The sequence below is a fragment of the Peribacillus kribbensis DSM 17871 genome, assembly GCF_000430765.1.
Taxonomy (GTDB): Bacteria; Bacillota; Bacilli; order Bacillales; family DSM-1321; genus Paraperibacillus; species Paraperibacillus kribbensis.
Window position 1 is genome coordinate 215,457 of sequence record NZ_KE387238.1, and the last position, 41,545, is coordinate 257,001.

The 41,545-nt window shown below is 41.7% G+C and carries 44 protein-coding genes, 1 tRNA gene and 1 pseudogene (1 of these 46 running past the window's edge); 9 read left to right on the plus strand and 37 right to left on the minus strand.

What is annotated here, in order from left to right; genetic code table 11:
- The 13 genes from H539_RS0114685 to H539_RS0114745 form a co-directional block, all read right to left on the minus strand.
- Window positions 1-812, minus strand: the 5' portion of a protein-coding gene (locus H539_RS0114685) for a sugar phosphate isomerase/epimerase family protein (protein ID WP_026694153.1). It extends 22 nt beyond the left edge of the window; the window shows 812 of its 834 coding nt (coding positions 1-812); it begins with the start codon at window positions 810-812; its stop codon lies beyond the left edge, outside the window.
- 74 nt (window positions 813-886) lie between these two features.
- A complete protein-coding gene (locus tag H539_RS0114690; protein ID WP_051348594.1) occupies window positions 887-1,972 on the minus strand; it encodes a zinc-dependent alcohol dehydrogenase in 1,086 nt (361 codons plus the stop codon).
- Between the two features lies 1 nt (window position 1,973).
- Window positions 1,974-2,798: a sugar phosphate isomerase/epimerase family protein gene (locus tag H539_RS0114695; protein WP_026694155.1), complete on the minus strand. Its 825-nt coding sequence runs from the start codon at window positions 2,796-2,798 to the stop codon at window positions 1,974-1,976.
- A 127-nt stretch (window positions 2,799-2,925) separates the two neighbouring features.
- Complete coding sequence (locus H539_RS0114700) at window positions 2,926-4,095, minus strand: substrate-binding domain-containing protein (protein ID WP_026694156.1); 1,170 nt, start codon at window positions 4,093-4,095, stop codon at window positions 2,926-2,928.
- 41 nt (window positions 4,096-4,136) lie between these two features.
- Window positions 4,137-5,312: a substrate-binding domain-containing protein gene (locus H539_RS0114705; protein WP_026694157.1), complete on the minus strand. Its 1,176-nt coding sequence runs from the start codon at window positions 5,310-5,312 to the stop codon at window positions 4,137-4,139.
- Window positions 5,313-5,560: 248 nt separating this feature from the next.
- Complete coding sequence (locus H539_RS0114710; RefSeq protein WP_026694158.1) at window positions 5,561-6,403, minus strand: sugar phosphate isomerase/epimerase family protein; 843 nt, start codon at window positions 6,401-6,403, stop codon at window positions 5,561-5,563.
- A gap of 56 nt (window positions 6,404-6,459) precedes the next feature.
- Window positions 6,460-7,494 carry a zinc-dependent alcohol dehydrogenase family protein gene (locus H539_RS0114715; protein WP_051348595.1) on the minus strand — a complete coding sequence of 345 codons (1,035 nt, stop codon included), beginning with the start codon at window positions 7,492-7,494 and terminating at the stop codon, window positions 6,460-6,462.
- A 52-nt stretch (window positions 7,495-7,546) separates the two neighbouring features.
- Entirely contained in the window at window positions 7,547-8,770 is a 1,224-nt protein-coding gene (locus H539_RS28630) for a Gfo/Idh/MocA family protein (protein ID WP_051348596.1), read from the minus strand.
- Between the two features lie 154 nt (window positions 8,771-8,924).
- Complete coding sequence (locus tag H539_RS0114725; RefSeq protein ID WP_026694160.1) at window positions 8,925-9,905, minus strand: ABC transporter permease; 981 nt, start codon at window positions 9,903-9,905, stop codon at window positions 8,925-8,927.
- Window positions 9,886-11,382: a sugar ABC transporter ATP-binding protein gene (locus H539_RS0114730; protein ID WP_026694161.1), complete on the minus strand. Its 1,497-nt coding sequence runs from the start codon at window positions 11,380-11,382 to the stop codon at window positions 9,886-9,888. The genes H539_RS0114725 and H539_RS0114730 overlap by 20 nt, the downstream gene beginning before the upstream one ends.
- A 65-nt stretch (window positions 11,383-11,447) precedes the next feature.
- Window positions 11,448-12,617 carry a substrate-binding domain-containing protein gene (locus H539_RS0114735; protein ID WP_026694162.1) on the minus strand — a complete coding sequence of 390 codons (1,170 nt, stop codon included), beginning with the start codon at window positions 12,615-12,617 and terminating at the stop codon, window positions 11,448-11,450.
- Window positions 12,618-12,806: 189 nt separating this feature from the next.
- Complete coding sequence (locus H539_RS28635; RefSeq protein ID WP_245602191.1) at window positions 12,807-13,664, minus strand: substrate-binding domain-containing protein; 858 nt, start codon at window positions 13,662-13,664, stop codon at window positions 12,807-12,809.
- A gap of 205 nt (window positions 13,665-13,869) precedes the next feature.
- Window positions 13,870-14,583 carry a LytR/AlgR family response regulator transcription factor gene (locus tag H539_RS0114745; protein ID WP_026694163.1) on the minus strand — a complete coding sequence of 238 codons (714 nt, stop codon included), beginning with the start codon at window positions 14,581-14,583 and terminating at the stop codon, window positions 13,870-13,872.
- A gap of 226 nt (window positions 14,584-14,809) precedes the next feature.
- Here H539_RS0114745 and H539_RS30190 point away from each other — a divergent pair, with 226 nt between their 5' ends.
- Window positions 14,810-17,371: a substrate-binding domain-containing protein gene (locus H539_RS30190; RefSeq protein ID WP_081415890.1), complete on the plus strand. Its 2,562-nt coding sequence runs from the start codon at window positions 14,810-14,812 to the stop codon at window positions 17,369-17,371.
- A 120-nt stretch (window positions 17,372-17,491) separates the two neighbouring features.
- Window positions 17,492-18,592 carry an ATP-binding protein gene (locus H539_RS28645; protein ID WP_051348599.1) on the plus strand — a complete coding sequence of 367 codons (1,101 nt, stop codon included), beginning with the start codon at window positions 17,492-17,494 and terminating at the stop codon, window positions 18,590-18,592.
- On the opposite strand, the gene H539_RS28650 is transcribed toward H539_RS28645, so the two are convergent.
- The 3 genes from H539_RS28650 to H539_RS0114770 all read right to left on the minus strand — a co-directional run bounded on the left by H539_RS28650 (window position 18,567) and on the right by H539_RS0114770 (window position 19,730).
- On the minus strand, window positions 18,567-18,947 hold the full coding sequence (locus tag H539_RS28650; protein WP_081415892.1) for a phage head morphogenesis protein: 381 nt from the start codon (window positions 18,945-18,947) through the stop codon (window positions 18,567-18,569). The genes H539_RS28645 and H539_RS28650 overlap by 26 nt on opposite strands.
- Window positions 18,948-19,054: 107 nt before the next feature.
- Complete coding sequence (locus H539_RS0114765; protein WP_026694165.1) at window positions 19,055-19,336, minus strand: hypothetical protein; 282 nt, start codon at window positions 19,334-19,336, stop codon at window positions 19,055-19,057.
- Window positions 19,329-19,730 (minus strand): anti-CBASS protein Acb1 family protein, encoded by a 402-nt coding sequence (locus H539_RS0114770; protein ID WP_281171432.1) that lies wholly within the window; start codon window positions 19,728-19,730, stop codon window positions 19,329-19,331. Before H539_RS0114770 ends, H539_RS0114765 begins: the two co-directional genes overlap by 8 nt.
- A 1,041-nt stretch (window positions 19,731-20,771) precedes the next feature.
- On the opposite strand from H539_RS0114770, the gene H539_RS0114780 reads away from it, so the two are divergent.
- Window positions 20,772-20,951 (plus strand): aspartyl-phosphate phosphatase Spo0E family protein, encoded by a 180-nt coding sequence (locus H539_RS0114780; protein ID WP_026694167.1) that lies wholly within the window; start codon window positions 20,772-20,774, stop codon window positions 20,949-20,951.
- Between the two features lie 25 nt (window positions 20,952-20,976).
- Here H539_RS0114780 and H539_RS33120 read toward each other — a convergent pair whose 3' ends face one another.
- On the minus strand, window positions 20,977-21,105 hold the full coding sequence (locus H539_RS33120) for a hypothetical protein (RefSeq protein WP_281171425.1): 129 nt from the start codon (window positions 21,103-21,105) through the stop codon (window positions 20,977-20,979).
- 724 nt (window positions 21,106-21,829) lie between these two features.
- Between H539_RS33120 and H539_RS33435 the strand changes: the two are divergent.
- Window positions 21,830-22,159: pseudogene (locus H539_RS33435) on the plus strand (site-specific integrase); the annotation flags it as partial.
- Window positions 22,160-22,356: 197 nt separating this feature from the next.
- Here H539_RS33435 and H539_RS0114800 read toward each other — a convergent pair.
- From H539_RS0114800 to H539_RS0114815, 3 genes are all read right to left on the minus strand, one after another.
- Window positions 22,357-22,430 (minus strand) — tRNA-Arg (locus H539_RS0114800).
- A 616-nt stretch (window positions 22,431-23,046) separates the two neighbouring features.
- On the minus strand, window positions 23,047-24,291 hold the full coding sequence (locus H539_RS0114810) for a glycosyl hydrolase family 18 protein (protein WP_026694170.1): 1,245 nt from the start codon (window positions 24,289-24,291) through the stop codon (window positions 23,047-23,049).
- 50 nt (window positions 24,292-24,341) lie between these two features.
- On the minus strand, window positions 24,342-24,959 hold the full coding sequence (locus tag H539_RS0114815; protein WP_026694171.1) for an NUDIX hydrolase: 618 nt from the start codon (window positions 24,957-24,959) through the stop codon (window positions 24,342-24,344).
- Window positions 24,960-25,175: 216 nt separating this feature from the next.
- Here H539_RS0114815 and H539_RS0114820 point away from each other — a divergent pair, with 216 nt between their 5' ends.
- The gene (locus tag H539_RS0114820) at window positions 25,176-25,943 is read left to right on the plus strand and encodes a YhcN/YlaJ family sporulation lipoprotein (RefSeq protein WP_026694172.1); all 768 of its coding nucleotides are present in this window, start codon (window positions 25,176-25,178) and stop codon (window positions 25,941-25,943) included.
- 57 nt (window positions 25,944-26,000) lie between these two features.
- On the opposite strand, the gene H539_RS32425 is transcribed toward H539_RS0114820, so the two are convergent.
- Window positions 26,001-26,144 (minus strand): hypothetical protein, encoded by a 144-nt coding sequence (locus H539_RS32425; RefSeq protein WP_169816034.1) that lies wholly within the window; start codon window positions 26,142-26,144, stop codon window positions 26,001-26,003.
- 264 nt (window positions 26,145-26,408) lie between these two features.
- On the opposite strand from H539_RS32425, the gene H539_RS33125 reads away from it, so the two are divergent.
- Window positions 26,409-26,537, plus strand: a complete 129-nt coding sequence (locus H539_RS33125) for a hypothetical protein (RefSeq protein ID WP_281171426.1) — start codon at window positions 26,409-26,411, stop codon at window positions 26,535-26,537.
- Window positions 26,538-26,731: 194 nt separating this feature from the next.
- On the plus strand, window positions 26,732-27,163 hold the full coding sequence (locus tag H539_RS0114840; RefSeq protein WP_026694173.1) for a hypothetical protein: 432 nt from the start codon (window positions 26,732-26,734) through the stop codon (window positions 27,161-27,163).
- Window positions 27,164-27,205: 42 nt separating this feature from the next.
- On the opposite strand, the gene H539_RS0114845 is transcribed toward H539_RS0114840, so the two are convergent.
- From H539_RS0114845 to H539_RS0114860, 4 genes are all read right to left on the minus strand, one after another.
- A complete protein-coding gene (locus tag H539_RS0114845; protein ID WP_026694174.1) occupies window positions 27,206-28,462 on the minus strand; it encodes a sensor histidine kinase in 1,257 nt (418 codons plus the stop codon).
- A gap of 282 nt (window positions 28,463-28,744) precedes the next feature.
- Window positions 28,745-29,401 (minus strand): DUF421 domain-containing protein, encoded by a 657-nt coding sequence (locus H539_RS0114850; protein WP_026694175.1) that lies wholly within the window; start codon window positions 29,399-29,401, stop codon window positions 28,745-28,747.
- A gap of 48 nt (window positions 29,402-29,449) precedes the next feature.
- Window positions 29,450-31,006: a glycosyl hydrolase family 28-related protein gene (locus H539_RS28660; protein WP_051348600.1), complete on the minus strand. Its 1,557-nt coding sequence runs from the start codon at window positions 31,004-31,006 to the stop codon at window positions 29,450-29,452.
- 141 nt (window positions 31,007-31,147) lie between these two features.
- Entirely contained in the window at window positions 31,148-32,077 is a 930-nt protein-coding gene (locus tag H539_RS0114860) for a manganese-dependent inorganic pyrophosphatase (protein WP_026694176.1), read from the minus strand.
- Between the two features lie 211 nt (window positions 32,078-32,288).
- Here H539_RS0114860 and H539_RS28665 point away from each other — a divergent pair, with 211 nt between their 5' ends.
- The gene (locus H539_RS28665) at window positions 32,289-33,038 is read left to right on the plus strand and encodes a L,D-transpeptidase family protein (RefSeq protein WP_026694177.1); all 750 of its coding nucleotides are present in this window, start codon (window positions 32,289-32,291) and stop codon (window positions 33,036-33,038) included.
- 37 nt (window positions 33,039-33,075) lie between these two features.
- Here H539_RS28665 and H539_RS0114870 read toward each other — a convergent pair whose 3' ends face one another.
- Together H539_RS0114870 and H539_RS0114880 are read right to left on the minus strand one after the other, a co-directional pair.
- Complete coding sequence (locus H539_RS0114870) at window positions 33,076-33,879, minus strand: EcsC family protein (protein WP_026694178.1); 804 nt, start codon at window positions 33,877-33,879, stop codon at window positions 33,076-33,078.
- 639 nt (window positions 33,880-34,518) lie between these two features.
- A complete protein-coding gene (locus H539_RS0114880) occupies window positions 34,519-34,707 on the minus strand; it encodes a hypothetical protein (protein WP_026694180.1) in 189 nt (62 codons plus the stop codon).
- Here H539_RS0114880 and H539_RS33515 point away from each other — a divergent pair.
- Complete coding sequence (locus H539_RS33515) at window positions 34,684-34,779, plus strand: hypothetical protein (RefSeq protein ID WP_483823617.1); 96 nt, start codon at window positions 34,684-34,686, stop codon at window positions 34,777-34,779. The two genes, H539_RS0114880 and H539_RS33515, sit on opposite strands and share 24 nt — an antisense overlap.
- 145 nt (window positions 34,780-34,924) lie before the next feature.
- On the opposite strand, the gene H539_RS0114885 is transcribed toward H539_RS33515, so the two are convergent.
- From H539_RS0114885 to H539_RS28670, 10 genes are all read right to left on the minus strand, one after another.
- Window positions 34,925-35,596 carry a hypothetical protein gene (locus H539_RS0114885; RefSeq protein ID WP_026694181.1) on the minus strand — a complete coding sequence of 224 codons (672 nt, stop codon included), beginning with the start codon at window positions 35,594-35,596 and terminating at the stop codon, window positions 34,925-34,927.
- A 52-nt stretch (window positions 35,597-35,648) separates the two neighbouring features.
- Window positions 35,649-36,320, minus strand: coding sequence for a GNAT family N-acetyltransferase (locus H539_RS0114890; protein ID WP_026694182.1), 672 nt, complete (start codon window positions 36,318-36,320; stop codon window positions 35,649-35,651).
- A 9-nt stretch (window positions 36,321-36,329) separates the two neighbouring features.
- Window positions 36,330-37,208: a carbon-nitrogen hydrolase family protein gene (locus H539_RS0114895; RefSeq protein WP_026694183.1), complete on the minus strand. Its 879-nt coding sequence runs from the start codon at window positions 37,206-37,208 to the stop codon at window positions 36,330-36,332.
- A 188-nt stretch (window positions 37,209-37,396) separates the two neighbouring features.
- Window positions 37,397-37,690: an iron-sulfur cluster assembly accessory protein gene (locus H539_RS0114900; protein WP_026694184.1), complete on the minus strand. Its 294-nt coding sequence runs from the start codon at window positions 37,688-37,690 to the stop codon at window positions 37,397-37,399.
- A gap of 129 nt (window positions 37,691-37,819) precedes the next feature.
- Window positions 37,820-38,218 (minus strand): VOC family protein, encoded by a 399-nt coding sequence (locus tag H539_RS0114910; protein ID WP_026694185.1) that lies wholly within the window; start codon window positions 38,216-38,218, stop codon window positions 37,820-37,822.
- Window positions 38,215-38,994: a phosphosulfolactate synthase gene (locus H539_RS0114915; RefSeq protein WP_026694186.1), complete on the minus strand. Its 780-nt coding sequence runs from the start codon at window positions 38,992-38,994 to the stop codon at window positions 38,215-38,217. The genes H539_RS0114910 and H539_RS0114915 overlap by 4 nt, the downstream gene beginning before the upstream one ends.
- On the minus strand, window positions 38,991-39,680 hold the full coding sequence (locus H539_RS0114920) for a 2-phosphosulfolactate phosphatase (RefSeq protein ID WP_026694187.1): 690 nt from the start codon (window positions 39,678-39,680) through the stop codon (window positions 38,991-38,993). Before H539_RS0114920 ends, H539_RS0114915 begins: the two co-directional genes overlap by 4 nt.
- 238 nt (window positions 39,681-39,918) lie before the next feature.
- Complete coding sequence (locus H539_RS0114925) at window positions 39,919-40,272, minus strand: four-helix bundle copper-binding protein (protein WP_051348601.1); 354 nt, start codon at window positions 40,270-40,272, stop codon at window positions 39,919-39,921.
- Window positions 40,273-40,362: 90 nt separating this feature from the next.
- Window positions 40,363-40,890 carry a hypothetical protein gene (locus H539_RS0114930; RefSeq protein ID WP_026694189.1) on the minus strand — a complete coding sequence of 176 codons (528 nt, stop codon included), beginning with the start codon at window positions 40,888-40,890 and terminating at the stop codon, window positions 40,363-40,365.
- Between the two features lie 34 nt (window positions 40,891-40,924).
- Window positions 40,925-41,386 carry a cysteine dioxygenase gene (locus H539_RS28670; RefSeq protein WP_051348602.1) on the minus strand — a complete coding sequence of 154 codons (462 nt, stop codon included), beginning with the start codon at window positions 41,384-41,386 and terminating at the stop codon, window positions 40,925-40,927.
- Between the last annotated feature and the right edge of the window lie 159 nt (window positions 41,387-41,545).

A 41,545-nucleotide genomic window follows, 5' to 3' on the forward strand; every position in this document is an offset into this window, starting at 1 on the left:
TCCTTCATATGTTTAATAGATTGCTTTGTGAACTCATCAAAAACATCAGCTTCCCCTTGAAGGCCTGAAGCGACATAAGGATTTGACACGGCAGGCAGGAACTCCATCGTAACATAGCCCTTATAACCTAATTCTTTAAGCAGGGAAATGACTGGACCAAAATCTGTTTGTCCCAGCCCCGCTGCCTCCCTTGTATTATCAGCGATGTGGACATGGGCAAGATAACGCGATATTTTCTTTATCGACCCCGTCATATCACGTTCTTCTATGCTCATGTGGAACAGATCCGCCATAATCCCTACACCTTCTACATTCACTTCCTCCACAAAACGTAAGGCTAAGGTGAGGTTATTAACTAAATAGGTTTCATAACGATTTAATGCTTCAATGGCTATAGTGATTCCTTGTTCCTTTGCATACAGCCCCGCCTCTTTCACACTTTGAATGGCATTATTCCACTCTTCCTCAAACGTCGTTTCTGGGCTGAGTTTACCAACACAAGTAGGAACGACAATTAGAGTTGATGCATGTAAAGTCTTCGCTAAATCAACCGATCTTTTCACATATTCGACGGCCTTTTTTCTTATTTCATCGTTTGATGAGGAAAGATCCCTTTCAGGGGTAAAAATTCCACAAATAGAACTGCATTCAAGTTCATACTTTGTTAAAAGTTCTTTCGTTCCCTCCATATCAATGGTATACGGCTCGCCAGCGAGTTCTACACCATGATAACCATATTTCTTCAGCCTTTTTAAGCTATCTTCTAAACTTTCATTTCCGTATATCCATTGTGTGGCACTATATTTGAACATTTAAATTCACCTCTTAGATTATGAAAAAATCAGAGTTCCCACATAAACCGTAGAGAACTCTGTATACCTATAGATTAATCTGAGATTTTAACTACAGTTTTAAGGATATCCTTATTATGCTCTGCCGTTTCAATTCCGTTTTTTATATCTGCAAATTCAAAATGATTTGTGAAGATTGGAGTTGGGTCAAAACGCTTGCTTGCGATTAAATCAATCGCTTTAGAGAAGGTATCATATGTGCCTGCATAGGAGGAAACAATGGTTAATTCACGGCTGTAAATTTCAAATGGACTTACAGGAATTGTTACATCTGCAGGGGCTGCTCCAAAAACCAGTATTTTTCCGCCTTTTCTCACTAATTTAAACGTTTGCGCGTACGTATAGGCAGAACCTACCGCTTCAATAACAACGTCAGCACCGCGTCGGTCTGTTAATCTTTTAACAGCTTCTACCGGGTCTTCTTCACCTGCATTGATGACATAATCAACACCCATGTTTTTAGCTGATTCAATCCTCGCAGGATTTAGTTCGGAAAGGATTACTTTACTTGCACCTTTCAATTTTGCAAGTAAGGCATGAGCGATACCCATTGGACCTCCGCCAATTATCGCGACTGTTTCACCGTATTGGACATTAACTTTATCCTGACCGCTGATTGCACATGCTAATGGCTCAATATATGCTCCATGGATCCAAGACATAGATTCTGGCAGCTTATGAATATTACTCTCTGGAACTCTAACAAATTCAGCAAATGCTCCGTTAATGTGTACCCCTAATTGAGTAATTTTTTCACAATGCAACTTTTGACCATGACGGCAGTAATAGCATGTACCACAAGAAATATTGATATCAGCTGTCACGCGGTCTCCCGGCTGTACAAAGCTTACTTTAGAACCAACCTTTGCCACTTCACCGGAAAATTCATGACCTAAGATGAGTGGAAGCTTTGCAGGAAAACGCCCTTCATAAATGTGCGGATCAGTACCACATACTGCGGTATACTTTACTTTTATCAATACATCCTTATCCCCAAGTTCAGGAACCGGAACTTCTTCTAATCTTAAATCCTCTTTACCATATAACACAGCAGCTTTCATTACTTTTTGATCAAACCCTGCTTCTGAATGTTCATTGTTTATTACTGTTTCTTGTGCCATCTTATTTTTCCTCCTTAAAAAGGTTTTTTAGGAAAGTAATTGACTCTTCAGTATATTGATCATAAAACTCTTCACATCTAGTGCCATTAAAAGGATCGGCAAACGGAGGCAATAGCTCCATTGTTAAATAACCGCTATAGTTAATATCACGTAAAGCTTGAGCGATTGGATCAAACTCAATATGACCACGTCCTGGTGCCGCTCGATTACTATCAGCGATGTGAAGGTGATATAATTTCTCTCCAACCATTCTGATGGCGTCAGCAATATCGACTTCTTCAATATTCATATGATAGGTATCACCCATCACACCTACGCTGGGAAGATTCACACGATTGACCAGCTCAAGTGATTGCTCCAATCGATTGATTAAATAGTTTTCATAGCGATTCCATGCTTCTACCGTTAAACGGACCCCATGTTCCCCCGCATAAATACCAGCTTCCCGTATTCCCTCCTCAGCCCATTTCAATTCTGTTTCCCGATCCGCCTCTCCATGAATTTTCATGCATGCAGTTGGAGTGAGAGAGATTCCTTTTGCCCCGATTTTGCTGGCAAAATCAACGCATTTTTTTAAATATTCTACTGCATTTCTTCTTATATTCTCCTTACTAGAAACTAAATCTCTTTCGGCATTATAAATGGCACAAATAGTGGAAGCTTCAATATTATATTTTTCAAGTAATTCTTTAATGCGGTCTGCATCCATTTGCTCTGGCTCGCCTACGAATTCCACACCGTCATAACCATATTTAGCGAGTCTGGCAATACTAGCTTCTATATCTTCTCCTGCATATACTAGCGTGTTGTAAGAGTACTTAATCATTTGAACATCTCCTTATCACTATTTTTCTATGTAACACATTGTTATAGTGGCCACATGTAATGCGGCCACTAATTAATTTTTTTTCTAGAAAACTTGTAACCTGTTTTTCTGAATGGTTACGCGATGCTTATTTTGCTGCCTTTTGAATAACTTCAGGGGCATCTTGACGATAAGCCATTTTCCAAACCTTTAAGACGTTCTCTTTTGTTACTTTCATTGATGGAACGACATAGTATGGATCTAATTTCTTGCCAAGTAATGAATAACCGGCAACAAGAGCTTGCGCTGCTCCATTTTCATATGGTAACTGTGCGCCAAGACCTTTTACATTTCCTCCCGAAGCAATTTGAAGCGCCACATTTGTTCCTAAATCAACTGTCGTAATAACTAAATCATTTTTCCCTGCTGTACGAGCCGCAGCAAGTGTACCTTCCGCTGGTACATCCCAAATCGCAAAGATCCCATCTAAATCCTTGTGTTTTGTTAACATACCTGAGGCTACTTTTTCAGCATCGTTAGGAGTGATAATTCCGCCATGGGCAACAATTTTAATATTTGGATATTTTTCTTTAATGGTTTTCTCAAATGCTTCTTTCCGCTGGTTATTTACAAAGAAATTAACATCGTGGAAAATAACACCGATTTTCCCTTTTCCTTTTAGTTCATCACCCATAATTTCACCGGCAAAGATACCGTTTCCATAGTTATCCGATGAAACAACGCTGACATAATCTTTTCCAGCTTTAAAGCCTTTTGGTACATTATCCATGAAGACTAGTTTTACACCGGCTTCTGCAGCCTTTTTAAAAGCTGGAGCAGTAGCAACTGGATCAACCGGCAAAGCTACGATAACATCTGGCTTTTTTGCCATGATGGTTTCGATATCTGAAATTTGTTTTTCAGGCTTGAATTGTGCATCCGTAACGGCCACCACTTTGATGCCCATTTTTTCAAAAGTGTCTTTTACACCATTGATGATAGCAGTTGAGAAATCATTTCCTGCATAGTGCATGGAAATAGCCGCTTTGAACTTTCCTTCTTTAATTTTTTTTACATCCTCTTCAGACAATTGCAAAGTTGCTGCAGGTGTGGCTGTTTCTCCGTTTGGACCTGTACTTAAAATTTTCTGATCGCTTGGTATTTCAGGATTAATGGTAAGAGGATAAGTGACTTTTGTTGATGCTGTTTTCCCTTCTTTTTGCTGACCTGAAGCATCTGAACTTTGTTTTCCACACCCTGTAAGAGCCAAACTGCTGATTATAAGTAACGTAACGATTAGTGAAGTAATTTTTTTCATAAGAACCCCCAATAATAGATTTAGATAATAATAAAGATTTATTATTTAGCAGCCCCTTGAATGGACTTAGGTGCCTCCTGGTGGTAAACAAGTTTCCAAGCATCTAAAACATTTTCTTTTGTTACATGTAAAGCAGGAACGGCTACATAAGCAGGTGCTTCTTTACCAAGTAAAGAATAACCGGCTAAAATCGCTTCTGAAATCCCCTGGTCATATGGCAGCTGGGCACCGAGACCCTTAATCAAACCTTTTGATGCGATGTCTAAAGCTACGTTTGTCCCTAAATCAATGGTCGTAATGACAAAATCTTTCTTTCCTGCAGTACGGGCTGCTGCTAATGCACCTTCGGCCGGAACGTCCCAAACGACAAACATTCCATCAAGGTCACGATTTTTGGTAAGCATACCTGAGGCTACTTTTTCCCCATCGTTAGGGCCAATGATTCCGCCACGTTCAACAATTTTGATTTTTGGATATTTTTCTTTTATCGTTTTTTCAAAGGCTTCTGTACGCTGTTTGGTCACAAAATAATCTGCATCATGATAGATTACGCCGATCTTCCCTTTTCCACCAAGCTGTTTCGCCATGATTTCAGCTGCTTGAACACCATTGCCATAGTTGTCTGCGGATACAACGCTTACATAATCCTTGCCGGCTTCTAATCCTTTTGGTTTATTATCCATGAACACTACTTTGACTCCTGCGTCTGCCGCTTTCTTAAAAGCGGATGCAGTTGAAACAGGGTCTACTGGAATCCCCACGATAATATCCGGCTTTTTAGCTAAAACTGTCTCAATGTCGGATACTTGTTTCTCAGCCTTGAACTGGGCATCAGTTACAGCTACGACTTTAATTCCCATCTTTGCAAAAGTTGCTTTTAAGCCATTGATTTGTGCTGTTGCCCAGTCATTACCAGCATAGTGCATGACAATGGCCGCTTTGTATTTGCCTTCTTTGATTTTTTGCACATCTTTTTCAGTAAGCTGCAATGTTTTTGCTGAAACAGCGGATTCGCCACTTGGACCTTTACTTAAAATCTCTTGATCAGGGATATCTTGATTAATAGTGATTGGGCCTGAACTAACGGTTGTGTCTTCTGTTGTTGTGTTCTCTGTTTCTTTGACACCGCTGCTAGTCGTGCTATCCTTGCCGCAGCCGACGAGTGCAATGCTAGTGATTAATAGAATCATAGTAATAACAGATCGTAACTTTTTCATGATTTGCCCTCTTTTCATCCTTGTTATTTTTATTCAAGATTAAAATATTCCAATATTCATACTTTTTTATGCATCACTCCCCTACAAAAATGTAATCGATTACATTTTTTCTATAAAAACTTGTTTTTTCCTGCTTTTCTATGGTCATTATGTTTCTATTAAATTTTATAAATATTTGAATAGATTTACTGGGCGAACCAGTTTGAATTAAACCATCCGCCCCGATTCTATTTTTTTCAATAAGGTTATTACTTACATCCAATTCCTTTTAATTTTTCTGTCAAGTAATCAATGGATGTCTTTGCATACCAGTCAGGATCTGCTTTTCTAGTACCAAATCCAATTTCCATGGAGAGGTAACCCTTGTAATCGATTTCCTTTAATGCTTTTAATACGGAATCCCAATTTACCGTCCCTTGACCAGGCGGTAAACGATCATCATCCGAAATATGAACATGATGCAGCTTATCTTTCATTTTATAAACATAATCACTCGGTACTTCATTACGATATAGGGCATGAAACGTATCAAACATCACTTTAACATTGGATTCACCAGATTCTTCTGCCAACTGCAGGGCATCATCTGCCGATTCAATTAAATTACAATCAGCAGCCTGAGGTTCAACTACTAATGTGATTCCAAGATCTTTCGCATATTTTGCCACCTCTTGCAAACCTTCGCGGCTATACTTCCATGCTTCTTGTTTGTTCATACCAAAGCCAAACCAGCCGGCAAGCCACATCACGGTTGGGCATTCCCATTCATGCGCTAAACGAATGACTTCCTTATAATGATTGATCGTAAATTCACGCTCTTCTTTCAAAGCTGAACTTGGATTCACTCCAGGTCCTCCTCCTGGTGCGGGAAGCATAGCAGCTACATTAAGATTATTTCTTTTTAAATGCTGAAGAATTTCCTTACGTCTTTGTGTGGATAGATAATCAGGCCAGGCATGCGGACTCGCACAACCTATTTCAATTCCATCATATCCTAATGCAGCAATTCGACTAATCACTACTTCTAATGGATAAAAAGGCAGCATGGATGGAAAAGAATTATAAACCCAAGTATTAAATGAAAGTTTCATTTTTTAATCCTCCTCAAAAATGAAGTCATAAAGCAAATTTTTGTTATTGAATGTGATTATTCCCAAACAAACACAGCTTTTTCCGTCTTTCTTTCGTCAAACATACGGAAAGCAGTTTCTGCTTCTTCTAATTTAAATTGGTGCGTAACTAATTTTTCCACTGGCAGATTCTTTCTAACAATAAACTCCGTAATTTCATCAAATTCTTGAATTGGGAAGTACCAGGAACCCATTACAGAAATCTGTTTTCGAATTAATTGCGCACTTGGTTTGATTGTTGTCTCTTTACTTTCTCCGATAAAAGCGACACGTCCATGTGCTCTCACGCAATCTAATGCATCATTTTCACCGTAAGGGCTTCCAGAACAATCAATCGCAGCATCTGCGCCAAGACCCTTTGTGATACGAGTAATTTCTTCTTGAACATTCTTCGTTTTACCATTGATGGTATAATCCGCACCCAATTCCTTCGCAAGCTCCAGACGCTCATCCAGCATATCAACAGCAATAACGGTTGCGCCTAATCCTTTAGCGATCATCACACCCGCACCGCCCATAGGGCCCATCCCAAAAATGACCAGATAGTCTCTTCCGGAAATTCCTAATCTCTTTTGTGCGTGATAAAGGGTTCCAACAGCGTCAGTTGAAACAGCAGCCGTTACGAAACTCATGTTATCTGGCAATCTCATGCAGTTTTCAGCTGGAACGACCATGTACTCTGCATCACCGCCGTGAGAATCAAAGCCGATACATTTAAATTCTTTACAGAACATTTTGTAGCCACTCTTACAATGTGCACATTCACCACAGCCAAGAGCTAAATAAACAGCAACTCTGTCACCCGCTTTGTAATTGTAAACGCCAGCTCCTGCTTCCGTGATAACTCCTGCAGGTTCATGCCCTGGTACCGTGCATCCGCATTTTGTTCCTTCAAAAACGGAAGTTCCATAATATAAGCTCATATCACTTCGGCAAATAGCGGAAGCTTTTAATTGAACTAATACCTCTCCTTCGCCAGGTGTTGGGATATCGATCTGACGAATCTCTACCTTTTTATCTCCTGGAAAAAATACTGCATTCATTGTTGTCATGATACTTCCTCCAATCACTTATTCTTAAAAACAATTACCCTATTATTATTTCCTATGAATGGTCTGTAAAGGGACCAGCCAGCCCTTTGGAAGCAAGAGAACCGTCCCCATTCTTCACTTCCTGAACCTTCACCCATTTCTGATGCTGGTTGCTTTCTAAGATTGCGTCTGTGATACACATCGAAAGGTGTCCATCGGCAAATGTCGCAAAATTTGGCTTGTCTGTTTTCAGGCTTTTGCCGTCACGAACAAACGAGTAGAAATTCAACATCATATTTTTCAAAGCATCCGGCCAGCCCTCATTATGCCCTCCAGGATGATGAATAGCGGACTTTGCCTCTGGTGAAAACAACGCAGGATCCGCTAATAGAACTTCATTTGCTTTATCCCGGTGCCCAATCCATAGCTTCTCAGGCTCCTCCTGATTCCAAAATACTGAAGCTTGATTACCGTTAATCTCAAAGCTTAATCTATTTTTCCGTCCCGCACTTACTTGGGATACCGTAAAGACTCCTCGTGATCCATCTTCAAACCGGACAAGAACAGCTGCATAGTCTTCTGTATTAATTAGTACATCTTCATATTGCATATCTTCGGCTGTCTGTGCTCCGAAAGTAGCTGCGTTTCCTGTCGGTTTCTTTCTTACTGGAACAACAGTTGCTAAATCGGCAAATACTTCGAAAATCTTTTTACCTGTTACAAATTGAACGGTATCACACCAATGGGAACCAATATCGGCTACCGCACGTGATTTCCCACCTACTTCCGGTGCCAAACGCCAGTTATAATCGGTTTCATATAATAACCAGTCCTGCAGGTAGCTTCCGTGAACTAAATTCACTTTTCCTAAATCACCATCAGTGATTTTCGCTTTTAAGTTTTGTACACTGGCATGCTGTCTGTAATTAAAATTTACTGCATGGATGACACCTTGTATTTCCGCTAACTCCAGTAGTTCCGCTGATTCATCACTATTCATTGCTAGCGGCTTCTCTGAAACGACATGCTTTCCAGCTAAAATAATCTCTTTATTAATGGCAAAATGAAGATGATTGGGTGTGCAATTGTGCACGACCTGGATTTCGCTATCTTTCAGCATTTCTCGGTAATCACCAAAGGCCATGGGAATTCCTAGCTCAGCTGCCTTTTTTTCAGCCATTTCTTGACTGGTTTCCGCCAAACCAGCTACTTCAACAAAGCCAAGCCTTCTGATGGCTTCTATGTGAGTGGGCCCTATAAAACCAGTTCCAATGATACCAACTTTAATCTTCTTCACCTTTCTTCCTCCTGTTCAAAGTTATTCTTGTTGTTCAAGGTTGAACTTTTAAAGCGCTTTTTGAAGAGATTTCCGTATGTATTATCATTAATTCTGCTATTTGTGCAGGAATTCCGCGGAACTTACTATTATTCCGCGGAAATCTCTATTTAGATTATCGTTTCATCGCTTTCTTACCGAATGCCACCGCCAAGATAATGATAACTCCTTTAATAATCATCTGCTGGCTGACATCCAGACCCATGATAATCAAACCATTGTTGATCGTACCAATCATTAAGGAACCAACAATCGTTCCGATGATTGTCCCTACTCCGCCAAACAAGCTTGTTCCACCAAGAATAACCGCAGCGATAACAGAAAGCTCATCGCCTTCACCGAAGGAGAAACGTCCGGCATTCATACGGCCCGCATAAAGGAGACCAGCTAACCCAGCCATTAAACCTGTTGCAAGAAAAACCATTAGCTTGATTTTCATTGTCTTTACGCCAGAGAATCTTGCCGCACTTTCGTTACCGCCTGTCGCCAATACCTGCCGGCCAAAAGATGTTTTACGAAGTAAGATATGAGCAATCACTGTAAATACTAGGGTCCAAATAAGTAGAACTGGAATCGGTCCAATGTCCCCTGAACCAAAGATGAAATTGAAATTTGCGTCTACAATCGGAACAGGCGCAGTATCTGTAACCCACATCGCAGCACCTTTAACGGCTCCCATCGTTCCCAGTGTAACCAGGAAGGAAGGAATCGCTACTTTTGTAACAAGCAAACCATTAATTAATCCAACCACAAGTCCCGTACCTACACCGCCGATGAGTCCGCCAATAATGCCATAACCCGCTTGGATGGCTAATGCACCAACTAGAGAAGAAAGGGCAGCAATGGAACCAACAGAAAGGTCAATCTCCCCTGTACTAATAACAAATGTCATTGCCAGCGCCATCAAAGAAATCGTCGCTGTTTGTCTAACAATGTTTAATAAGTTCGCTGAAGTTAAGAAGCCTTCATCACTTAAGCTGATAGAAAAATAGATTAATACGCCCACGAAGGCAAAATAGACAATATAATTACGCCATTCGAATCCCTTTAATGAAGGAGCGGCTGGCTTTTGGACACTAGAAACCTTGGATTGCATATTGTAATTCCTCCTCTGATTTAATCTCTCTGCGGGTCATTTCCTTTTTAATTTTTCCATCATGCATAATGATGACCCGATCACTCAAAGCAAGCAGTTCTGGAAGTTCGGAAGAGACCACAAGGATCGCCTTGCCGTTTTCGGCCATGGCTCTAATAATCTCCACAATTTCCGTCTTTGCACCAATATCAACCCCAATCGTTGGTTCATCCAACATCAAGACAGTAGGGTCGTTCGCCAGCCATTTAGCGAGCACGATTTTTTGCTGATTACCGCCTGATAACAACCCGGCCTTTTTAAAAATATTATCCGTTTTAATATTTAACTTCCTTACAAATTCCTTACTAATTTCATTGGATTTCTTACTATCAATAAAAGCTCCTTTTTTTACCTTCGAAAGAATTGGAAGAGTCATATTATCCTTGACACTGTGTTCAAGGACCAATCCTTGCATCCGGCGGTCCTCCGGAATTAGAGCAAGTCCTGCTTCTATGGCATTCTTAGGATTCTTTATGGAATGTTTTTGACCATTGATGTAGATGTCTCCACTCTTAATTGGGTCAATCCCGAAGAGATTTCGAAGTAATTCCGTTCGACCGCTTCCCATTAACCCGGCGATTCCAACGATTTCACCCGGCTGAATTTTTAGATTAATATCCTGTACATGTTCGGCACTTAAGTTTCTTACTTCAAATATGGGCGGAACGTCCAATGCGTAGGTACGTTCTTTCCATTCAAAAGCTTGGTCAAATTGCATACCGACTATATGTGAAATAACAGTATCAAGATCGGTTTCGCTGCATTTTTCTGTTGTGACATATCGGCCATCACGCATAATCGTGATTCGATCACAAATTTCAAATATTTCATCCATCCGGTGAGAAATATAGATGATGGAGTAACCTTTTGCTTTCAATTTGTTAATAAAACTAAAGAGCACCTCAGTTTCATTTTTTGTTAAGGACGAGGTTGGCTCATCCATAATCAGAATCTTTGCTTCTTGGGACAGCGCTTTGGCAATTTCCGTCATCTGCCAATAGCCAACACCCAAATTATGAACTAGATCATTTGGTCTAATATCTACGCCTAATTCTTCTAGCAATTTTTCTGTTTTCTTCTCACAATCCTTATCATCGAGCAGCCCTATTGATGTTTTCTTCTCACGAGTAAGATAGATGTTTTGGGCGACGGTAAGGGTAGGAATTAAACTAAACTCTTGGAAAATCATCGATATATTATTCTTTTGAGCTTCATCATAGCTTTTAATGGTCACCGGTTGTCCTTCAATTAAAATCTCGCCGCTGTCTGCAGTATATACGCCTGTGAGGATTTTCATTAACGTCGATTTCCCAGCACCGTTTCCCCCCATCAAGGCGTGAACTTCACCTTTTTTGACGGAAAAATGGACATCGTTTAGAACTGTAATCCCATTAAAAGCTTTATTAATACCTCTCATTTCGAGAATCGGTTGTTCCATCCAAGTTCACCTCTTTTTATGTTAGAGGCGGCTTTTCAAAATCCGCCTCTATTCTTTTTTTAGAATTATTTCATCGCTTTTTTTACTGTGTCAGGAGCCTCTGTTCCATAGATCAACTTCCATTCATCTAATACATTCTCTTTCGTAACTTTGATTGATGGTGAAGCAACATACGCTGGTGCTTTTTTTCCTAATAGAGCATAGCCGGCAAGGATCGCTTGTGCTACACCCTGGTCATATGGCAGCTGTGCTCCAAGACCTTTAACAAGTCCATCTTGTGCAATAGAGATTGCTACGTTTGTACCTAAGTCAACTGTTGTAACAACTAGGTCATCCCTGCCAGCCGTTCTTGCTGCAGCCATAACACCTTCAGCCGGTACATCCCATGGTGCGAAGATACCATCAATATCATGGTGTCTTGTCAGCATGGCAGCTGCTACTTCTTCTGCCTGATTTGGACCAGTAATCCCACTTTTTGCGGCAATCTCAATATTTGGATATTTTTCTTTAATTCTTTTTTCAAAAGCATCCGAACGGTTTTTGGTTACAAAGAAGTTTACATCGTGATACAAAATGCCGACTTTACCCTTTCCGCCAAGTTTTTCAGCCATAATGTCTGCTGCGGTTGCTCCGTTGCCCATGTTGTCACCTGAGACAATACTGATGTAATCTTTACCTGCCACTAAACCTTGTGCAGCACCATCCATGAATACTAACTTTACGCCTTGGGCGACAGCCTTTTTATAAGCTGGTGCGGTAGATACGGCATCCACTGGAACAGAAATCATGATGTCCGGCTTCTTCGCTAAAACGGTTTCAATATCATTTACTTGCTTTTCCGCTTTGAACTGTGCATCTGTTACAGCTACAATCTTGATGCCCATCTTCTTAAATGTATCCTTCATCGCACCTACTGCGGCATTCATATAGTCAGTACCAGAGTAGTGCATAACAATCGCCGCTTTATAATTACCTTCCTTAACCTTCTTCAGCTCATCTTCCGTAAGCTGCAATGTCTTAGCTGAAACGGCCTGTTCGCCATTCGGCCCTTTATCTTGTACTGCTAAATCAGGAATCTTTGGATTGATCGTTAATGGTCCTGAAGCTGTTTCTGAGTAGTTACTATTCTTTTTCGTGCCCGCTTGTTCAGATGTAGTTTTTTTCCCTCCACACCCTGCAAGAACAACACTTAAAACAAGTAACAGTAAAACTGTAATAGAAAAACTCTTTTTCATTTGCTTACCTCCACTTTATTAGTTGAAGCTCGTTATTTGCTGGTACCACCTTAGAATCTACAAGTTGGCACCACCACCCCTTTTCATAAAGTAAGCTGATAGAATATAACTTGTAATGGATTACATTCATGTAAGTTATAAAACCAGGCTTCAACGGACTTCAAAAAATGTAATAGATTACATTTTTCTCTATAAGATTTTCACATACTGCTGACAAGACTGTCTTACAATTAACTGGTCTGCTAAACACATTTGCTCGTTTTGGATTTCCTCTTTGTTGATGAGCCTCAATAGTGATTCCGCCACTTTCTCACCAATTTCAAATGCGGGCTGGGCAATCGTTGTCAGACCCGGTTCAAATGTGGACGAGAATTTCAGATTATCAAAACCGAGAACCGAAATATCATCTGGCACGTTTAGCCCCTTAGATTTAATGGCTTTAATGACTCCCATTGCCATTTCATCATTGGCAGCGAAAATCGCTGATGGGAGTTGGCCAATGGCAAAAAACTTTTTCATAAGGTTAAAACCGCTTTCAAAAGAAAAATCACCTTCCTGTACTAACACAGGATCCACGATAAGGTTGTGGCTTGACATTGCTTGATAAAATCCTTTAAGACGGTCTCGATTCAAAATACTATTGAGCGGTCCAATAATGCAGCCAATCCTTTCGTGCCCCAAATCAATTAAATATTCTGTTGCTTTTCTGGCACCGCTTATGTTATCAATCGAAACTGTTGTGATAAAGGGACCTTCCATATACTCGAACGCAAGGACCAACGGAAATCTTTGGGCCGCCTCTTCGACTGTTGCTGCATCCGTTTGGGCAGTTAATAAAACCATTGCATCTGCTTTTTTTTGATGCAAAAGGTTTAAAAACCCCTTTTCTCGTTCCAGATCATTGCCTGTATCACCAAGTATAACTTGATATCCATTTGTAACCGCTACTGCTTCAATCCCCCTAAACACCTTTGAAAAAAACGGATTTGTAATGTCAGGCACAACAACTAAAATGGTTTTAGCAGAAACTATCTCCTTCTTTGCCACACCTACAATTCCTACCATCTTTGTTATTTGTCCTTTCTCGTTTCTATATTTGAATTGTAATCGATTACAAAATTGTCGTCTAATCATTTTCTGACAAGTTTTTAATCCACCTGAAACCGCTTTCTTTCCTTTCGGACACAATCATCGTTCATTCAGACAATAAAATCAAAAAAAACAAAAAAATGAGGTCCGGTGAACCTGGACCTCACAACGATTTATTTTTTTGTAATTCTGCTAACTTATTCTTGGAAACCTTTGCTGTATCCTCATAATTCTTAAAATATGCTTTGTACGTCTGCCCTGCCGTTTCAATCCTCTTTAAATATTGCAAATTAATAATATAGGAACGATGGGAGGCTACAAAACGGGAATCGAGGAGTTCTCCTAGATTCGTTAACGCCTCATTCACCTCTATTTGATGATCAATTGTATGGATGACGGCCTTTCGGTCGGCTCGTTCAATAAAAATAATGTCCTCTAACGGTATAAAAGAAATCTGATTGGACTGTTTGATCATTAAATCCTTCTTAACGGCTGGGCGCTCGCTTTCGGCTGGAGTCTTAGCAAGTGCAGCTGCTCGTCCTAACGCTGCATAAAGACGGTCACGGTCAATAGGTTTGACAATGTAATCGATTGCATTTACACTAAAAGCTTCTAAGGCAAACGTATCATGCCCGGTGATAAAGATCACTTGCAATGATGGAACTATTTTTTTACAAGATTTAACCGCTTCCATCCCATTCAACAATGGCATATTAATATCAACCAGCATGATGTCTGGCTTTTCTATCATCACCTTACAAATTAAATCCTCACCATTAACGGCTTCTCCAACTAATTCAAATCTTTGCAAAGGTTTAAGAAGATGTTTCAATAGCTTCCTGGATGGTGCATGGTCCTCTGCAATTAAAACTCTCATAAAGATCACCTCATGTAAAGCTATTTATCTATGGAACATTAATTTAATTGAAAATTCAACATTTGAAATCGCTAACATGTGTATTTACTTTCAGTATAAGCCAGTCTAATCAGTAAAGGAAGTATTTTAATATGATTCGCTTATGGTGTTTTTTCGTATTTTTCTATGGATTATACTAATGGTAAATCAGGAAATTGCATGACTATTAGATTAAAGGCAGGCTAAGATGATGGAACTCACCCCTAACGAAAATTTATATAAAGAAGTTTTACAAACCCTGTCCGAATGCGTCATTATTCAGGAAAAGTCAGGTAAAATGATTCCGCTTAATGAAAATGTGGAAACTGTACTTGGGATTAAATCAGAATTTTTGACAGAATCAAGCCTTCAACAACATGAATATATAAAAGAAGACGGCAAACCACTTCCCTATTCCCAATTGCCAGGATTGATCACCCTCGAAAAAGGAATCCCTTTTTATAACTATGTCGTGGGAATGATTGATCCGGAATCCGGCACTAAATGGCTTTCAATAAATTCAAAACCTCTCAACATGCATAACAGCGGTGAACAGGCTGCCCTTATTACCATTTCGGATATCACCGAACGAAAAAAAATGGAACAAACGATGATTCATGCGAAAGAAGAGGCAGAAAAGGCGAACCTGGCTAAATCGGATTTTCTATCCAAAATGAGCCATGAACTTCGGACACCATTGAATGGAATACTTGGTTTCGCACAGCTTTTAGAGATAGATGATTCCTTAAATGACGAGCAAAGTGACTTTGTCCAGGAGATTCTAGGGGGTGGAAGACATTTATTAAGCTTAATCAATGATATTTTAGATCTATCAAGAATAGATACCGGCCAATTAAAAGTTACACTCCAAGAGGTAGATCTTAAAACAATTATTACTGAATGTATCAATATCGTGCTGCCGCTTGCCAAGAAGAAAAGAATTCAGATACATAACCAACTGGATCAATCACAAACCATGGCAGTTCTGGCTGATCCTATTCGCCTGAAACAAATCCTTTTGAATCTGCTGGATAACTCCATTAAATATAACCAGGAAGACGGCAAAGTTATGATTTTCTCTTATTTAAAAAGAAATGATGCTGTTATCCATATTGCCGATACTGGGACCGGGCTTTCAGTTGAGGAATATCATAAAGTGTTTGTTCCATTTTACAGAATTAAAGGTACACAAGAAGAAGGTACTGGGATAGGATTGTCATTAGTAAAACAGCTTGTCCAGCTTATGGGAGGAAAAATAAGTGTCACAAGCCAGAAAGGTATAGGCAGCGACTTTTACTTTAGTCTCCCTCTTCCCTATGATTTAAAGGCCGCGATGCACTGGGAGGAAGAAGTGATTGGCCTTTCAACAAACAACGGTAAATCTGAGCACTATTGCTTGCTGTATATTGAAGATAATCCATCCAATTTGAATCTGGTAAAGAACATCCTGAAATCGCAGTCCTCCTACACGATCTTAACTGCTCAATCTGGAAAAGAAGGATTAAAACTCGCTAGGACAAAAAAAGTCGATTTAATCCTGCTGGATCTGAACCTACCGGATATCCATGGCTTCGAAGTGTTTAAGCTTTTAAAAACAAATGAAAAAACGAGAGACATCGCCGTTATTGCTGTAAGTGCCAATGCCATGCCCCAGGACATCCAGCAGACATTAAGCAAGGGGTTTGATAATTATGTGACGAAACCCATTATTGTCAAAGAGTTCTTAACAACTGTTAACGAGACTTTAACGAGTACAATTAATCAAAATATACCCGAACATAAAATTTTATGTACAGGACCAAATCGAGAGGAAGCTGTTTCTGCCAAGACATTGCAGTTGTCTTTGAAAGAGTTAAAAAAAATCAGGGAAAAGAACTATACAGCTGCCATTGCGATGCCCTATACGGGAAGTAATTGGGCAAAGGCACAAATCGAGGGATTGAAGACAACGTTTAATAAAATGGGGATTAGGATCGTGGGTATAACGGATGCCGAATTTAACTGGGAGAAGCAAGTCGCAGATATTCAAAAGATAGTAGCGAAAAAACCTGATATTATAGTCAGTCTTCCCATCGATCCGGTATCTACCGCGAGTGCCTTTCAAACCGCAGCTCAATCAGGTGTTAAGCTGGTGTTTATGGACAATGCGCCATACGGGTTGGAAGCAGGTAAGGAGTATGTAAGCGTCGTATCCGCTGACAATTATGGAAACGGGACCTATGCCGCCGATATCCTCGCGGAGAAAATAGGCTTTAAAGGCAAGATTGGGGTTATATACCACAATGCTGATTTTTTTGTAACGAAACAAAGATTAACTGCTTTTGAAAAGACAATTAAAGAAAGTTATCCCGACATTCAAATAATAGCCCGCATCGGTTTCACAAGTCCATTTGATGGGAAAGAACTTGCAAAAGCTATGCTTTCTGAACACCCGGATTTGAAGGGAATCTTTGCTGTATGGGATTTGGCGGCTGAAGGTGCTATGGCTTCCGCCCGTGCCGCCGGAAAACATGATTTAGTCATTACAACAATCGATTTGGGTACCAATGCTGCTGTAGAAATTGCCAAAGATGGCCTTATCAAGGGTTCGGGATCACAGATGCCCTACCATCAAGGAGTGGCCGAGGCAATCCTGGCTGGTTATGCCCTCCTCGGCAAACCAGCGCCTGCTTATGTAGCTGTTCCGGCTCTAAAAGTAACAAAAGAAAATCTCCTTGAGGCATGGAAAATTGTGTACAACCAAGATGCCCCAGAAATTATTCAATCGTAACAATACAAATTGTAGTCAAATAAAGGAAACATAGCGAAATGTATTGTATAATCTAAAGATATTTTATCGATTATGATGAATGAATTTAGTAACCATTAATATAAATAGAGGATGATATGCATGGATTATTACAACAATAAAAGTAATCAGGATAATAATAACAATCAAGTTGATTACAAGCATCTTATCCCAAGAAAAAATGGGTATGTGTTTAAATTTATAAAGAAAGATAACGATTTTATCCATACGTTCGCTGAAGGTGATTTTCTAGAAAAAATAGGGCTTTCTCCTGCATGTATTATTGGTAAAACTTTGCATGACTTTTCACCTGAAGATCAGGCAAATCAGAAACAGTGTTTTTATGAAATAGCCTGGAACGGTAATTCGGTTAACTATGAAGGAGGCGCGAACGGATACCATTACCTTGCTTCGTTAACTCCGTTAATTATCGATTCGCAAGTTGTTGAAGTGGTTGGTACGGCTATCGATATTACAGATTACTGGAAAAATGTCACTAAAATTCAGGATTTAGAAAAACTTTCACTAATTGGTGAATTAGCAGCTGGAATTGCCCATGAAATTCGAAATCCATTAACGTCTGTAACAGGTTTTATCAAGATGATTCTGGAACGCTCAAATGACGCAACAACAAACGAATATCTTAAGATAGTGCTTCATGAATTAAGTCAAATTAATACCATTGTTAATCAATTTATGTTTATAGCTAAACCTAAAGAAACCATGGAAATTATACATACAGACATAAAGGCTTTGATCTCCCGAGTTATAGAATTTATGAAACCCCAAGCAAACCTAAAAGGTCTAAACTTTTTCGAATTTATTAGTTCTGATTCTATATTTACTGCTCAGTGTGACCCTAATCAGTTAACACAAGTTCTAATGAACCTAATACAAAACTCAATTGAAGCAACTACTGATCCTACCCAAAAAATAGTCATTTCGCTTAAAAATATAAATGACGATAGCTTCTTAATAGAACTTACCGATAAAGGGAGCGGGATTTTACCAGAGAGACAAAAAAGACTATTTGAACCTTTTTACACAACAAAAGAAAAAGGGACAGGATTAGGGCTTATGATGTGTAAACGAATTATAGAAAACCATAACGGTACGATAGAAGTTAACAGTCAACTTGGTGAAGGCACGACTGTCAGAATCATTTTACCTAAGGCCTTTAATCATCATCAAAAACGGGATTAGCAGTACAGCGGCAATTGTAATCAGTACCCGGCAGCCCAACAGCCGGTGAATTAGCATATTCAAATACCTGTCCTTCCAGCTTGTTGTGCGAATCACGTACCTTTTCATCGTTTGATGTGCTCCAATTGAATTTGCTGACGCCCATTGCCTTATGGCGTTCTGCTGTCATCTGGCTAAGTATGCTGCCTGTCTGATCCATGTATTTTGCCCGCTTCTCTGACATGCCAGTACGCTTCACCAGCTCATCCCGAATTTCTTTAGGGCTAGTGCCATTTTTCACACCCTGATACGATGCTTTCCACCTTGAGGAAAAACTCATCTCGAATCGTGCTGATATAGCTGGTATTCTCAGCAATGGAGTTCCTCATGAACTCATCAAGCCAGGGTTCATATTGAGTGGGGTCAATTTCCTTTATTCGTCCCTGCGCCCTCATGTTATTTACATTAAAGGTATTTAAAGAACTAACAAAGTTCGTTGCCATATCGAGGATCGTATTCGAGGTGCAAAATACCAAGAGACAGTCCTTTTATCATTTCAATGGCCCGTCTGATAATATCCAGTGGTCCATCCTCAACGAATGAGCGGTCATCGGACCGGGTTTGGTACTGTTTAACCTGAGGTACCATCTCTTCATCAAATACCAGTGTGGCTTTACCTAAGGCTGAAATCAGCCGATTGATGGCCCGGTAATAGGAAACTTGCCACAGCGTCCGGAAAACGCGTAGGAGAGGAATTTTAGCCATGATTCCCACGTTCTTTCCAATCGCTATACACTTCCGATGTCATTTTCTCCAAATCAGCCTCGTCACCAGAAAATTTCGTTATGTTGGTCAATCCAAACTGACCAAAGCGAGTTTCCCTGACTTCATCGGCTATAAGAACACCATTGGTGAGATAGATGTTATCCGTTTCTGCAACAGTCTTTCTTATATTGGCATCAGTCTGGGCATCAACCTCCCAAAGAGGATTAAATTTCAACTCCCGCTCTATTTTGGCAGGATCAATGCTGCCACCTAATTCATCCGAGCACCATAAAAGCAGGCGGATAAGGTGTTCCAAATGCGGCCGTAATTCGTTTTCCTGCTGGGCTGCTATTCTGGAGTAATAATTCATTACATCATACTGAGCGCCTGTAATTAATTCCTGGTACTATATCAAGTATATAAAACCAGGAAAGCAACAACTTGTCCAACACAATTCCAAAAACAAAGTTCACTTTGCAAATACCTTTTTCTTCAAATTCCGTCTCCATTTAAGTTCCCGCACAGCTGCATAACGATCTTTCATTCTTTCGTTTTTATCAAAGGCTATCTGGATAGCTGCTCCTTGTGGCTTTGTTTAGGTCCGTTCCAAACCTCTTTTTCCTCTTTTCACTTTTCATGAGCGAAAATTTATATCGAACTCACCCATTGCTGCTTTATTCTTGGCTTTCTTTTCCGGCCTAATCGGATGCTTGGCACTGTAGGCCAGCCGTTGTTCTTCGGTCATTTACTTACTTGGCTCATGTTAGTCCTCCTTCACTTAATTTTCGCACTGCGGAACAATTGTGGAACTTATAATTTTAATTAGATTTTAATTATTTTTTTATAGAGAATTCATTTTTCTTTCAACCATTTCAGGTATTGTTATTTATGCATCCAGAATGTTATATCAAAATAATAATAGGTAATGAGTGGAAGAATGTATTATCCAACTATTTATATTCATAAAACAAAATACATACACGCTATAAAAGATCACAAAAACTGTGAATGTGGATTGAAATACCAGTTGTTTTATCCAGTTACAAGGCATGATTTGAAGAAAATTAAACTCAAACAAGTGGACAAAATCAACTGTCCAAAATGCAAATCAGTCCTACAAGCATTTCTTAATGGTCAACCAACATAATTTTGCTAGTCTTATTATTAACCCTGCGACTTATGTTTACAACACTGTAAGGGTTACTGCGCCAATGATTAACCTCTTTTCACTTTTACTGAGCGAAAATTCATCTTTAATGGAGAATGTAATAACCCTTTTGTTTGTTTTTGAAATCAATGGGAAGCCTAATTGTAATAAAAGGTAAGGTGTAATGATGGACGAAATTCTGGATGCGATAAAACTAATAATGTTCACTCCTAAGATGCCTGTCTGTAACTTTATATAGGCAAAAAATCATTAATGGTTGGTGTTAAAATGAATTTAAATCTAGAAAAAGAGAAAGAACTCTGGAATAAAATCCGGCTAGTTCGTGAAGAAATGGTACAAGTTGCTTTGAATAAGAATTTAAATTTTCTTGATGACGAAGTTTTATCATTGAGTCAAGAATTAAACAAACTATTGAACGAATATGAGAAATTATTACACGAAAAATAATCCAAATTATTTAACAGTTTGTGTTTCAAAATAATGCAAGTTTCTCATTCCTCTGGGCGGCAGTCTCTTTATAAGTATCTGTTGGCAGATCTTCATCTTCGAAAATTATTTCGCCTTCATTAAAATCTTCTTTAAAATCATCAAACCAATGCAACGGGAAGCATCCGATGTATCTCTCAAATTTAACGTCCTCGTAAAAGAGATCATGGGTCTTTCAGGGCTTTAAGTGTACACCCCTTTTCAATTTTCTGATCAGTCGGATTTTGATGAATCGTTCCTAAGCTCCACCATATACCTTTCAGAGCTTGTTATTATAAACTTAATGTCTATCCATAACCGAATTACGTAATGCGGGGTCGATCCGTCCGTCATTCAGCAATTCATTATTCAGTTTCTTCAATGCCAGGATACTTCATCCATATGGTCATTTACGATTGTCCGATAGAAAACCATGCATATTTTAGATTTCGTAAACGATCTAAAAAAAGATGGGCAAAGATGGGATGGAAAGCCGGGTCCCCTCTCCTCTTCCAGTATTAATAATTGCTATAAAGCCTTTAATAATGTTCTTTCAAGAGCAGCTGAGTGGAAGTTTATAAAAGAAAATCCAACCACGCCGGTAAAGCCGCAAAGATCAGGCAAAAAAATCAGTAGTCTATTCTAAAGAAGATGTATCGATTATTATTTCGCATTAAAAAAATGTTCCTTTCACTGGGAGATATTAATCCTCCTTGCTCTATCTACTGGAGCTTGTGAAGGAGAAATCGCCGCATTGGAATGGAAACATGTTGATTTTGAAAAAAGAACTATTTTCATTGAACAATCCATAGCCGAGGTTAAAGGAGAAGGTGTAAAAATTTAAAGATACCAAAACAGAGAGAGAACGAACTGTTTCTATCCCCATCCCTCTTGTTACCATGTTAAAAAATCTAAAAGCCCAGAGATCCCATGAAAAATTAATGGTATCAGATAAATGGGAATGGCAGGATCACTTTTTTATTTTTGCCAACGAATTTGGTAAGCCTATTTGTCCGGACAGTATTGGCCAATGGTGGAGATGGTTTACATCAAAATATAAATTAAAATATATCCAATTCCAGGATTTGAGACATACCTCTGCCACGCTGCTAATAAATGAAGGTGTGCATGCAAAGATCATTCAAGAACGATTAGGTCATTCTAAAATTGGTACAACGAAGTACTTATAGTCATGTACTGCAGGAAGCCGATCAATCAGCTGCATCTCACTTTGATTCCTTTTTTGAATTCAAAGAACAGTGAATTTTCGGTTCTGTCCCCATCTCGTCCCCAACTGATGATTTTATAAAGATTGAGGTATCTATCATTAAGTGCTAAAAAAGCGAAAACCCCTTATGTATCAAGGGGTTTTCGCCTATTAATTTAGCGTTCCAGGAGAGATTCGAACTCACGACCTACAGCTTAGGAGGCTGTCGCTCTATCCTGCTGAGCTACTGGAACATTTTATCAACAACAGAATTTATTATATTAAAAGAATTTCATTTGGTCAATAGGTATGGCTTAAAAAAATAATTTTTTTAAATTATTTTATCCCGCAGAGGCATAATTGTCCAACTGGTTATCTTACTCTTGCTGCGTGAAGGACTAAATCCAGCCCTTCCAATAAGACGTTCATTTTCCTCTCTTATGCTCCCGATCAATTCCGGAAGATATGTCTTTTTGCTTTCCCTTTTCATGGAGAAGGGAAATGACCGAGACGGGCGTTTTCATAGTATGGACCCATGTATTGATAAATAGATGATTTTTATGCTGCCAATGAGTTTTTTTCCTCAGCTCTGTCAGATACGCTTTCTTTGTCTGATTCAGCACTTCAGCGAAATTCTTCTGTTCACGGGAACCATCTGTCTGAAGTTCTGAACTTTCCAGAAATACGGAAGCTTCCTGATAAGCTCCTGTTTATTAAAAAACCATGTAAAAAAAGGACTTTTAGAGCCCTTTTTCACATTTGGTATATAACGTAATGATCACTCGTATAACGGCCAATGGATTATCTCTACTGTATCATAATACGGGAAAGGAGAGACCGGGAAATAATTCGGAAAATGGGGACTGCCCCCTAACGTCTACTCTTAAGATAAGCCCAGAGCGGAGGGGCGTCCAGGTTGAGTTCCCAGAGGGTTGTGCCTCTTAGTTTGTAGGCGTCCATGAGTTTGAGCTTTTGGATATAGCTTCTAATGTCTTCATACCAGACGGAATGTGTTTCGGTTGTTTGGTAGGTGTAGTGGGGAGACTGGGCAGAAGGATCGAACAGAATGTCGGTTTTTTTTGAGATGGCCTGGTTCTGTGCATTCAGCATGGAAAGACCTTTTGTATGGCTGCCCGGGACGGTTTTGTCGTACCCATAAAGCGGAAGGGCCGCCATGAGCTTGCTCGGATAAATGAGACGGGCCGCATAGTGAATGACCTCCTCCATCCAGTTGTAGGGCGATATAGGATCCGGCGGGCCGCCGGGATAACCGTAATCAATGGTCATAACCGCCGTTATATCGGCTGCTGCACCAATCGCTTTATAATCATAAGCACCCACGATTCGATTGGCTGGCAGGTCTGCGGATTTAGAATGAACATTCACCTGAAGCACCAGCGGGCCGAGTGCGTTTTTCAGCTCCTCAAGAAAGCTGTTGAAATCTCTTCTTCTCTCAGGAGGAATGAATTCAATATCAATGCTGACTCCCCCATAGCCCTTTTCTCTGGCAAGGGCGGCAAGACTCGAGGAAAGGCTGCGGCGGTAAGCAGCATTGCCTAATACCCTTCCAGCAAGCTCAGGAACAAATTTCTCATTTACATAATTCCGGACCATCAATAAAGGAAGAACTCCCAGCTCACGCGCTCTTTGCACAATGCCCCCATCATCCAATTCCGCATAGGCATGGCCTTTTTCTGAAAAAGTAAAAGCCGTGACAGCCAGATACGTTATATTACCATGAATCTGTTCGAGCTTGCGCAGGACTCTTTCCGGATTATAGGGAACAACAAATGCAAGAACCTCGGGTGAATATCGTTTCGGGCTCGGTACATTAATGATCCTGCCGGCAGCGGGCTTTGATTCCAATCCAGGATTTGCGGCTAAAATTCGGGAAACAGTGGTCTCATACCGCATCGCAATGGACGTAAGTGTATCCCCCGTCTTAATTATATACCCTCTGACCGGAAGTTCCGTCCTTCGTAAATACAGCGGAAGTCCAGGAATAATGTCACTGGACGCCAGCCCATTATCCCCCATGATCACAGACAGCGGAACACGATACTTTTGGGAAATGTCCCATAAATTATCTCTGGCTTTCACTACATAAACAGGCATTTTCATCACGCCTTTTTATACAGATTATTCAGTTCCTCCTGCTGTTTTCCTTATTTTTTTAGTAAATCTGTAAAGTGGGAAAGGATTCTAGCGGTTAATCCCCAGATCACCCGATCTTTATAAAGATAAAAATACTCGTCCAGCTGCCTTGGCCTCCATTGGTAATTTTCCCCTCCGACCAGAAGCTCCATGGGAAACCCCTCTTCCGGCTCAGCCCTAAAATGGACCTTATATATTCTAGGTGCTGTATTCAGGAAGTAGGATAGCGGCACCGTGAAAATTTCACCTACCTCGGAGGAGTTAGGGGTAATGGAATGAAAATCATCGATAAACCCTGTAAAAGGATACACAATCATCCCATAGGGAGAGAGCAGAAAATCAATGGGCATCACCTGGGATATGGATTCCCTTGCGATACCGAGCTCCTCCACCGTTTCCCTTATGGCCGCATTTTTTTCGTCATGGTCACAAGGATCGATCCTGCCTCCCGGAAAACAGACCTCGCCCGGCTGCCTCCTAAGTTCCATCGAGCGGACTTCGAATACTACATGAAGTTCATCTTCCCTTTGGACAAGCGGGATTAACACCGAATATTTTGAAAAGCTTTCACTTCCTAATATGACAGGAGTATGGCTTTGCACTTTTTCGATGATTGTTTCTTTCTCCATTTGATCCACCTCACAAAAACATGGCTATAACTTTATTATCCCATTTTTTATGGAAATGGGTTATTTATTTACCCTAATAATTTTTCCTGTAACAAAGATTTCTGCTTTTCCATACCACCTTGACAGCCCATCTTTTCCAATTCTTTCGTGTGCATAGTTCCATTCAGGATTCGGAAAGCTATACAAGAACCAGCTATCAAAAGGAGTGATTTTTTAATGAATAGAAACTTGGTTGCTGCCGCAATGGTTCTTGGCCTTTCTTCACTTGCAGGCTGCGGTGCTAATGACAATAATGGAGTTAAAAACAGAGCAAATAATGGTGCTGAACGCATTCAAGATATTGGTGACAATGTAAATAACGGCAGACTTCGGAATGAAGAACGCATTGAGGACAAAGTGGAAAAAATGCGCAAAGTGGACCGTGCTCATGTTATTGTGTCTAAAAACAATGCCTATGTGGCATTAAGACTTAACGATGATCACAACAATAACCGTTTAGGTACACGATCAGACAGAGGAAGAATCAACAACATAGGACCTAACGGGGATATGGTTGATAATAACAATGGTGTTGGAACTTATGGAGGCGTCGGTGACGGAAACAGATATCAGGACCATACAGGCATCCGGAACAATGATGACAACAACCATTCAGGAAACATTTCAGGAAATAATAATGGCATGATTAACGGCGGCCGTAATAATGCTGGCGATAATATGTTTGATAATAATAATAATAACAATGATAACAATTACAAAAATAAACGTGACTACAGTAAAGTGGACACAAAGTTTGAACAGCAGGTAGCCGATCAAGTACGAAAGGCAGACAGCAGCATCCATAAAGTGTATGTTTCTTCTGACCGCGGCTTTTACGACAGAATGTCCGATTATGCTGATGATATCCGAAACGGAAACAATGACGGGCTGTTGAACAATTTCAATGACTATGTCAGAGGATTTTTTAACATTAACAACCGCTAAACCCCTAAATGACAAAATAATAACCCTGCACAAGGAAAAAGTCCTCTGTGCAGGGGTTTATTCTATGGTGATTGCCTCGGTCAATAATTTGATATCCGAAAAGATTTCTTTCTTTACTGCTTCTCTGTGGCAGGAACGGTATTCATATATCAGCCATTCCAGTTCTCTAAATAATATGCTATACTCTTCTTTCTCTAACATGGCATCCTCCCTTATGTTTCTCCAGTCTTAGTCAGTTTATAGGAGTATAGTTATATTTCCCCTGTTCTACCTGCTTCAATCCTTTCTTCCTCAATTAACAAAATTTTACACACAAAATGGTACATTCCCTTTTTTCCTCCTCCTAAACATCTTTCACGACGGTAAGTATTAACAGAAGCGTCAAGTTCTCTTCCCGTTTAGAGCCGCTCTTAAAGGGTATCCATAATATATGGTTAAATATTTGAATTGAAGGAGGACAATAAGATGGATCGAAAAAAGTTGATGATGAGTTCTTTAGCAGTAGGAGCGGCCTATTTATTAAGAAATAAGGAATCACGCGGTAAAGTAATGAATCAGCTGCAATCACTGGGTATGTCTAAGAAAAAGCGCTAAGCCGTGAAAAAGCTGCATCCTCCCCTGATGGCAGAGGATGCAGCTTTTTTTTCACGAATTTCTCCCCTCCCCCCAATCTCACTGGGGTTACCTCCTATTAAGAAATTTTCCTTTTATAAACAGGGTTATTTGTCCATAACATTTTTCTGCCCGCTGAATACAGTAATCTTAGGAACTTGAAAGGGGGATAAAAAATGACATTCTGGATGAATAACAGAAATAATGGAAATCAGAGAAGGACCAATAATTTTAACGGATTTGGCTATGATGGCGGCGGTGAAGGTGGAGATTCAAACAGTCGTTCCAATTCAGATTCTGATGTGGATTTCGATATCGACAACGATTTGAATTCCTCTTCCAGATCGAATTCAGATGTAGATACTGATGTAAATACGCGAAATGACAGTGATAATGATAACGATAATGATAATGAATTAAAAAATAACAATAAAAGCAACTCCACTGCCAATTCAAAAGTATTGAACAGCGGTAACGCAAGAGTAGATTTCTGCATTGATATTAATGTAGATTCCGAATCCAGGTCCCGAGTACGTTCAAGGTCTGAATCAGATGCCGATTCTGAACAGGATCAACAACAAAACCAGGATCAAGATCAGGACAGATGATAAGAAAATGCGAGATAGAATTCTCTATCTCGCTTATTTTTTTTAAAACTGTTCATTTTTAATGACTGCCGGAAAGGTAAAGGTAAAGGTGGTACCTGCTCCAACTGCACTTTCTACGGAAATGGTTCCTTTCATCGCCTTTACAATTCCATAAACGACCATCATCCCAAGTCCGGTCCCCCTCTTCCCCTTGGTTGAATAATAAGGCTCGCCCAGTTTACTGATCTGATCTTTAGTCATGCCCACCCCTGTATCCTTCACTTCAATGGTGATATCATATTCACTGAAATGGGTGCTGATCGTCAGTTGTCCTCCTCCAGGCATGGATTCAATCGCGTTTTTAATGACATTTAAAAAGCACTGTTGAAACTTTTGGCGGTCGCCCCTTATCGTTCCTACAAGGGAAAAGTTGGTTGAAATCTGAACAGAATACTGGTTGGCTGTCGGCCTGAGAATATTGATGACTTGTGTCAGCTCTTTTTTCACCTGCAGCTCTTCCATATAGTCCAGGGCCGGCTTTGAAAATGTAAGGTAGTCCTGGATGACTCTTTCGGCAGACTCAAGCTCCTGGGAGACGATGGCAAGGTATTCATTCCTCTTGTGTGCAGGCACAGAGGGATCCTTTAACAATTGGACAAACCCGCTGGCTGCTGTCAATGGATTGCGGATTTCATGTGAGATAGCAGCCCCCATCTGCTCAACCGCTTCCAATTTTTCTGTCTTGACCAATGATTGATACATCAGGATATTTCTGCGGATAAACTCAATAAAATACGAATAAATCCCGACGCCCAGGGGAGGGATCAGAAGGTACGCAAACCAAGCATCAAAGTGATTGACTGGAGGATCAAAAACTTCCAAACAGATAGCCGTAAAGATGCTTACGGTGATGCTGATCATGACCGATGCCATAATCTTCTGCCTGGAGCCGATTTTAACGTACCATGGATGCAGGCGCCAAAGCAGGAACCCGATGGGTGCATATAGAAGCGCATTCGCCAAAAATCCCCCATCTGTATCAAAAAAGCTGCGCAGAACAATACATAGTGCACACATTAAAGGGCCAAGTCCCAGGTACAGCCCAGATATGATGATGGGGATTTCTCTTAAGTCAAAATGGAGATTGGGGGCTGGTGTGTACGAAACTGCCAAGCAAACCCATAATGAGAAGGCAAAAAAGAAAATGGATGTCGTTTTGGATAACGTACGATTGCTCTTCTTTTCAAACCAGATTAACGAGAAAAACGCGATCACAATCAAAAGGGATAGATTATAAAATAAATGCCTGGTTATTTCCACATCATCCACCGTCCGTCGGCTTAAATTATAGAAAATGATTAAATCTTCATAGTGAGGCCAAGCATTCTTGCTGCTTATGTTCATTGTCGGCTGATGAAGGGGATTTCGCGATTCGTTTCAGCTGAGGAAATCCTGCGAGAAAAAAGATTTTATTTTACCACAGTTTACTAGAAAAACAGGATTTATTCAAAACATTTCGACAATTACTCCAAAAAATCTGTCTATCTATGCTCTATATGAAAAAGCCGTCCCGATCAAGGACAGCTTTTTCATATACCCATATTACCCCAGACAGTGCTCGTAAGTTTTTATAAAAAAACCTTCCGGCCTGGACCATTCTGCATAATAGATTTCTCCTATGTCTCGGTACCCCTCTTTTTCAAGGGACTGTCTAAGCCATCCTAAATCCTCGCCAAGTCTTTTAAGATTCTCATCATGTATTTTTCCTTCATTGACAAGGAGGATCGATGGCTCTTCAACAGGCGGCCGGTCTGGATATTTCAGTACACTGATATCTCCGCTGTTCTCCAGGATGACATAATTCACATCCTTTAAACTGAAGATGCCTTTTTGCCTCAGCATGCCTCTTAGCTCCTCCAGCTCAAGGCTTGCCTTTTCCAGCTCATTGATACTTACTCTTCCATTTTGTATTAATGTTTGGCTTGTTCCTTTCAAAGGGCCGCGGAGTTTGTCAAACTTCTGGGTAAGCTTCTCTACACAAAAGATTAAAGCAGCCCATACGGCAATCGAATAAAGCATCTGCGGAATGGTGTGGTCCTGATGGTAAATGGTTTCCTCTACGGTACCGCCAAGGATCAGGGCATATACAAAATCAAAGGGAGTAACCTGGGACATTCGTTTTTTGCCCAGGATTCTTGTAACGAAAACGAGTGCAGCCAGGCCGACCACCAGCTTACTGATGATAGATAGATAAAGCATCAGGCTTTTTTACCTCCCACTATATGAATACCCTTCTCCTTCCCCTTTTTAATTTCCGGGAAACCCTGCAGGCTCCGGTTTTGGCATGGATCCTGCCGCTCTTTTGGTATGCCTCCCCACTTCTATCCCGTGGTTTTTATAGTCGTCAATGGAAACATGGTTGATATCCAGATAATCGGCCTTATTGTCTCCCCCGAATACTTTAATGGCACTTCCGGCTTTTTTGAAGTTTTTTAAGGAAATATGGCTGAGGGAGATATTTCTGGCCATATACTGTACGGCAATCACTGGTTCTCCCTGGTAATCATAGTCAGGATCCCCCTCCAGGACAAAATGGTTGATAACCACATTGCGGTAGGCAGAAATCACCATCCCTCGCGGTTTTGATCCTTCATAAAGAGCGGTGTGGATGGGACGGATGGAAACAAGGCCGGTTGCCTTAATATTATAGGCTGTGAGAGACTCAGGGTCCTCCTGTTTGTGATGGCCGATATGCCGAAAGTTATAGGAACGATTGTCCTCGACAGATAAATGGCCGATAATATGCACTCCGGATGCTGCTGACACATTATGATGGGCCTTGATTTCCACACCGCCAAAACAGCGTGTTGTTGAATTGTTCACAAGCCAGACATTCCGCGAACCGTCATCAATTTCAATTCCATTAGAATTGGAGAATCCTCTCTTGTGTGCCCTGCCGCTGGGATCGCACATATGGCTGTTGCTGATGAGAATATAATCGCTGTGATGGGTTGTGATGCCGTCATCTCCAAAGCCATAGCCGTTCAGGTTGTCCAGCCAGATATACTTGCTGCCGCCCCTTGCCCTTGTCCCGTCCCCCAAATACGTATAAATGGAGGAGGAAACGTCAAATCCGTGCAAGCCCCCATTGATGGCCTCAACATCCTTTACCCAGGCAAGCCTCACATTCGCAAGTGTCAGGCAGCTTGAGCGGTTGTTGCCCGCGCTTGTTTTTGTCTCTTTGCCGAGCCGCTCTACATTCCAATCAAGGCTCATACTCTCAATAAAAATGCTGCGGTTCCCTAAAAAGTGCCTGGAGTTCGTGACTACCCATTCATTCTTTCTGCAGGAATCATGAAGTTTTAAAACGGTCTTTCCTTTACCTGCTCCCTTAAGGATCGTCCAGGAGGGCACCCTGATGCCGCGGACGATATACGTGCCTTCCGGGATATGCACTTTTGCAAGCCCTGAGCCAATCGCCTTTTTGAAAGCTGCCGTACAATCGGTCCTCCCGTCGCCGACCGCACCAAAATCCGTCACACTGACCTCCCGTGTGACATTCGCTTCCAGGCGCCGGTATTCCCTCTCAAGCTCTTCCTTCCAAAAAGGAAAGGCGTTTCCATCGTGATCGACTTTTGTTTCACCCGGATGCAATGGAAGCGCCTGTCCTTTCTTAACTACTAAACGGGACAAAAAGTTCCCGCTGCGTGAAAAATCTTTAGGATGAAAACTCTCATTTTTATACAAATATTCAAATATCGTATCTGTTTCTTTGACGGCCTGGCCGAGCCGCCCTTTCAGGTTCGTATATTGAAAAATCAGTTCTTTGTTTTTCAGCGGGTTATGCTGCTTATCCAGATACATCCTGCTCACTCCTATTCTTTCATATAGGGATTATTCCCGGTCTCACTGAATGTAACCCGGCTGTCAGGCTGTCTATGAATCTTTTTGTGAAAAAAACCCGGCCTCCCATTCAGTCGGGAAGCCGGGCTTTTGCGCTCTAGATTACTTGTTGAAAATCTCAGTCAGGACAGGGACAATTTGCTTCTTACGGGAAACGACACCTTTAAGGACGGCAGTATCCTCCGAAAGAGTCACGTTATAGGCTTTTTCTACAGCATCCGTTCTAGAACCGAGGGCAAGTCCTACTGAATCATTCGTCAGGATGTCTGTTACCACAAATAAGAACAGATCCAGATTCTTTTCACTGATCACTTTTTCAATGGCCGCTTTGAGCTCCGCTTTGCGGGAAAGAACCTCGTCTGTATCCACAGCATTTACCTGGGCAATTTCCACTTTGCTTGAACCCATGTCGAATTCCTTGGCATCAAGGGTGATCAATTGCTCAATCGTTTTATCACTCAGGTCTGCCCCTGCCTTCAGCATATCGAGGCCGTAAGAGTCCGCATCCACACCAGCAATTTCAGCAAGCTCACGAGCTGCCTGCACATCCTGTTCCGTGCAGGTCGGTGATTTAAACAGCAGGGAGTCAGAAATGATGGCAGAAAGCATCAATCCTGCAATTTCCTTTTTAATCGCGACTCCATTTTCTTTATACATTTTATTTAAGATCGTTGCTGTACAGCCGACAGGCTCAGCGCGGTAGTATAACGGATCGCTCGTTTCAAAATTAGCGATACGGTGGTGGTCGATGACCTCCAGCACTTGTACATCGCTGATATCGCTGACACTCTGCTGGCGCTCATTATGGTCCACGAGAATGACAGATTTCACTTCATTTGCAGCTGTTTCAATAAGTCTAGGAACTTCCACATTAAAATGAGTTAAAGCATATTGAGTTTCGCCATTGATTTCCCCGAGGCGGACAGGCTCAGCTTCAAAGCCAAGCTCCTTTTTCAGGTCTGAATAAGCGATTGCAGAACAGATTGTGTCGGTATCTGGGTTCTTGTGACCAAATATTAATACTTTTTCCATGTTCAAAACTCCCTGTTTCCAATATAGTTGCTGCCTGATGGTTCTTTAAGGCAGCTTTCGTATGTATTCATAGCCTGTTTAGATAATAAAGTAAATCCTTAAGATAGTCCAGTAAGACATCTGCATTTTTAAGAAAAAAAAGATGATTTAAGGAAAGTTCCAGCCCCCCTTCATCATAGGATAAACGGATGAAATAAAAGGGGGAGAATAGATGATAAAAAAGGCGCTGTTTCTTCTGGTCCTGATGGCTGCCTTCTTTTTTGGCGCAGGCATTCACACCAGCCTTGCAGCCGAAAACAAGCTCATCCTGATCAACAAGACAAATAACCAGCTTGCGTATTATAATAGCGGAAAACTGGTCAAAACTTTTGCTGTGGGTACGGGCAGGAAGCCATCTTATACACCGGAGGGCAGGTTCAAAATCGTAAATAAAATTATAAACCGGCCTTACTACACAGGGCATATTCCGGGAGGAGACCCCAGGAATCCACTGGGAAACCGGTGGCTCGGCCTCAATGCCAGGGGAACCTGGGGAACCACTTATGCCATTCACGGAAACAATAATCCTGCGTCCATCGGGGGATATGTAAGCGGAGGGTGCATCCGCATGTACGACAATGAAGTAGAATGGCTTTACAGCCAGGTAAGCGTAGGTACGCCAGTCATCATTGCTGCTACCTCAAAAAGCTTCAACAGCCTGGCCGCCTCCTATGGCTATAAAGTCAGCGGGACTGCCCCATCCTCCCCGTCCGTTCCAGCGTCACTCCTAAAAAAGGGAAGCAAGAGCAGTGCAGTAACGGCGCTGCAGAAGAAGCTGACTTCCCTCGGGTATAACACTTACGGAACAGACGGGATTTTCGGTTCCAAAACCGAATCAGCCTTAAAAAAATACCAAAAGGCAAACGGCTTAAAAGCCGACGGAATTGCCGGTCCATTGACTCTTAAGAAGCTGGGACTATAAACAGGGCCAGGCAGACTCTTCTGCCTGGCTTTTCTGTTCAGCTGTCTGTGTGGTTCAGACGCTCCATAATCCTTCTCTTCCGATAGAAATGCGTTCCTGTTTCCGCCAGGTCCTTGACCATGGAACGATTAGTAAATGCCCCGAATACAAGGCCGGCTACCGGCACTATCTGAAACAGCTTTTTCCAGCCGAACTGGTCCCTGAACGTATAGACCACTTCACGCCATCCCTGAAGCTGGGATATCATTTCACCAGAACCATTTCTCCCTTGGTAATAAGCGGACAATTCGTTCAGAATGGCCTCCTTCCCCACAATGTCAGCCGACGAAAACTGCAGGCACTTTACAATAAAGATCCTCTCGCTCTCCTCATTCGGATCATATCCGTATATAAGGGCAATTTCCTGAAGCGTCTTTAACGATATGGCCAGGATGGCGGGAATATCCAGGCTGAGGGTAAATATACCTCCTATCCCTGTACTCGCCCCCTGAATCGAAGCCATCTTTTTCCTGCTTGAAATAAGAGAATCCGCCGCTTTCTCCATGGCATGCAGCGGAATGCCCCGCACATCCTGAAGGTCTCGGACCCGCTCCCCTGTTTCCTCTTGTATCTTTTCGAAAATGGCTTCCTCCTTAACGAGGTAGCTCCCTCCTGTATGGATATAGCGGCCAATCTCATCCAGCAGGCTCCCGATTTTAGTATGTATACCAGCAGGTGTCAGCTTATCAAGGATCTTAAATGGAAGGCGGCCCAGTCTGTCCCAAATCCACTGTCCACTCTGCTCCTTCTCCCATTTCTCAATCACGGCAAGCTCCTGAAGCAGTTCTTCTCTTGATTCCACAACATCACTCCTCTCTTTCATTATGTCTATTCTACAGAAAGCTTACATTTATTTCCTCTCAAGCCTGTCGGGAGTGTGAAATGAAGTGTTTAATACTGCTCTGGTTAAAATAATTGCCTCTTTGCTGGGAAAGAGATCCATCTATTAAATGAAGACACTCTTTGCTGGCGGAAGGGAGCTTTGTCTTTATAGCTTTGATGAAGACCCTTTTGGCTGGGGTGGGGATTGGTTTTGGTTTTCATAAACTCGATGAAGACTCTTTATCTGGTTCAGCGGGCGGCCTTCTCTGAGCCATTTCGTTGAAGGGGCAGACTTCTTTCTGGTCTTGAGGGGACCTCTCTGAACCATTTTTCTGAGGCGCAGCCTTCTTTTTGGTCTTGAGGGGACCTCTCTGAACCATTCCTCCGAGGGGACGACTTCTTTTTGTCCTTGAGCAGCCCTCTCTGAACCATTTTTTCTGGGGAGCAGTCTTCTTTTTGGTCTTGAGCAGCCTCACTGAACCAGTCTTGATGACTCCTCTCTAGACCGTCGACCTGCAAAAATGCGTTTCATTATTTCTTGAGCGGCACCCCTCAAATAAAAATCGGGACTGGTTTTATCCTTATTCAACCATAGCCCTCTATTTTTACAAGGGCAAGCCTAGCCCCGCTCCTTCAAATCATGTTCCCTGTAATAACTCCACCAGTCCGGCTTCCGGCCATCTATATCAACAAGATCATACTCCTTTGCAAGTTCCCAGGAGCTGAGGACCGTTCCTATACTGAAGAAGAAGCTGTAGAATTCCTGCTGGGACTTGGCAGCAAGATAAAGGTTATATCTCCTGACCATCTAATAAATAAACTCATGGAGGCAGCAGACCAGGCGATTACTTTTTACAAGAAAATTAGAAAAAAGCAATAGGGTTTGTCATTTGCCGCGGTAAAGTACGATTTGAGGAGATAAAGGAAATTCCCTTCTTCAGCAGCAACCTAGAAGTGCAGGGTTAACCTGGAATGAACAAAAAAAGCTGATCCAACAGGTTTAGCCCTGTTAAATCAGCCTTTAATTAAAACGCAAGAAGTGCAACCTTTTCTTTTTCTTTTAGGTCTTGAATCATCTGAAGCCAGGCTTCCGGTTTATTGGGAAGAACCGAATAGTAGGTTTCCAGGAACTGTACAATCAGAGCTGCTTCCACTTCGTTTAGATGTGATTCTGCCGGCATAAAGCAAAGATCGAGTCCTGGAACGGCTTCGCCATCATTGTTCCAGGAAGGATGCACATATGGGATGTCCAGTCTTTTATAACCAAGATGGCTCAGGACTTCTCTTCGCACATAGGGATCCATCGGTTTGATCCCGCCGAATTCATAGCTTTCTACGCGGTAGGGATCATAAATTTCAGCAAACATGCCAAGAAGCTCCTGGCTGCCGGCGGAAGCCAGGGCATGTAAATGTTCTTGTCTCTGATTGGCCAGGAATGGACCGACACCGAGTCCTTCCTTGCCAATAATAGTGAAATCAGTCATGGCTATATTCATTTCCTGATAATAGCGGTATTCCGTAGCACCGACGACTTCCCCATTATTTACAGCAGCGTACACCTGGATTCCAGGATCCTTTAAAGGTTCCTCCCAGAGACTGAATTCCAAAACTTCCTCTGGAGGAAAAATTTTCTTCATCAGATTATGCATCTCATCAAACAGCGGATCTTCAATTCCATTTATTTTCCGATATTCCACAAAACATTTCTCCTTATCCTTCAAGTTTTCACTCTTCAAAACAGGCAGCAGCTTAAGAAGTATGAAAGAACGGATTTCTCCATTCCATCAACGCGGCACAATTACAGGATTCTTCATCCTCGAGGTAATTTAATACAGCCTTGACAGGTGTCCTCCCGCAGCGGAGGAGGAAGGTCAAAACAGGATCCTTCAGCTTTCCTGAAACGACCGCCTGGAGGTACTCTTCAGGCGTCATTTTGTCCGAAACCTTGTGATAGCCGGGCATACGTCCGCCTCCGAGAAGCCTCTCCAGATTATGATGTATGACCACATCGTACATGGAAAACATAAGCCATTTGCCAAGGCCCAGTTTTCTGAACCTTGGCCTGACACTGATGTCGACCACATATAGAGTGTTTCCTTTTGGGTTATGATTCCCGATATATCCTCTGTCTGTGATTTCGTCCCATGAATGATCTCCATCGGTATGGTGGTAATCCACCATTAAACTGGTCATGGAGCCGGCCATCTCTCCGCCCACTTCGATACAGAGTGCACCATCGGGAAACAAATTCACATGATTCTGGAGCTGGTTATGATTCCAAAGCAGCTCGTCCGGAAAAGGGGGCGGAAAGCATTCGCGGTTCATTTCTGCCAAACTCGTAAAATCCGTTTCCTTATAACTCCGTATCACTGCAGGAAGCGGTATATCGCCGTTATAAATGTAAAATTCCTTGCGGTACATACGATTCACCTACACAAGTACCTCATCTTTTACTTCCCAATCTGTATATAAATCCGTTCTCCTGTCGCGCCAGGTGGTTACCGATCCGCTTTCCCTTACTTTGTAGAGAAGCTCCAGGTTTAAGTCAGCTGTTACAATCATATCCTGGTTGATTTCACCGGATGCTGCTACTCCTCCTGGAGGAAAGGGAATGTCATTTGGTGTCAGGATGGCGGCCTGGCCATAATTTGCCCTCATGAAATCAACGGTAGGAAGTGAACCGACCGTGCCTGTAGTGACCACATAGACCTGGTTTTCGATGGTCCGGGCATGGGAAGAGTAGCGGACACGGTGAAAACCATGGCGGTCGTCTGTGCAGGATGGGCAGAAAATGACATCTGCTCCTTTAGCTTTCGCCATCCTCACGATTTCCGGAAATTCAATGTCATAGCAGGTCAGCATGGCGATGGTGCCTTTTTCGGTCTCAAAAACCTCCAGACCCTCACCGGGAGACATATTCCATTCCTTTACCTCAGTCGGAGTCATATGGAGCTTTGCCTGTTCGGCGACTCTCCCATCCGGGTAAAACAGATGAGCTGTATTATATAAACGGTCTCCTTTTCTAATAACATGCGTACCGCCGATAATATGGATGCTGTTTTGTATAGCGAGCCTGATAAACAGGGAGCGATATTGTTCCGTAAAGGCCGGAAGATCCTCTATGGACAGCGCGCTGCCGAATTCATCTCCAATGGACATCAGCTGGGTGGTGAAAAATTCGGGGAATAAAACAAATTCAGCATCATATTCCTTGGCTGTTTTTACATAGTGTTCAGCCTGTGCTGCGAATTCGTCAAATGAATGAATGGTTTGAAGATTATATTGAACTGCGGATACTCTCATCTGCATGAAAAACACCTTCCTTCTTGATCTGCTGTTTTTTAAACAATAACGATATTATTCGATAAATCCAGGAACTTGGCAAGTACCCACTTTCTGGGAACATAGTGTAAAAAAGTATACCATGATATATATGTTATTTTTACCATAAAAAAAGAGGCAGAAGGATTTCCTTCTGCCCCGACCCCATACTTCTATTAATGGCTTCCTTTTGAAGGATTCGTGATGACGAATTCTTCCTGTGGAACGTAAAAGAACTGAATCCATACTCCATCCAGGAAGTCCTCCCTTTTATCGAGAAGAATGTCGATATCTTTGTCTGTTTTTACAATTTCATCATGCTCGGTAGGTGTTCCGAATGTCAAAGCATAATGGGCATGATCTCCATGCTTTTCTGTCACAATGATACGGATCATCTGGCCTTCCGCTTCTTTTTCGCTCAGCATCTGCTTAATCACCTTGGCAGCATTTCGATTTATCTTACATTTCATTTTGGTCACCCCGTTTAATTTTTCAAGAATGATAACGGAGTTTATTATGCCATTAAAACAGGAAAAAATAAAAAAAATTGCCTGCGCAAGAAAAAAGAGCCGTTCTGCCCGAACAGCTCCCTTCCTCTATTAATATACCATCTCTTCATCATGATAATATTTAAACTCCAGGAGATTATTGGCCGGGTCGATCAAAAAGAAGGTTTTGTGTTCCTCCCTCCTCCCGCCGAAACGGGTGGCCGGCTCCTGAAAGAATGGGAGTTCATGCTTGATGGCATGGGATAATGCCTGCTCATATTCTTCCTTCTCAATAAAGGTAATTCCATAATGCCTCGGATACATTTTAGGAGATGGATCTATCTGTTCCGGACTTAAGTGGCAGACAACCTGGTCTCCAAAAAAGTCAAAAGTCACTCTGTCATCATAGCGCCGAGCCAGCCTGCAGCCCAATTTTTCATAAAAATCTACTGTTTCATCTAAATCCCTGCATGGGATGGCCAGGTGAAAAACTTTATTCGTATCCCTCATTTAATTCCCTCTCTTTCAAACGTATAAAAAGTATCCGAACGGAGCCCCAGACGAAGAGTTTCCAAAGAAATCGGATCGGCAAAAGGAATGTTTGCCAGATTAACGTCAGATCCTGCCCGCTGGATAAAACAGGTCTGCAGCTTCTTGTTTGGGGCTTCAAAGATGACATCTTTCAAGTTGATTCCGGAATTCAGAATATCTTCGATGATGTCATCCCTGATTTCCCCTTTGCTGCAGCAAATACCGCTGCTGCCCGTCTCCCTTGCTTCCGTTATCACCTTATAGGCGCCTGCTTCCAGGTCTTCCTGGATATACTCCACCCATTGGGCGGCGTCCTGTTCCATGGAAACCTGGGCATCCTTGCTGCCCACTTCGCTGAAGACAAAAAAATCCTTCGAGAACTCCCGGATAAATCGGGCTTTTTCCCGGTTCGAAATGGCTAATGTCCCATTGGAAATTTCAATGAAAGCAGCGTGATAACCATGACAAAGGTTTAGAAACTCATCCACTTTTTTCTGGCTTAAAAATTTCTCAAATAGCGTCCCTCCGAAGAAAAAGTGGACATCATGCTCTCGCAGTACAGCCATTTTTTCCTCAAGAAATGGCGTGACCAGGCAGGTTCCCCAGCCGAATTTAACATAATCAATATAATCTGCAGCACTTCTAATGCTGTCTCTAAATAATTCCAATGGCACTCCATTATCGATGAGTACCGTGATACCATGCCTTCGAGGCTTTGCTTGCCTTTTTGGCAGAGATAAGTTCATCATATTCACACTTCCAGCCTCTCAATTCTTGGGATAAGATTCGCTGCGTTAATTTTCATCACAAAACCGGAGGGATGTTCTCTGGCACAAACATGGATATCTTCCGGAATGAATTCCGGCCTGCTCTCATCAAAAAACTTTGCCGCAGCCTGAGAGTTGCGGATTCTTTCTGAGGTCTCTTCTGCCAGAGGATCATGCCCCTCCAGGAGACGCTTCATAAATTCAGCACAGGCCAGGTCATCGTCGCCAGTCGGATGGGAGGCAATCAAATGGATCTTATGGGAGCTGCCGGGTTTAAGTACCTTTTTTATATACCGGGCAGTTGTTCTTGCGTTTGAAAAACCTGTTACCAGCACCTCTTCAGCATCCAGAGAATGGAGCGCAGCTTTCACTCCGTTGGTCGTTTTTTGAACAAGAACTTTCCCGGCAATATCTGCATGGCAGATCCTATACGGAGAATTATCCAAATCAAAGTTTTCTATCGGCAGCCCCATAACTTCCCCTGCCAATAAAAGCTCCCGATCCTTTTCCTTCATTTGAAAAGCTTCTTCCACGCTGCCTGCCAGCAGGATACTGCCGGCTCCTTTGATAAAAGCAAAATGAGCGACCGTAAATGCCCTGATCACATCAATAACCACATTGACTGCGGCATGATCCAAAACATGGCTGCTGCCCTGGATAATTTGGATTTGAATAACGATCACCCCTTCAGTTAAAGAGCGAATGATAAAGCAAATTCTAATTTAATCTATTCGCCTATGGTCCTTTGGGTGTTTGGCCAAAATGATGGGAGTAAGTATCGATTTATAGAAATACCGATGGAGATTGGAGTGAGGGGATTATACTTATGGGAAGGAGTGGCCTTTAAAGGCGGAGAAATGCAAAAATACTCTCTATTCCGTAGAGAGTATTTTTATCGTTTTATTCAGGATGTTAGCTTAAACAAACCTCGCGGCAGGCATCGGCACATCTTCTGCAGGCCTCAGCACACCTTCTGCAATAATCTTCCTCATATTGCTCGCAGGCCCTTGCAGATGCATCACAGATATTCGCAGCAACACTGCACAAGACTCTGGAGTATGGACTCTCCCTGGTTATCAGCTGCCTGACCAGATTACAAACATCCGCACAATCCCTGACAAGACGGAGAGGCTCCCTTCTTACATCCTCGCTTCTCAGGCACTCTCTGTAGCAGTACTCACATGATTCGGCACAGGCATTACAGGCTTCTGCACATTCTCTTAAGTATGTCCGCAATCTTTCGTTCGTCCCCACTGTTGTGCTCATTGAAATCCCTCCAGGAAGTTACTTGGTACGTATCCAATATATGAGACCTGCCGGATGAATATTCAAAAAAACAGAGGGACAGCCGGCTTGTCAGCTGTCCCTGAGCATCTTTGAGATAGCGTTTATTTCTCCTATAATTTTAAATAAATGGTCCGTTTTGTGTACCTGGTTCTTCTGAGTAAGCTTTTCTAGTAAAAGCAGAACTTCCCCCATCAACGTTTCTTTTTTGATTCTCAAGGAGAAGATCTCGGGTTCTTCATGAACATGATAGTCAGGTGCCGCATCAAAGGATTGCACCTCTCTATCCCCTTCTCGGATCACATGCTTTTCTCCCTCTGCATTTCCCTCATACAGCAAAAAGTCGATGCAGTCCACAAGATTCACCGAAGGAGACTCCAGCCTTAAATAGGCGAGGATAAATTCAAATTTGTCTTTTGATTTTTTAAAGAAGGTAAATGGAAGAGAATCTTCCTCCACCATTAAGTCCGCTTTCACCCAGCTGGTTTTATCGTTCACGTAAAACTTATCACCCAATTCAGCCAATATTTTCAGCCATGTGATCATCATTTTCCTGGTGACATCGCCTCTTACATCCCGATAAACAATGATTGTGTCCAATAAAAAAAACCACCCTGCATACCCTAATGTTTTCTCATTTAAAGGTTTTATAGTGTGTTAATGGAGGAGAATATAGATTAAGAGTCAAGGTTCGTCCCGGTAATTCGTTTTTCATAGAATGAATATCCCCTGGCCAGCTATGGAAAAAATCTCCGCTTTTAATAATGTCTTGGGAGACTTGCTGCAGCAGCCCCTCCGAATCCCCGTACAGCACATTGGTAAGCTCTCCTTCAACTACCATCCCGCAGCCTATGGAATCACCGTGGTCATGGACAAACGTTTCCCTGTCCGCAGGAATATGAATGATAACCGCCTCAATGAATTCATTCTTATAAATGCAATTTCTGCCATAAGGCAGGTGCTCCGGTTCCTTTATATAGCTTTCAATATCCTCACATGTCACTTCAAGACTCTTTATACTTTCCTCAAGCTCCCGATTCCCCAGCCGCTCCGCCGCTGAATCGAAGGCAGATGCTAATTTAGCTTTAATGCACAATACGTATCACTCCTCATTTTGATTATGAAAGTGCACTAGTATCTTATTTTTGCCCATGGAAATGAGTGAGTTGTCTGCCTATAGACAATGGCAGGGTTTTTATGTTCCGCTCATCCCTTCTCAGGATTTGCTCATCCCACCCAGGGTTTTGCTCCGGTC

What these genes read in the sequence shown, in the direction of transcription:
- H539_RS28665 (WP_026694177.1), top strand. Translation starts at nt 32,289, where the DNA reads ATGATAAAAAAGGCGCTGTTTCTTCTGGTCCTGATGGCTGCCTTCTTT.
- H539_RS28645 (WP_051348599.1), top strand. Translation starts at nt 17,492, where the DNA reads ATGGATTATTACAACAATAAAAGTAATCAGGATAATAATAACAATCAA.
- H539_RS0114725 (WP_026694160.1), bottom strand. Translation starts at nt 9,905, where the DNA reads ATGCAATCCAAGGTTTCTAGTGTCCAAAAGCCAGCCGCTCCTTCATTA.
- H539_RS32425 (WP_169816034.1), bottom strand. Translation starts at nt 26,144, where the DNA reads ATGTTAGAGAAAGAAGAGTATAGCATATTATTTAGAGAACTGGAATGG.
- H539_RS0114840 (WP_026694173.1), top strand. Translation starts at nt 26,732, where the DNA reads ATGACATTCTGGATGAATAACAGAAATAATGGAAATCAGAGAAGGACC.
- H539_RS0114860 (WP_026694176.1), bottom strand. Translation starts at nt 32,077, where the DNA reads ATGGAAAAAGTATTAATATTTGGTCACAAGAACCCAGATACCGACACA.
- H539_RS30190 (WP_081415890.1), top strand. Translation starts at nt 14,810, where the DNA reads ATGATGGAACTCACCCCTAACGAAAATTTATATAAAGAAGTTTTACAA.
- H539_RS0114710 (WP_026694158.1), bottom strand. Translation starts at nt 6,403, where the DNA reads ATGAAACTTTCATTTAATACTTGGGTTTATAATTCTTTTCCATCCATG.
- H539_RS0114730 (WP_026694161.1), bottom strand. Translation starts at nt 11,382, where the DNA reads ATGGAACAACCGATTCTCGAAATGAGAGGTATTAATAAAGCTTTTAAT.
- H539_RS0114735 (WP_026694162.1), bottom strand. Translation starts at nt 12,617, where the DNA reads ATGAAAAAGAGTTTTTCTATTACAGTTTTACTGTTACTTGTTTTAAGT.
- H539_RS0114850 (WP_026694175.1), bottom strand. Translation starts at nt 29,401, where the DNA reads ATGCTTTATCTATCTATCATCAGTAAGCTGGTGGTCGGCCTGGCTGCA.
- H539_RS0114880 (WP_026694180.1), bottom strand. Translation starts at nt 34,707, where the DNA reads ATGGTCAGGAGATATAACCTTTATCTTGCTGCCAAGTCCCAGCAGGAA.
- H539_RS0114895 (WP_026694183.1), bottom strand. Translation starts at nt 37,208, where the DNA reads ATGCAGATGAGAGTATCCGCAGTTCAATATAATCTTCAAACCATTCAT.
- H539_RS0114695 (WP_026694155.1), bottom strand. Translation starts at nt 2,798, where the DNA reads ATGATTAAGTACTCTTACAACACGCTAGTATATGCAGGAGAAGATATA.
- H539_RS0114820 (WP_026694172.1), top strand. Translation starts at nt 25,176, where the DNA reads ATGAATAGAAACTTGGTTGCTGCCGCAATGGTTCTTGGCCTTTCTTCA.
- H539_RS0114705 (WP_026694157.1), bottom strand. Translation starts at nt 5,312, where the DNA reads ATGAAAAAGTTACGATCTGTTATTACTATGATTCTATTAATCACTAGC.
- H539_RS0114690 (WP_051348594.1), bottom strand. Translation starts at nt 1,972, where the DNA reads ATGGCACAAGAAACAGTAATAAACAATGAACATTCAGAAGCAGGGTTT.
- H539_RS0114890 (WP_026694182.1), bottom strand. Translation starts at nt 36,320, where the DNA reads ATGTACCGCAAGGAATTTTACATTTATAACGGCGATATACCGCTTCCT.
- H539_RS0114910 (WP_026694185.1), bottom strand. Translation starts at nt 38,218, where the DNA reads ATGAGGGATACGAATAAAGTTTTTCACCTGGCCATCCCATGCAGGGAT.
- H539_RS0114700 (WP_026694156.1), bottom strand. Translation starts at nt 4,095, where the DNA reads ATGAAAAAAATTACTTCACTAATCGTTACGTTACTTATAATCAGCAGT.
- H539_RS0114780 (WP_026694167.1), top strand. Translation starts at nt 20,772, where the DNA reads ATGAATTTAAATCTAGAAAAAGAGAAAGAACTCTGGAATAAAATCCGG.
- H539_RS0114925 (WP_051348601.1), bottom strand. Translation starts at nt 40,272, where the DNA reads ATGAGCACAACAGTGGGGACGAACGAAAGATTGCGGACATACTTAAGA.
- H539_RS0114745 (WP_026694163.1), bottom strand. Translation starts at nt 14,583, where the DNA reads ATGAGAGTTTTAATTGCAGAGGACCATGCACCATCCAGGAAGCTATTG.
- H539_RS28660 (WP_051348600.1), bottom strand. Translation starts at nt 31,006, where the DNA reads ATGTATCTGGATAAGCAGCATAACCCGCTGAAAAACAAAGAACTGATT.
- H539_RS0114815 (WP_026694171.1), bottom strand. Translation starts at nt 24,959, where the DNA reads ATGGAGAAAGAAACAATCATCGAAAAAGTGCAAAGCCATACTCCTGTC.
- H539_RS0114900 (WP_026694184.1), bottom strand. Translation starts at nt 37,690, where the DNA reads ATGAAATGTAAGATAAATCGAAATGCTGCCAAGGTGATTAAGCAGATG.
- H539_RS33125 (WP_281171426.1), top strand. Translation starts at nt 26,409, where the DNA reads ATGGATCGAAAAAAGTTGATGATGAGTTCTTTAGCAGTAGGAGCGGCC.
- H539_RS0114810 (WP_026694170.1), bottom strand. Translation starts at nt 24,291, where the DNA reads ATGCCTGTTTATGTAGTGAAAGCCAGAGATAATTTATGGGACATTTCC.
- H539_RS0114715 (WP_051348595.1), bottom strand. Translation starts at nt 7,494, where the DNA reads ATGACAACAATGAATGCAGTATTTTTTCCAGGAGATAAAAAGGTAGAG.
- H539_RS0114765 (WP_026694165.1), bottom strand. Translation starts at nt 19,336, where the DNA reads ATGGCTAAAATTCCTCTCCTACGCGTTTTCCGGACGCTGTGGCAAGTT.